General features: G+C 71.2%; 58 protein-coding genes and 1 pseudogene. 28 read left to right on the top strand and 31 right to left on the bottom strand.

Translation table 11 applies throughout. From position 1 onward, the window contains the following. The first annotated feature begins 21 nt into the window (after positions 1 to 21). On the top strand, positions 22 to 468 hold the full coding sequence (locus A3CQ_RS64445) for a YhjD/YihY/BrkB family envelope integrity protein (protein ID WP_157296734.1): 447 nt from the start codon (positions 22 to 24) through the stop codon (positions 466 to 468). A 145-nt stretch (positions 469 to 613) separates the two neighbouring features. Here A3CQ_RS64445 and A3CQ_RS0135485 read toward each other — a convergent pair whose 3' ends face one another. From A3CQ_RS0135485 to A3CQ_RS0135505, 5 genes are all read right to left on the bottom strand, one after another. Further along, a complete protein-coding gene (locus A3CQ_RS0135485) occupies positions 614 to 1,387 on the bottom strand; it encodes an ABC transporter permease (RefSeq protein WP_020515707.1) in 774 nt (257 codons plus the stop codon). After that, positions 1,384 to 2,364, bottom strand: coding sequence for a daunorubicin resistance protein DrrA family ABC transporter ATP-binding protein (locus tag A3CQ_RS0135490; RefSeq protein WP_020515708.1), 981 nt, complete (start codon positions 2,362 to 2,364; stop codon positions 1,384 to 1,386). The genes A3CQ_RS0135485 and A3CQ_RS0135490 overlap by 4 nt, the downstream gene beginning before the upstream one ends. 136 nt (positions 2,365 to 2,500) lie before the next feature. After that, on the bottom strand, positions 2,501 to 3,376 hold the full coding sequence (locus tag A3CQ_RS0135495) for a permease prefix domain 1-containing protein (protein ID WP_157296736.1): 876 nt from the start codon (positions 3,374 to 3,376) through the stop codon (positions 2,501 to 2,503). A 5-nt stretch (positions 3,377 to 3,381) separates the two neighbouring features. Further along, entirely contained in the window at positions 3,382 to 3,768 is a 387-nt protein-coding gene (locus A3CQ_RS0135500) for a PadR family transcriptional regulator (protein WP_157296738.1), read from the bottom strand. Between the two features lie 40 nt (positions 3,769 to 3,808). Then, positions 3,809 to 5,242 carry an MFS transporter gene (locus A3CQ_RS0135505; RefSeq protein WP_026206568.1) on the bottom strand — a complete coding sequence of 478 codons (1,434 nt, stop codon included), beginning with the start codon at positions 5,240 to 5,242 and terminating at the stop codon, positions 3,809 to 3,811. A gap of 87 nt (positions 5,243 to 5,329) precedes the next feature. Between A3CQ_RS0135505 and A3CQ_RS0135510 the strand changes: the two genes are divergently transcribed. Together A3CQ_RS0135510 and A3CQ_RS58000 are read left to right on the top strand one after the other, a co-directional pair. Continuing rightward, a complete protein-coding gene (locus tag A3CQ_RS0135510) occupies positions 5,330 to 6,031 on the top strand; it encodes a TetR/AcrR family transcriptional regulator (protein WP_020515712.1) in 702 nt (233 codons plus the stop codon). Between the two features lie 57 nt (positions 6,032 to 6,088). After that, a complete protein-coding gene (locus tag A3CQ_RS58000; RefSeq protein ID WP_020515713.1) occupies positions 6,089 to 6,682 on the top strand; it encodes an alpha/beta hydrolase in 594 nt (197 codons plus the stop codon). Between the two features lie 18 nt (positions 6,683 to 6,700). Here A3CQ_RS58000 and A3CQ_RS58005 read toward each other — a convergent pair whose 3' ends face one another. The 6 genes from A3CQ_RS58005 to A3CQ_RS55205 all read right to left on the bottom strand — a co-directional run bounded on the left by A3CQ_RS58005 (position 6,701) and on the right by A3CQ_RS55205 (position 13,277). Continuing rightward, the gene (locus tag A3CQ_RS58005) at positions 6,701 to 7,300 is read right to left on the bottom strand and encodes a TetR/AcrR family transcriptional regulator (protein ID WP_020515714.1); all 600 of its coding nucleotides are present in this window, start codon (positions 7,298 to 7,300) and stop codon (positions 6,701 to 6,703) included. 61 nt (positions 7,301 to 7,361) lie between these two features. Beyond that, positions 7,362 to 8,660, bottom strand: a complete 1,299-nt coding sequence (locus A3CQ_RS0135525) for an epoxide hydrolase family protein (protein WP_026206569.1) — start codon at positions 8,658 to 8,660, stop codon at positions 7,362 to 7,364. A 107-nt stretch (positions 8,661 to 8,767) separates the two neighbouring features. Further along, a complete protein-coding gene (locus A3CQ_RS0135530) occupies positions 8,768 to 9,571 on the bottom strand; it encodes a class I SAM-dependent methyltransferase (RefSeq protein ID WP_020515716.1) in 804 nt (267 codons plus the stop codon). Positions 9,572 to 9,650: 79 nt separating this feature from the next. Then, a complete protein-coding gene (locus tag A3CQ_RS0135535; protein WP_020515717.1) occupies positions 9,651 to 10,637 on the bottom strand; it encodes a helix-turn-helix domain-containing protein in 987 nt (328 codons plus the stop codon). Between the two features lie 71 nt (positions 10,638 to 10,708). Next, entirely contained in the window at positions 10,709 to 11,845 is a 1,137-nt protein-coding gene (locus tag A3CQ_RS0135540) for a hypothetical protein (RefSeq protein WP_020515718.1), read from the bottom strand. Positions 11,846 to 11,969: 124 nt separating this feature from the next. After that, positions 11,970 to 13,277, bottom strand: coding sequence for a discoidin domain-containing protein (locus tag A3CQ_RS55205; RefSeq protein ID WP_157296740.1), 1,308 nt, complete (start codon positions 13,275 to 13,277; stop codon positions 11,970 to 11,972). A 318-nt stretch (positions 13,278 to 13,595) separates the two neighbouring features. Here A3CQ_RS55205 and A3CQ_RS58010 point away from each other — a divergent pair, with 318 nt between their 5' ends. Then, a complete protein-coding gene (locus A3CQ_RS58010; protein ID WP_020515720.1) occupies positions 13,596 to 14,129 on the top strand; it encodes a pyridoxamine 5'-phosphate oxidase family protein in 534 nt (177 codons plus the stop codon). Between the two features lie 19 nt (positions 14,130 to 14,148). Here A3CQ_RS58010 and A3CQ_RS55215 read toward each other — a convergent pair whose 3' ends face one another. After that, positions 14,149 to 14,448: a hypothetical protein gene (locus tag A3CQ_RS55215; RefSeq protein WP_020515721.1), complete on the bottom strand. Its 300-nt coding sequence runs from the start codon at positions 14,446 to 14,448 to the stop codon at positions 14,149 to 14,151. 99 nt (positions 14,449 to 14,547) lie between these two features. After that, complete coding sequence (locus A3CQ_RS0135560) at positions 14,548 to 15,864, bottom strand: serine hydrolase domain-containing protein (RefSeq protein WP_020515722.1); 1,317 nt, start codon at positions 15,862 to 15,864, stop codon at positions 14,548 to 14,550. Between the two features lie 104 nt (positions 15,865 to 15,968). On the opposite strand from A3CQ_RS0135560, the gene A3CQ_RS0135565 reads away from it, so the two are divergent. Next, a complete protein-coding gene (locus A3CQ_RS0135565) occupies positions 15,969 to 16,586 on the top strand; it encodes a hypothetical protein (protein WP_157296742.1) in 618 nt (205 codons plus the stop codon). Here A3CQ_RS0135565 and A3CQ_RS0135570 read toward each other — a convergent pair. The 7 genes from A3CQ_RS0135570 to A3CQ_RS58015 all read right to left on the bottom strand — a co-directional run bounded on the left by A3CQ_RS0135570 (position 16,560) and on the right by A3CQ_RS58015 (position 22,656). Beyond that, on the bottom strand, positions 16,560 to 17,480 hold the full coding sequence (locus A3CQ_RS0135570; protein ID WP_020515724.1) for a helix-turn-helix transcriptional regulator: 921 nt from the start codon (positions 17,478 to 17,480) through the stop codon (positions 16,560 to 16,562). The genes A3CQ_RS0135565 and A3CQ_RS0135570 overlap by 27 nt on opposite strands. Before the next feature lie 18 nt (positions 17,481 to 17,498). Continuing rightward, positions 17,499 to 18,803: an outer membrane protein assembly factor BamB family protein gene (locus tag A3CQ_RS0135575; RefSeq protein WP_020515725.1), complete on the bottom strand. Its 1,305-nt coding sequence runs from the start codon at positions 18,801 to 18,803 to the stop codon at positions 17,499 to 17,501. Positions 18,804 to 18,889: 86 nt separating this feature from the next. Continuing rightward, complete coding sequence (locus tag A3CQ_RS61270; protein WP_157296744.1) at positions 18,890 to 19,177, bottom strand: hypothetical protein; 288 nt, start codon at positions 19,175 to 19,177, stop codon at positions 18,890 to 18,892. Positions 19,178 to 19,212: 35 nt separating this feature from the next. Further along, entirely contained in the window at positions 19,213 to 20,418 is a 1,206-nt protein-coding gene (locus A3CQ_RS0135580; protein WP_211216744.1) for an ABC transporter permease, read from the bottom strand. Continuing rightward, positions 20,415 to 21,077, bottom strand: a complete 663-nt coding sequence (locus tag A3CQ_RS0135585) for an ABC transporter ATP-binding protein (protein WP_020515728.1) — start codon at positions 21,075 to 21,077, stop codon at positions 20,415 to 20,417. Before A3CQ_RS0135585 ends, A3CQ_RS0135580 begins: the two co-directional genes overlap by 4 nt. Beyond that, positions 21,074 to 22,135, bottom strand: a complete 1,062-nt coding sequence (locus A3CQ_RS0135590; protein ID WP_051115449.1) for a peptidoglycan-binding protein — start codon at positions 22,133 to 22,135, stop codon at positions 21,074 to 21,076. Before A3CQ_RS0135590 ends, A3CQ_RS0135585 begins: the two co-directional genes overlap by 4 nt. Continuing rightward, positions 22,135 to 22,656, bottom strand: coding sequence for a hypothetical protein (locus tag A3CQ_RS58015; RefSeq protein ID WP_157296746.1), 522 nt, complete (start codon positions 22,654 to 22,656; stop codon positions 22,135 to 22,137). Before A3CQ_RS58015 ends, A3CQ_RS0135590 begins: the two co-directional genes overlap by 1 nt. Before the next feature lie 98 nt (positions 22,657 to 22,754). Here A3CQ_RS58015 and A3CQ_RS0135600 point away from each other — a divergent pair, with 98 nt between their 5' ends. From A3CQ_RS0135600 to efeO, 4 genes are all read left to right on the top strand, one after another. Further along, a complete protein-coding gene (locus tag A3CQ_RS0135600; RefSeq protein WP_020515731.1) occupies positions 22,755 to 23,405 on the top strand; it encodes a response regulator transcription factor in 651 nt (216 codons plus the stop codon). Next, complete coding sequence (locus A3CQ_RS0135605) at positions 23,402 to 24,565, top strand: sensor histidine kinase (RefSeq protein ID WP_020515732.1); 1,164 nt, start codon at positions 23,402 to 23,404, stop codon at positions 24,563 to 24,565. Before A3CQ_RS0135600 ends, A3CQ_RS0135605 begins: the two co-directional genes overlap by 4 nt. Before the next feature lie 64 nt (positions 24,566 to 24,629). Further along, positions 24,630 to 25,385, top strand: coding sequence for an ABC transporter permease (locus tag A3CQ_RS0135610; protein WP_026206571.1), 756 nt, complete (start codon positions 24,630 to 24,632; stop codon positions 25,383 to 25,385). Positions 25,386 to 25,451: 66 nt separating this feature from the next. Next, a complete protein-coding gene (gene efeO / locus A3CQ_RS0135615) occupies positions 25,452 to 26,576 on the top strand; it encodes an iron uptake system protein EfeO (protein ID WP_020515734.1) in 1,125 nt (374 codons plus the stop codon). A gap of 23 nt (positions 26,577 to 26,599) precedes the next feature. Here the strand turns inward: efeO and A3CQ_RS0135620 are convergent, their stop codons facing one another. After that, positions 26,600 to 28,015, bottom strand: coding sequence for a sensor histidine kinase (locus A3CQ_RS0135620; RefSeq protein ID WP_051115455.1), 1,416 nt, complete (start codon positions 28,013 to 28,015; stop codon positions 26,600 to 26,602). Positions 28,016 to 28,097: 82 nt separating this feature from the next. Between A3CQ_RS0135620 and A3CQ_RS0135625 the strand changes: the two genes are divergently transcribed. Continuing rightward, positions 28,098 to 28,784 carry a response regulator transcription factor gene (locus A3CQ_RS0135625; RefSeq protein WP_026206572.1) on the top strand — a complete coding sequence of 229 codons (687 nt, stop codon included), beginning with the start codon at positions 28,098 to 28,100 and terminating at the stop codon, positions 28,782 to 28,784. A 14-nt stretch (positions 28,785 to 28,798) separates the two neighbouring features. Here the strand turns inward: A3CQ_RS0135625 and A3CQ_RS0135630 are convergent, their stop codons facing one another. Both A3CQ_RS0135630 and A3CQ_RS0135635 read right to left on the bottom strand, forming a co-directional pair. After that, a complete protein-coding gene (locus A3CQ_RS0135630) occupies positions 28,799 to 29,977 on the bottom strand; it encodes a YncE family protein (RefSeq protein WP_084699374.1) in 1,179 nt (392 codons plus the stop codon). Then, positions 29,974 to 30,720, bottom strand: coding sequence for a polysaccharide deacetylase family protein (locus A3CQ_RS0135635; protein WP_020515738.1), 747 nt, complete (start codon positions 30,718 to 30,720; stop codon positions 29,974 to 29,976). The genes A3CQ_RS0135630 and A3CQ_RS0135635 overlap by 4 nt, the downstream gene beginning before the upstream one ends. An 86-nt stretch (positions 30,721 to 30,806) precedes the next feature. On the opposite strand from A3CQ_RS0135635, the gene A3CQ_RS61825 reads away from it, so the two are divergent. From A3CQ_RS61825 to A3CQ_RS0135665, 6 genes are read left to right on the top strand one after another with little or no spacing between them, the layout of a single operon-like run. After that, complete coding sequence (locus tag A3CQ_RS61825) at positions 30,807 to 32,159, top strand: FAD-binding protein (protein ID WP_040433656.1); 1,353 nt, start codon at positions 30,807 to 30,809, stop codon at positions 32,157 to 32,159. Further along, positions 32,152 to 32,931, top strand: coding sequence for an SDR family NAD(P)-dependent oxidoreductase (locus A3CQ_RS0135645; protein ID WP_020515740.1), 780 nt, complete (start codon positions 32,152 to 32,154; stop codon positions 32,929 to 32,931). The genes A3CQ_RS61825 and A3CQ_RS0135645 overlap by 8 nt, the downstream gene beginning before the upstream one ends. Continuing rightward, positions 32,928 to 33,623, top strand: a complete 696-nt coding sequence (locus tag A3CQ_RS55230; RefSeq protein WP_020515741.1) for an HAD-IB family hydrolase — start codon at positions 32,928 to 32,930, stop codon at positions 33,621 to 33,623. Before A3CQ_RS0135645 ends, A3CQ_RS55230 begins: the two co-directional genes overlap by 4 nt. After that, positions 33,620 to 34,783, top strand: coding sequence for a phosphodiester glycosidase family protein (locus A3CQ_RS58020; protein ID WP_020515742.1), 1,164 nt, complete (start codon positions 33,620 to 33,622; stop codon positions 34,781 to 34,783). The genes A3CQ_RS55230 and A3CQ_RS58020 overlap by 4 nt, the downstream gene beginning before the upstream one ends. Position 34,784: 1 nt before the next feature. Beyond that, the gene (locus A3CQ_RS55240; protein ID WP_020515743.1) at positions 34,785 to 35,651 is read left to right on the top strand and encodes a decaprenyl-phosphate phosphoribosyltransferase; all 867 of its coding nucleotides are present in this window, start codon (positions 34,785 to 34,787) and stop codon (positions 35,649 to 35,651) included. A 10-nt stretch (positions 35,652 to 35,661) separates the two neighbouring features. Beyond that, positions 35,662 to 36,339 carry a response regulator transcription factor gene (locus A3CQ_RS0135665; protein ID WP_020515744.1) on the top strand — a complete coding sequence of 226 codons (678 nt, stop codon included), beginning with the start codon at positions 35,662 to 35,664 and terminating at the stop codon, positions 36,337 to 36,339. On the opposite strand, the gene A3CQ_RS0135670 is transcribed toward A3CQ_RS0135665, so the two are convergent. Both A3CQ_RS0135670 and A3CQ_RS0135675 read right to left on the bottom strand, forming a co-directional pair. Beyond that, positions 36,312 to 37,682: a sensor histidine kinase gene (locus A3CQ_RS0135670; RefSeq protein ID WP_026206573.1), complete on the bottom strand. Its 1,371-nt coding sequence runs from the start codon at positions 37,680 to 37,682 to the stop codon at positions 36,312 to 36,314. The genes A3CQ_RS0135665 and A3CQ_RS0135670 overlap by 28 nt on opposite strands. A gap of 46 nt (positions 37,683 to 37,728) precedes the next feature. After that, complete coding sequence (locus tag A3CQ_RS0135675; protein WP_020515746.1) at positions 37,729 to 38,967, bottom strand: COG4705 family protein; 1,239 nt, start codon at positions 38,965 to 38,967, stop codon at positions 37,729 to 37,731. A gap of 175 nt (positions 38,968 to 39,142) precedes the next feature. On the opposite strand from A3CQ_RS0135675, the gene A3CQ_RS0135680 reads away from it, so the two are divergent. After that, positions 39,143 to 39,916, top strand: a complete 774-nt coding sequence (locus A3CQ_RS0135680; protein WP_020515747.1) for a COG4705 family protein — start codon at positions 39,143 to 39,145, stop codon at positions 39,914 to 39,916. 24 nt (positions 39,917 to 39,940) lie between these two features. Continuing rightward, positions 39,941 to 40,684 carry a COG4705 family protein gene (locus tag A3CQ_RS55245; protein ID WP_020515748.1) on the top strand — a complete coding sequence of 248 codons (744 nt, stop codon included), beginning with the start codon at positions 39,941 to 39,943 and terminating at the stop codon, positions 40,682 to 40,684. On the opposite strand, the pseudogene A3CQ_RS55250 reads toward A3CQ_RS55245, so the two are convergent. Next, positions 40,681 to 41,667: pseudogene (locus tag A3CQ_RS55250) on the bottom strand (IS481 family transposase). The gene A3CQ_RS55245 and the pseudogene A3CQ_RS55250 sit on opposite strands and share 4 nt — an antisense overlap. 216 nt (positions 41,668 to 41,883) lie before the next feature. Between A3CQ_RS55250 and A3CQ_RS64285 the strand changes: the two are divergent. Both A3CQ_RS64285 and A3CQ_RS0135700 read left to right on the top strand, forming a co-directional pair. After that, a complete protein-coding gene (locus A3CQ_RS64285; RefSeq protein ID WP_020515749.1) occupies positions 41,884 to 42,258 on the top strand; it encodes a ClpX C4-type zinc finger protein in 375 nt (124 codons plus the stop codon). Between the two features lie 38 nt (positions 42,259 to 42,296). Then, the gene (locus A3CQ_RS0135700) at positions 42,297 to 43,547 is read left to right on the top strand and encodes an MFS transporter (RefSeq protein ID WP_063713642.1); all 1,251 of its coding nucleotides are present in this window, start codon (positions 42,297 to 42,299) and stop codon (positions 43,545 to 43,547) included. Here A3CQ_RS0135700 and efeU read toward each other — a convergent pair. Continuing rightward, a complete protein-coding gene (efeU, locus tag A3CQ_RS0135705; protein ID WP_020515751.1) occupies positions 43,537 to 44,370 on the bottom strand; it encodes an iron uptake transporter permease EfeU in 834 nt (277 codons plus the stop codon). The genes A3CQ_RS0135700 and efeU overlap by 11 nt on opposite strands. Before the next feature lie 172 nt (positions 44,371 to 44,542). Between efeU and A3CQ_RS55255 the strand changes: the two genes are divergently transcribed. Together A3CQ_RS55255 and A3CQ_RS0135715 are read left to right on the top strand one after the other, a co-directional pair. Then, positions 44,543 to 45,187 carry a VTT domain-containing protein gene (locus A3CQ_RS55255; protein ID WP_020515752.1) on the top strand — a complete coding sequence of 215 codons (645 nt, stop codon included), beginning with the start codon at positions 44,543 to 44,545 and terminating at the stop codon, positions 45,185 to 45,187. Between the two features lie 82 nt (positions 45,188 to 45,269). Next, on the top strand, positions 45,270 to 46,109 hold the full coding sequence (locus tag A3CQ_RS0135715) for an alkaline phosphatase family protein (protein ID WP_084699377.1): 840 nt from the start codon (positions 45,270 to 45,272) through the stop codon (positions 46,107 to 46,109). Here the strand turns inward: A3CQ_RS0135715 and A3CQ_RS0135720 are convergent, their stop codons facing one another. The 3 genes from A3CQ_RS0135720 to A3CQ_RS0135730 form a co-directional block, all read right to left on the bottom strand. Beyond that, a complete protein-coding gene (locus A3CQ_RS0135720) occupies positions 46,110 to 47,000 on the bottom strand; it encodes a M56 family metallopeptidase (RefSeq protein WP_020515754.1) in 891 nt (296 codons plus the stop codon). Next, positions 46,997 to 47,377, bottom strand: a complete 381-nt coding sequence (locus A3CQ_RS0135725) for a BlaI/MecI/CopY family transcriptional regulator (RefSeq protein ID WP_026206577.1) — start codon at positions 47,375 to 47,377, stop codon at positions 46,997 to 46,999. The genes A3CQ_RS0135720 and A3CQ_RS0135725 overlap by 4 nt, the downstream gene beginning before the upstream one ends. A gap of 101 nt (positions 47,378 to 47,478) precedes the next feature. Next, positions 47,479 to 49,086, bottom strand: coding sequence for an alkaline phosphatase family protein (locus A3CQ_RS0135730; protein ID WP_020515756.1), 1,608 nt, complete (start codon positions 49,084 to 49,086; stop codon positions 47,479 to 47,481). Positions 49,087 to 49,197: 111 nt separating this feature from the next. On the opposite strand from A3CQ_RS0135730, the gene A3CQ_RS0135735 reads away from it, so the two are divergent. From A3CQ_RS0135735 to A3CQ_RS64370, 6 genes are all read left to right on the top strand, one after another. Then, positions 49,198 to 49,512 (top strand): PadR family transcriptional regulator, encoded by a 315-nt coding sequence (locus A3CQ_RS0135735; RefSeq protein WP_020515757.1) that lies wholly within the window; start codon positions 49,198 to 49,200, stop codon positions 49,510 to 49,512. Continuing rightward, positions 49,509 to 50,339 carry a hypothetical protein gene (locus tag A3CQ_RS0135740; RefSeq protein WP_157296750.1) on the top strand — a complete coding sequence of 277 codons (831 nt, stop codon included), beginning with the start codon at positions 49,509 to 49,511 and terminating at the stop codon, positions 50,337 to 50,339. Before A3CQ_RS0135735 ends, A3CQ_RS0135740 begins: the two co-directional genes overlap by 4 nt. Positions 50,340 to 50,405: 66 nt before the next feature. Next, positions 50,406 to 51,332 (top strand): ABC transporter ATP-binding protein, encoded by a 927-nt coding sequence (locus A3CQ_RS55260; RefSeq protein ID WP_084699378.1) that lies wholly within the window; start codon positions 50,406 to 50,408, stop codon positions 51,330 to 51,332. Then, positions 51,319 to 52,116: a DUF2705 family protein gene (locus A3CQ_RS0135750; protein ID WP_020515760.1), complete on the top strand. Its 798-nt coding sequence runs from the start codon at positions 51,319 to 51,321 to the stop codon at positions 52,114 to 52,116. The genes A3CQ_RS55260 and A3CQ_RS0135750 overlap by 14 nt, the downstream gene beginning before the upstream one ends. Positions 52,117 to 52,214: 98 nt before the next feature. Next, a complete protein-coding gene (locus A3CQ_RS0135755; RefSeq protein WP_040433664.1) occupies positions 52,215 to 53,615 on the top strand; it encodes an MFS transporter in 1,401 nt (466 codons plus the stop codon). Continuing rightward, complete coding sequence (locus A3CQ_RS64370) at positions 53,612 to 53,719, top strand: MFS transporter small subunit (RefSeq protein WP_020515762.1); 108 nt, start codon at positions 53,612 to 53,614, stop codon at positions 53,717 to 53,719. The genes A3CQ_RS0135755 and A3CQ_RS64370 overlap by 4 nt, the downstream gene beginning before the upstream one ends. Positions 53,720 to 53,731: 12 nt before the next feature. Here A3CQ_RS64370 and A3CQ_RS0135765 read toward each other — a convergent pair whose 3' ends face one another. After that, on the bottom strand, positions 53,732 to 54,163 hold the full coding sequence (locus A3CQ_RS0135765; RefSeq protein WP_020515763.1) for an ester cyclase: 432 nt from the start codon (positions 54,161 to 54,163) through the stop codon (positions 53,732 to 53,734). Positions 54,164 to 54,271: the final 108 nt, after the last annotated feature.

Genomic DNA, 54,271 nt, shown 5'->3' on the forward strand with positions numbered 1-54,271 from the left:
GTGCGCGGCACGCTCAGCGGCATGACCGCGATCGGCCTGTTCATCGCCTCGTTCCTGGTCCTGTCGCTGCTGGTCGGCCTGTTGCGCCACGCGCCGGCCGGCTCGGTCCTCGCGTTCGTGGTGCGCGTCGTCGCCAACACNGCGGTCTGGCTCATCCTGCANAGCCTGTTGCTGTCCCGGCGGATCCCGATCCGGCGGCTGCTACCGGGCTCGGTCGTCATCGCCGCGGGCAGCGCGATACTCGGCCTGTACTCGGCGCTGTGGATGCCTCGGGTGATCGAGAACAACGCCACCCGCTACGGCATCATCGGTATCACGTTCGCCCTGCTGACGTGGCTGATCGTCGTCGGCTTCTGCCTGGTGGCCGCCGCCGTGATCAGCGCCGAGATCGGTGGCGCTCCGAAGGCCCAGCACCGGCAGGCGATACCCGACCGCCCCGGCGGCCCGGCCACGCAGCAAAGCGGCTGAATACAGCAGCGCAGCACGGGCGGTCGGCGAACTCGAGCATCGGTCACGGTAGTGCGCCGAACCGGGTGACTGGAGAGCCGGGCCCTCAGGGCCCGGCTCTCCGCCGGCTGCCGATGGATCCGCCGGCGTAGTTCCGCGACCGGGCTTACAGGGAACGCTGGTGGAAGCGATAAGCGCGCGCCGCCACCCACGCCATCACCGCCGCGAGTGCCGCCAGCAGCGCCACTCGCCCGGCCACCAGACCCCAGTCCGGGTTCGCCTTCAGGGCCTCCCGGCTGGCCACCGCCGCCCAGTCCACCGGATTGAAGCGGGCCACCCGCGCGACCCACCCCGGCATGAGCTCGGGCGCGATCATGATTGAGGACAGGAAGGCCAGCGGCAGCACCAGGAACTGGGAGACGGCGATGAGCGCCTCCTGCTGGTGGACCACGAGCGCGGTCGCGTTGGAGAGGCCGGCGAAGATCAGGGCGATCAGGACCGCGCAGGCCAGCACGACCAGCACGCCGGTGCCGCCGCCGGGGTAGCGGGCGCCCGCCAGCAGGCCGGTGGCGAACATGATCAGTGACTGGACGACGGTGACCAGGGCCTGGTGGGTCAGGCCCGCCGTGACCAGGGCGCCGCGGCGGATGGGGGAGGTCAGGGTGCGGTCCATCACCCCGCGTTCCATGTCCTGCACGATCGACGTGCCGGCCCAGCCGGCGGACATCATCGCGGTCATCACCACGACGCCGGGGGTGAGGTAGTCCAGGTAGTTGCCGCCGAAGCCGGGCAGCTCCGCGATGCGCCGGAACAACTGGCCGAACAGCAGCAGCCAGACCATCGGCTGGACCAGCGTGAACAGCAGGTACGCCGGCTGGCGGGACAGGGTGCGCAGCGAGCGCCCGGTCAGCAGTCGGGCGTGGGTCAGAGCGAGTGTCATGCCGCCACCGCCACCCGGTCGGCCTCACCGAAGCTGCGCCCGGCGTGGTGCAGGTACACGTCGTCGAGCGACGGCCGGGCCACCCCGACCGAGGCCAGCTCGATCCCGGCGTGGTTCAGCGCCGCGAGCACCGTGGGGAGCGTGCCGGGTCCGTCGGCGACCCGAGCCTGCAACGCCCCGCCCTCGGCGACCACGGAACCGACTCCGGCGACCGTCTCGAGCAGGGCGCGAGCCCGCAACACGTCGGACTGCCGGGCCAGACCGGCCCGGATCGTGTCCCCGCCCAGCTCGCTCTTGAGCTGGTCGGGCGTACCCGAAGCGACCACCCGGCCGGCGTCCACAATGGCCAGCCGCGCCGCCAGGTGGTCGGCCTCTTCCAGGTAATGCGTGGTGAGCAGCACGGTCAGCCCGTCCTGCCGGGCCAGCCGGGCGATCTCCGCCCACAGCTCCATGCGCGCCTCCGGGTCGAGGCCGGTGGTCGGCTCGTCCAGGAACAGCACGCGCGGCCGGTGCATCAGGCCCATGGCCACGTCGAGCTTGCGCTGCATGCCGCCCGACCAGGTGCCGGTCAGCCGGCGACCGGCCGCGGCCAGGCCGAACCGTTCCAGCAGCCCGGCCGCGCGCGAGCGGGCATCCCGGGCCGAGGCGCCGTGCACGCGCCCCTGGAGGACCAGGTTCTCGAGGCCGGTGGCCATCGGATCGAAGCCGGGCTTCTGCGAGACGTACCCGATGAGGCGCCGGACCCGTTCGGGGTGCCGGACCACGTCGAGACCGCAGACCCGGGCCTCGCCGCTGTCCGGCCGGCTCAGGGTGGTGAGGATGCGGACGGTGGTCGACTTGCCGGCGCCGTTCGGGCCGAGGAGGCCGAAGACGATGCCGGGTTCGACCGTGAAGCTCAGGCCGGTCAGGGCATGGACCATTTTCCCGTACGTCTTGGTCAGCTCCACCGCCTCGATGGCGGGTGCCGGTGTGGGCATGGTGTTCTCCTTCAAGGAAAGGTGAAGGAGGCGCTGAGCTACCGTGATTGTTTGCGGGCACGCACGGTAGTCCACGACTCCGGTGTGTCACACGTGGCCGCGGTGTTGGCGCACCGCGGCCACGGTCTTGCGAAAATCAGGACTCGGTCACGAACAACATGCGGGCGACCAGGATCATCATGATCACCAGGCCGCCGACGATCGCGAGCCACGACCACAGCCAGCCCACGGTCAGGGTCAGCAGGACGAAGACCGCAATCGCGATCAGCCAGATGACCAGGGTGTAGATGCCGAACCGGGCCGCGGCCGAGGGGTCCTCGGAGAAACGGTCGCCGATCGCCGCGTGCGACTCGGCCATGCGCATCACCCACTGCTTGTGCCGGTTCGTCTGGGTCGCGCCGAGGTAGGACAGGATCCCGACGCCGGCCACCACCAGCACCGCGCCGGCGAAGACCCAGGCGAGATCGGCGCCGCGCAGGTAGAGCCAGCCGCATCCCAGCCCGGCGAGCGTCAGCGCCGCTCCCGCGCCGTACAGGATGGCTCGGTTTGAAGGCATGGGATGGTTGCTGGTGGTCTCCTGATGCAGCGCGTCGGCGGTGATGGCACCGCCGGCCAGCGCGACGACGAGCGCCGCGACCGCCTCGCCGGCCAGCGCTACCCCACCGGCCGTGGCGGCCAGCGCCAGCACGGCCAGCCCGGTGACCCCGATCGCCGAGAGGATCACCGTGCGCAGCACGAACGCCGGACGAGGCCGGACCCGGAGCAGCGTGCTCGCCCCGTACGCGGAGGACTCCGTCCCCTCGATGATCGAGTGGATGTCGCCGAGTTCCTCCATGGCCCGGCGGGCGGCGGCGCCGCCGGAGAGGCCCTCGGTCTGCAGCTCGGCGGTCCGGGCGACCAGATTGGCGCGTACCTCCTCTTTGAGATCTTGCCGTTCGGGGGTCATCTCGATGCCCGCGAACGCCTCGTCGAGCAGCCGATGGACGTCCGCGGTGTCGCTGGGGTTGGTCACGATGATCACCTTCCGGAGGCCGAATCGCGGGGACCGGCGTTCCGGTCCAGCTCGAGCAGGGTGTCGATGAGGTCGCGAGTGAGTGCCCAGGCCGCGACGTTGCGGCGATACACCGCCCGCCCGGCGTCGGTGATCCGGTAGTACTTGCGCCGGCCGCCCTGGCTCTCGTCGCCCCAATAGGCCTCGATGAGACCGTCCTTCAGCAGCCGCCGATACGTCGCATACAGCGTTGCCTCTTTGATCTCGTGCCGACCGCCGGTCGCGTCCCGGATCCGCTTGAAGATCTCGAACCCGTACCGGTCGTCGCCGCGCAGAACCGCCAGCACGATCGTGTCGGTATGGCCGCGCAGCAGGTCGGCCGCGAGCACATCCACGCCCGTTTCCTCAATCACAGCGACTACTGTATCAGGCACAGTACCTGACGCGACATACCTAAATCGGGCCTCCGGCCTTGCGCGTACGGAGGAAAGCCCAGCCGACCAGTGCCGCGGCGACGACGGTGAGCGCGAGACCCGAGATGGTGACCGCCCGCTCGAACTCCGCGGCCTGCAGGGCACTCCAATGCGCGCTGGCGATGTCGCCGGTGAACAGCGCGGCGAGGATGGTGCCGGTGACCGCGATGCCGGCGCCGGAGGTGACCTCGCTGGCGGTGTCGGTGAGCGCCGCGCCGATCGTGGTCCGGTTCTTCGGCAGGCCGCGCAGCACGTTGACCGCGGCCACGACGCCGACCACGCGCAGCCCGGCCGCCACGAGCACCAGGGCGACCGCGACCCAGACGTACCCGAAACGGCTCAGCAGCCCGTAGACCGCGAGGCCGGCCACGACGGAGGAAGCGCTGAGCCACGCGGCCCGGTCGAGACCGACCCGCTCGACGAACGGGCCGACGAACGCGCCGCCGGCGATGAGCACGACGACCTGCGGCAGCATGCCGAGGGCGGCGAGTGCGGGCGACCATCCCCAGGCGAGCTGCAGTTGCAGCGTCACCAGGTAGCCGAGGCCGGCGATCGCCATCCCGGCCGCGGCCTTGTAGGCCAGGCCGGCGGAGACGAGCGGGCGAGCGACGAGCTTGAGGTCGAGCAGCGGAAACCGGGCCGAGCGCTGGCGGGCGACGAAGAGAATCGCGGCCAGGACGGACGCGGCGGTGACCGCCCACGGCGCCCACGATCCGGTGCCCTCGTTCACGAACAGCGTGGGTGCGACCAGCGCGAGCACGATCGTCGCCGTGCCGAGCACCGCCCCGCCGGCGTCCACCGGGTCGCGGTGCAGGTCGGCGGCGTCGTCGGCGGCGATGCCGGCCCGGATGCCGATCATCGCGAGCACGGCGATCGGCACGTTCACCAGCAGCAGCACCTGCCAGGGCGCGAACGAGAGCACGAAGCCACCCGCCGTCGGGCCGATCGCGAGCCCGATCAGGCCCACGGTCGAGATCAGCGTCGTCGCGCGGACGCGCAGGCCGTCGTCCTCGAACAGCCGGAAGGCCAGCGCCATCGACCCGGGGGTGGTCATCGCGGCGGCGACGCCCATCACCGCCCGGACGGCGATGAGCTGCTCGGCGGTGGTGACGAACGCGGTCGCCAGGCTGGTGAGGCCGAGCAGCGCCAGCCCGATGAGCATGATCCGACGGCGGCCGAACCGGTCGGCCATCGCGCCGAAGACCAGCATCAAACCACCGAAGACGACCGCGTACGCGCCGGTCACCCACTGCAGGGCGACGGTGGAGGCGTGCAGCTCACGGCCGATCGTGGGCAGCGCGACGTTGAGGATCGAGTTGTCGAGCATCTCGAAGAGGAACACGGCGGACAATCCGGCCAGGGCGACCCAGGCCGTCCGCAGCGACTGAGGTTGGCGATCTGTGAATACGAGCACCGTTCCAGCATAGAACGGTGCTCGTATTAATACGAGCGGCGTTCGTATGATGCGGAACACTGCTCGCCGGTTCGCTAGACTGCGGGAATGTCACCGACTCCCGAGGAACGGCGCGCGGCACGGCACCAGTTCGGCACCGTCGCGAGCCCGCCCACGGCCCGGCGCGGCCCGTCCCGCGGGAGCAAGCAGCCGATCACCGTCGACGCCATCATCGACACCGCGTTCGGCATCGTGGCGCGCGAGGGATATGACGCGCTCACGATGCGGCGCCTGGCCACCGCGCTCGAGACGGGCTCGTCGTCGCTCTACGCCCATGTGGTCAACAAGGAGGACCTGGACGAGCTGCTCATCGGCCGGCTGTGCGCCGAGATCGACCTGCCCGAGCCCGACCCCGGCGCCTGGCGGGAGCAGATCGTCGGCGTCTGCGCCCAGCTGCGCGACCAGTACCTTCGCTACCCCGGCATCTCCCAGGCCGCCTTCGCCGCGGCCCCGTCCAACCTGGACACGCTGCGTCTCAGCGAGGGCATGCTCGCCATCCTGCTGGCCGGCGACATCGCCCCGCAGACCGCCGCCTGGGCGATCGACGCGCTGACGCTCTACGTCAACGCGTACTGCCTCGAGGCGTCCCTGGAAAACCGGCGCCCCGGCCGCGACGAGATACTGCGCCGCTTCGCCGCGCTGCCCGACACCTTCCCCCAAACCAAGCGCTACGCCGCCGAACTGACCTCCGGCACCGGCCACGACCGCTTCGACTTCACCGTCCGCCTGATGATCGACGGCCTCGTTTGACAGTCCCTGGCCCTCGCCGTCGAACCGCGCCGATTCGACGACATCGCCTACCGCGCGGTGCCGGAACTCAAGCTCGACATCCTTCGTCCGGCGACCGAACAGCTGCTGCCGCTGGCGGTCTTCCTGCCGGGCGGCGCGTTCATCTTCTCCAACCGGGTGAACGCGTACGCCCGGCGTGCCTTCGTCGCCGAGTCCGGGTTCGTGGTGGCCAGCGTCGAGTACCGGACGACCACCAGCAACGCGTCCTACATCGATTCGATTCAGGACATCCGCGCCGCCCTCGGCCACCTCGTCGCGCACGCCGACGACTACGGGATCGACCCGCGCGGTGTCGCGGTCTGGGGCGAGTCGGCCGGCGGGTACCTCGCCGCCATGACCGCCGATCCGGTCACCTACCTGCACGCGAACGCGACGGAACCGTCCTTCCTGCTGTTGCACGGCACCGCGGATGTGCTCATCGCACCCAGCCAGACCCAACGGCTGCACCAGGCACTGCTCGCTGCGGGAGCGGACAGCACCCGCTACCTGCTGCGGGGCGCCAACCACGGCGACCTGGCCATCGGCGACCCGGAAGGAGCGTTGCCCTGGTCGAGCACGACCACCATGGGCATCATCACCGAATTCCTGCACAGCCACCTCGACCGGCGTTGATGACCGCCGGTGCCGCGGTCAACCGGCAATGGTCCCGAGCAGGCCGGTGGCGATCAGCGACGCGGCGGTCTCGATCGTCATCTCCCGGTCGACCGCCACACTGCCGCCGGCGAACTGGCTGTAGCAGAAGTACTCCAGCAGGCACACCACGGCCAGGGCCGACATCCGCGCTTGCGGCGCTGAGATGCCGGCCTTGGCGTCGAGAATGTGGTTCGCCCAGATATCGATCTGACGGTCCCGCAGATCGTCGTTGAACCCCTGGAACTCCGCGTTGAGCATGGACGCCTGCAGGATGCCTCGCCGTTCGGGCAGGTATTGCTCGTACGTGGTCCAGAAGGCCTCGACATGCCGCCGGACATCGTCGACGGTCCGCAGGCCGTGGTCGTCGCCGACCTGCTCGAGCACCACCGCGTGCAGAGCCTCCTCGAAGTCGGCCGCCAGGGCCCGCAGCAGCGCGTCCTTGTCGGTGAAGTACCGGTAGAACACCCCGGCCGCCTTGCCCGCCTCCGCCGTGATGTCGGTGACCTTGATTTCGGCGTAGTTCTTGGACACCAGCAACCGGCGGGCGGCGTTCTTGAGCTCCTCCTCGGTGCGCTTGCCCTTGGTCCGCTCCGGCACGGTCGCTCCCGTCGGCGTCGAGATGAATACGACGCCATCTTCACATAGCCCCGCGCGGGGGTCAGCGGAGGTAGCGGAACGCCGCGCGGAGCTCGTCGGTGAACAGGCTGGGCTCCTCCCAGGCGGCGAAATGACCGCCCCGTACCGGCTGGTTGTAGTAGTTCAGCGTCGGGTAGACGGCCGCGACCCAGCTGCGCGGCGCCTGGAAGATCTCGCCGGGGAACGCGCTGAAGCCGACCGGCACCTTCACCGGCGGCGGGGTGGCGCCGGCGCCCGCGAGCTGGGCCTGGAAGCTCTCCCAGTACACCCGGGCGGCGGAGACGCCGGTTCTGGTCAGCCAGTAGAGGCTGATGTTGTCGAGGACGTGGTCGCGGGTGAGGTTGCCGGCCGCGGCGCCGCCCTGGAACGTACGGGAAATCTTGAGGTAGCTGTCGGTGTCGTGGTCGAGCAACCAGGCCGCGAGCGCGGCGGGGGAGTCGGAGAGCGCGTAGCCGATGGTCTCCGGCCGGGTGGACTGCTCGAGAAGGTAGGCGTTCCCGGTCGTGCCGAACGCGGTCACCGCGGCCGCCGCTGCCTGCTCCTCGGCGGTGCCGGTCGGGAACTTCACGCCGCCGAGCGCGGCCAGAAGCAGGTTGAGGTGAATGCCGGTCAGGCCGGACGGGGCGAGGCGACCCAGGGCATCGGTGACGCCCGCGCCGACATCGCCGCCCTGGGCCACGTAGCGGGAGTAGCCGAGCCGCCGCATCAGCTCGATCCAGGCCTTCGCGATGCGGGTCGTGTCCCAGCCGATCTCGGTCGGCTGCCCGGAGAAGCCGAAGCCGGGAATCGACGGAATGACCAGGTGGAAGGCGTCCGACGCCCGCCCACCGTGGGCGGTCGGGTTGGTGAGCGGGCCGGTCGCGTCGAGGAACTCGACGATCGAGCCGGGCCAGCCGTGGGTCACGAGCAGCGGCAATGCGTCCTTGTGCGGCGACCGTACGTGGACGAAGTGGATGTCGACGCCGTCGATCTCGGTCGTGAACTGCGGCAACGCGTTGAGCTTCGTCTCGAACCGCCGCCAGTCGTACCGGGTCGTCCAGTACTTGACGAGCGCCCGGGACGTCGCCAGCTGCACGCCCTGCGAGCGGTCCGCGACGAGTTCCCGGGCGGGCCAGCGGGTCGCGCCGGCGCGGTGGCGCAGCGCGGTGAGCTCCGTGCCGGGAACCGCCACCCGAAAGGGGCGGATCCGGTTCGTGCCGGTGGCTGTGGCGGCACCGGCCGGCGCGGCGCCGAACGGGCCGGCGGCGGCGGTGGCCGCGACGGCGAGGCCCGCGGCGACGCCGCCCTGCAGCACCGTCCGCCGAGTGGGTCCGGAAGTCATGGGCTGATCCCTTCGTGATCCGTATCGGATCGAAGCCTGCCCGTGGCATCGGCCCGGGCGAGCCCGTGGACAACCCTGGTCGGATCCCTGGTAAGGCTGCCCGTTGGTCACCGCGCCGGGACGCTGGCCCACGCTCCGAACATCGGCGGGCCCAGCACGCAGCCGTCGGCGACGAGTGTCTCGGCCAGCAGCCGGTCGGCCAGGGTCGGGGGATCGACGTCGGCGCGGGTCGCGACGCCGTGCAGCTCCATCAGCGGCACGGTCGCCGAGATCACGTTGGCCCAGGCCCAGGCCGGCGCCTCCGGGCCGCCCGCGGCGAACAGCTCGACCAGCAGGTCCGGCGCCGGCAGACCGGCGACCCGGAACATCGTGAACAAGGTCAGCCCCAGCCGCCGTTCGATGCCGGCCTTCTCGAGCGCGGCCAGGAAGTAGCCGTGCGCCTCCGCCCAGCCCGGGGTCAGCGGGGTGGCCGGCAGGTACGCCAGATCGGCCTCGTGGACGCAGATCACTCCGCCGGGCCGCAGCCGCGAGGCGGCCTGGCGCAGTGCCGTGACCGGGTCGGGCAGGTACATCAGAACCAGCCGGCCGGTCACCGCGTCGAAGCCGGGCTCGATCCCGTCCAGGGTCTGCACGTCGCCGACCCGGTACTCGATGTTCGGCGCGTCGGTCCGCCGCCGGGCCAGCTCGACGGCCGCGGGGTCGCGTTCCACACCGACCACCGCTCCGCGGGGACCGACCAGCTCGGCGGCCAGCCGTGCCACGTTGCCGGCCCCGCTTCCCAGATCGAGCACCCGCATGCCCGGCGCCAACCCGGCCCGCTCGAGCAGGCGTCGCGTGAGCGGATCGAATACCTGTCCCTGAGCGACGAGTCGCTGGTCCTCGGCAACGCGGTCCGCGAACGGGTAAGTCATCGCCACCAACCTTCTTTCCTGTTCCGACAAGTGAAGATGAGAAACAGGGTGGCGGCAGGCGGCGCCGTACGTCGTTGGGTCAGCGCGCAGAGCTGTTCACAACGCGTGCGAACCTGCGGTACTCCACCGGCGGCAGGCCGTGCGCGGTACGGAAGGCCCGGCTGAAGTCGGCGGCGCTGGCGAAGCCCCACCGGGCCGCGATGGCCGCCACCGGGCGGGCGGCCAGGCCCGGATCGGCCAGGTCACGGCGGCACCGCTCCAGGCGTCGTGCCCGGATCCAGCCGGCCACCGTCAGTCCCTCGTCGTGGAAGAGCTGGTGCAGCGACCGCAGCGACATGTGGTGGTACGCGGCCACGCCGGCCGGCGACAACTGCGGGTCGCTGAGATGCTGCTGGATGAAGCCCTGGACGGTGACCAGCAGGGCGTGCCGGCGGGCCTCGGGCGTGCTCCAGTCGCCGATCTCCAGTTCCCGGGCCAGCCGGGTCGCGAGGATCTCGAGGGCGGCGGTGGACAACCGGGCGGCCTCGGTCGGGGTGCAGTACTCGATGTTTCCGGCCAGCTGGAGCAGGAACTGGGCGGTCAGGTCGCCCATCCCCGCGGTGGCCGGGATGCGTACCGCGGTCAGATGTTTGCTGCCGCTCGGCGACAGCGGCAACAAGGACGGCGGGAACATGAACGTCATCACCCGGGTCGGCCGCTCGTCGACACCGCAGGAGACCTCGTACGGCCGGCGGGTGTCGTAGAACGCGAACTCCCCGACCGACAACCGCGCCTGCCGGCCACCCTGATCGACCACCGAGGAGCCGCCGGCGCAAACAAGGAAGAGCTTCAGCATGTTGGGATCGGCCTGCGAGATCAGGTCGGTCGTTCGGCGAACCGTGATCGGCCCGATGTCCATCACCACGACCTGCATCGGGCCCAGGCCGCTGGCCCGGAACTCCCCGCGGTAGTCCGACGGGCACCGGCCTCGGCACTCCATCGGCACCCACATCGTGGTGGACAGCTCCCGGATGAAGTCGAACCGGTCGGCCGGGGGCGTGTCAGCGGTGGTGACAAGCGTGCTCATGGCTCCTCCACCCAAGGAGAAGCCATGAGCGTACGCCGATGTCCCGCTCGGAAAGGACGCCTACCGGACACCTATCGGCGTTCCAGGATCAGGGGAGTGCCCGGTGCGACCGCGGACTGATTGCCGACCGCCCAGGTGTGCGTGGTGCCGGGCCGGGCCGATACCGCCCAGAGGTCCGGAGCGCCGGCGCTCGGCGCGGCCACCTGGGTCCACTGCGTGCCGTTCCAGTGCTCGGTGAGCGGCGCGACGTACGGGGTGTCGCTCAGCAACTGCGGGCCGACCGCCCAGACGTCGTTGGCCGCGCGGGCGCTCACGCCCCGCAGGTACCCGCCGTTGCCGGGGATCGCGGGTCCGGTCACGACCGACCAGGCGGTGCCGTTCCAGTGCACCGTGGCCGGCTGGGTCGTGTCCTGGACCGTGGCCGGGTCGAGCTGCCCGACGGCCCACGCGTCCGTGGCGCTGACCGAGGTCACCGACCACACCCGCAGGCCCGTCGGCATCGGCACGAGCGACCACGCCGTACCGTCGAAATGGATGGCGAAGGCCGCGGTGACGTGGCGGCGCGGGGAGTAGCTGCCGACCGCCCAGACGTCGTTCGCCGAGCGGGCCGCGAGGGCCGTGAACGAGCCGGGGCCCACGCCGCTCGGGTTCGGCGACGGGGTGGTCACGCTGCTCCAGGCTGTGCCGTCCCAGTGCTTGACGGTGTCGCCGACCGCCCAGGCGTTGGCCGGGCCGACGTCGGCGACGCCCATGAGGGTGCCGGCGCCGGGCACGGACACCGGGGTCCAGGCGGTGCCGTTCCAGTGCATCGCGATCGGGGACACGACGATCGAGTAGCCCGGCGGGTGGGTGCTCACCGAGCCGACCGCCCACGCCTCGTCGGCGGCGCCGGCGCTGACGCCCCACAAGCGGGTGCCGATGCCCTGCAGCGGCACGGGCACATCGGTCCAGGCCGTGCCGTTCCAGTGCAGCGAGATCGGGTACGTCGGCGCGCTGCTGGGCGGCTGTACGTAGCCGACGGCCCACGCGTCGGTGTCGGTCCGCCCGTCGACCGCCTGAAGGCTGGTGAACTGCACGTCGGGGTGGGGTACCGGCACCTGGCTCCAGGCGCCCGCGGCGGCCGTCGCCGACCCGGTCGCGGCGATGAGGGCCGTGATCGTTGCCGTCGCGGTGAGGGTCAGTGTGAGGGGCAGGCGTCGTGATCGCATCGGCTCTCCTCTTCTCCGTGGAGCCAGCCTGACCAACCCGCCTGACGCGGCACTGAAGCGCGCCTGAAACCTGGCACGGCGCCCGCGACGGTCCGCGGGCGCCATGCTCAGGAAACGCGGCCTATCAGGTGCCGTAGACGCCGAACTCCCACAGCGAGTACCCGTACGGCGTCGCCCGCTGCGTTCCGTTCATCCGGACATACCGCCCCGACCCCGACACGGTGAGCGTCTGGTTGCCGCCCGTACCGGAGGTCGTGGAGTAGATCGTCGTCCAGTTCGTACCGTCGTTGGAGGTCTGGATCTGGAAGGCGCGGGCATAGGCCGCCTCCCAGTTCAGCGTCACCTTCGACAGGGAATGCGTCGAGCCCAGGTCGACCCGTACCCACTGCGGGTCGCTGAAGGCGCTCGACCACCGCGTTCCCGTGTTGCCGTCGAAGGCCGCGCTCGCCGGGAACGACCCGTTCTCGGTCGACGACGCCGTCGCCGGCCGGCCCTGGGCCAGGTTGGTGCCGGTCGGCGGCGGTGTGGTGCTGCCCGGCCCCTTGTTGTAGACCGCCACCCAGTCGATGTTCATCTGCGCGCCGGACACCGTCGAGGCGTTCGGCCCGCCGCCGAAGGCGTCCGGGAAGCCGCCGCCCATGGCCAGGTCGTAGATGATGAAGAACGGGTGATCGACCGCGTTGGCCCAGGTCGTGGCGTCGACCCGGTTCGCCGGCAACGTGAAGTAGTTGTTGCCGTCGAGGTACCACCGGATCTGCTCCGGCGACGTGGACCGGTCGATCTCCACCGCGTAGTTGTGGTACCCGGTCTGGCACCCCGAGCAGGCCCGCTCGCCGCTGCCGAGCCCGGTCGACTCGTTGCACGGGCCACCGGGGTTGGTGCCGCAGTGCAGCGTCCCGAAGACCGAGCTGCGCCCGTTGATGTCCTCGAGAATGTCCACCTCGCCGCTGGTCGGCCAGGGTGTCCCGCTACGCAGCGGCGCGCCGAGCATCCAGAACGCCGGCCAGTAACCGGCCCCGTTCGCGGTGGTGACGTTGGGTTGCTGGATGCGGGACTCCATCCGGACGACGCCACCCGGCGCCGCGCCGAACGTGGCCGCCTGCGTCTCGATGCGGCCGGAGGTCCACCCGGTACGCGCGTTGGTGCCGCTGTGCAGCGCCCGCAACACCAGATGACCTGCGCCGTCCTGGAAGACGTTGGCGGTGCTGTTGGTCATCGTCTCGATCTCGCCGGTGCCGAAGCTGCTGCCCGGACCGGTGTCGTACTTCCACGTTCCGGTATTGACACCGGTGTTCGCCGCTCCCGTGAAGTCGTCACTCCAGGTGAGCGTGAACCCGGGCGGCGGCGCTCCGACGGCAGCCGACGCCATGTCGGCATTCGCCACGGCCACCACGAACAGCCCGACCGTGGTCGCCGCCGTGACAGCGGCCATCCAGACTCGTCGACGCGGCTTTCTCTCGTACGTGTCGTTGCTCTCCATGTTTCTCCTTGCGACCGGGGATACACCGGGCCCGGGGACTGACCGGGTGTGTCGCCATGGATGGTGAAAGAGAGCGCTCTCCCCAGCAGCTAACAACTCGCGTCGACCGCCGTCAATACCAAAATTCAAACCATCATTTAAGTACGTCGTGAGCACCGCTCCGTCGCGTACGGCGATCCGGTCAGCGCGGCCGCCGGAGAGCGCGGCGAAATGTCAGGGGGTCGGCGTATACCGGTGTGGACTGTGGCGAGGAGGAGAGGAGCAGCGACGATGCGGTGGTCGGAATTGCAGGAGCGGCAGCCCAGGCTGGCGGAGGCCGGCCGGCGGCGGCTGCTCGATCCCGGCGTGGTCCTGGTCGTCACGATCCGGCGGGACGGCACACCGCGGCTGAGCCCGGTCGAGCCCTTGCTGCTCGACGGCGACCTGTGGCTGTCGATGATGCCGACCTCGGCCAAGGTGCACGACCTCGATCGAGACCCACGGGTGCTGGTGCACAACGTGATCGCCAACAGCGACGACCACGCCGGCGAATACAAGATCCGCGGCACGACCCGCGCCGAGCCCGACCCCGATGTCCAGCAGCGCTACGCCACGGCGGTGTCCGAGGCCCTGGGCTGGCATCCGGTGCCCGGTTCCTTCCGGCTGTTCGCCGTCCAGATCAGCGACATCACCGTCATCCGCTACGACGAACCCACCGGCGACCAAACCGTGACCCGCTGGCCAACCGGAGGCGAGTTCCTGCGCCGCGGCACCTCCGCCACCACCCTCGGCCCGCCGCAGCCCCATCACGACCTCCTCGATTGACGGCCGGCGCGGCGGCCGGTCAGGTCGTCGGTTGCGGCGGCGGCAGGTGCAGGAGGCGGCCGCGGCGCCGAGATCGCCGAGGTGGCGGTCCGGCCAGGTCGCCGTGGATCAGTTGGCTCGGCGACCGCACCGGGCGGGTGGCCGCCCGCAACTCGGCCACGCGCCTGGCCGGTTCCGACGTGACCTCGACCGCAGCGCCGTCCCACCCGGCACGGTCGGCGACCGTCCGCCGGTCGTCGCCGGACCCCAGCCAGCCAGGTGCCGGAACATCGGCGAAGGCGGCATGGAAGGCCGGCCGGCCGCGACGAGCTCCGGCCACCGCCCGAGCGGGTCCGGCTCTCCCTCGACCGCGGTCCACGCGGCCCTCCACCCTCCGGCCGCGCCACCCGGAAGCCGGCCCGTCCAGATCGAAATAACGTCAGCGCTTGGCCGGCAGGTGCTCCAGCAGCCCGAGGGCGACCTCGCGCAGGCCCTCCGGCGGCGACTTGCTCGCCAGAAGCACGACGGTGCCGGAGCCGTCCAGGGCGGCGACGATCTCCGCGGTGAAGCCGTCGGTGGCGCCGCCGCGCCAGAGGATCGGGCCGGACGGGCGGTCGAGAACGGCGAAGCCGCCGGCGGCGAATCGGACGCCGGGGCCGGCCGGTGTCGTACGGGCGAGGGCTTCTCGGACGACCGGATCCTCGGCCCGGGTGAGCAGCCCGGCCAGCGTGAGCAGATCGGTGTTGCTCGCGGTCATGCCGCCGGCCGCCGGGTAGGTGGCCACGGCGGCCGGCGCGGGGGAGAGGCGGCCGGCGGCGACGCGGTAACCGGTCACGTCGGCCGGTGCCGGCGAGCCGGGATCCTGCATCGTGGCGTGGGTCAGGCCGTAGGGGACGAGGACGTGGTCCCGGCAGAAGGTCGCGTACGGCGCGCCGGCGACCTGCTCGATCACTATGCCGAGCAGGTCGTATCCGACGTTGGAGTACTCGGCGCGCTCGCCGGGCGCCCACGCGCGGCGCAGCCCCTGAGCGGGCATGTCCTTCGGCAGGCCGCCGCGGTGGACGAGCAGGTCGCCGACGGTCGGCTCACCACCCGGGCCCGGCGGGGCAGGCTCGGGAAGATAGCGCCCGACCGGCGCGTCCAGGTCGATCGCGCCCCGGTGCGCCAGCGCGAGAACGGCCAGGGCGGTGATCGTCTTGGTCACCGAGCCGACCCGGAACACCGACTCGGGACGCAGCCGTTCCCGGGACGCCAGGTCGGCCACGCCGAACTGCCCGTCATAGACGACTTCGCCACGTACGGCGATGCCGGCCGTCAGCCCGGCCAGGTGCAACGTGTCGGCGGCCTCGGCCAGGCGGCGGGAGATGTCATCGTCACCTGTGGACCGCAGCGTCGGACCGATCGTGGACCAGGCGACGGCGTCGTCGGGGACGCGGCGCGGCTGAAAGCTCGAGACCCGATGCGGCGGCACCGGCTCCACGTCGACGTCCAGCTCCCACAGCGCGGGCCCGGTGCGGACGGCCGCCCGGGCCGACCAGGCGCGCCGGATCTCGACCTGTTCGATGACGGGCCGGTGCTCCCGGAAGGTCGCCAGTCGCGGACTGCCGCCCAGCATCCGCCCCACATCACCGCGGGCCGTGAGCCGCGGCGCCAGCCGGCCGTTCACCTCGTCGGGCGGCACGGCCCCCGCCAGCGCCTCCACCAGGAACTCGACGGCCGCCCGTACCGGATCCGGGGAAAGATCGTGCTCGGCCACGCCGCGAACGATAACGCGGCGCCCGGTCGGATGTCCGCCGTGTCGGAGGCCCGCCGTGTCGGAGACCACTGTCGCGGGCGTGCGCGGCCCTAGCATCACCGGCCGTGAAGCGATGGATCGCCATTCTTGCCGGGGTGAGCCTGCTCGGGCTCGCCGGCTGCCGTGACAACGACGACAACACCACCGGTGCGGCGACGACCGCCACCGGGCCCGCGGCCACGACCGCCGCCGGGGCGACGCCCAGCCCGGCGCTGACCGGGTCGGCCGATGAACAGTGCCTGATCGCCGGGAGCCCGTGGGAGGTGTCCAAACCCGACCTCGAGAGCCAGATGCGGCAGGTGATGCACGGCATCAACGTCACCGGCGTGCACATCGTCGGGGAACAGACGCTGACCGTGACGCCGGACCTGCACGCGACGATCCTGGATCACACCACCACGACGATCAGCGCGTCGATGAGCAACAACCTCACGCTCGTGATCACGCAGAAGCACACCGGGCAGACCGCCGGTCAGTGGAAGATCAACGGCAACGACCTGAATCCGCAGGGCGACTGGAACGGTGCGATCCACGTGGACACCAAGGCGACAATCAACGGGCGGAGCGGGAACATGCCGGTGGACGTGCCGTCGCTCGGCAGCATCCCGCTCACGTTCACTTGCGCGGACGGCAGCCTCAACCTGTCCACGCCGAAGTCACCCTTCGTCTGGCTCTTTCGCTGACCAGGCCATGCCCAGCTCGAAGCGGGTGCCGACCCCGTAGTGGGCCATCGCCTCGGCGATCCGGCGCTCCACGGTGCGCTGCGAGGTGCCGTGCGCGGTGGCGATGGCCCGGTCGGACAGGCCGAGGGCGAGCAGGCGCAGCACGTCGTGCCACTCGGGGCGGGGCTCGCGATACGGCTCCGCCGCACCCCACACCATTTCCCCGTACGCGGCGGTCAGCGCGCGTACCGCCGGATCATGGACGATCATGATGCTGGTCGGCGGGTGCTCACCCCAGACGACCGGCAGAGCACACAGGACGTCGGGATCGGAGTAGAGCCAGGTGTCGACGTGCCGGGCCAGGCGGATCCGCATGCCGGCGGCGGCCAGGCCGTCCACCACCCGGCGGTCGGCCTCGGTGACCACCACCGAGGCGGGCAGGACGGCGCGGGCGTTGCCCATCCCGTCCGGGTACGGCCGGGCGGCGTCGGACAGCTCGGGCACGATCAGGTCGGTGAGGACGTCGAGCGTCGGGTATAGGTTGAGCGGCGCCCGCGGCGGGGTGAGAGCGGCGTGCCGGGCCCAGGCTCGCCACTGCTCCTCGTGGCCGTGCACGAGTTCGATGTCGAGGGTGGTGCGCTGCGCGGTACCCTGCCGCCACTCCCGGCTCAGTTCGGGCAGCAGCCCGACCAGGGCGGCCAGCGTCTGTGCCTGCTCCTCGACGGCCCGGTCCGGAGACGGGTAGGTGAGGCCGTCGGCGCTCTCCGCGACGAAGCCGGCCCGGATGAGCTGGTCGAGCAGCCCGTCAGCGCCGGCCGGCAGGGCACGGATGTCGTGCAGGGCGGCGCGGCTGGCCGGACGCGAGCGCAGCAGGGTGGCGAGCAGCCGGACGGCCGCCGGCTCGGGTCCCGTCATGAGTTCTCTCCGGGCGGTTCAGTCGACGTCGGTGATCGACAGCTTGCCACTGGTCGTTCCGCAGATCACCGTGTCGTTGTCGGCCGTGCAGCCCGGGTAGCCGACGTGGCTCAGCAAGCCGCGCGGCTCGAGCTCGCCGGTGCGCAGATGGATCCGGCTGACCTCGAAACCCGACCCCGCGGGATCGACGGCCCGCAGGTAGTAGACCGGCTCGGCGTGCCGGTAGTCCCAGACCGGGGTGCCGGCGCCGAGGTCCGCGACGACCCGGCCGTCGCGGCTGTCGATCAGCGCGTGCGATGCATGGTCGGGGCTGTCGGCGAGCAGCCGGCGTCGATCGCTTGTCGGTACGACGTCGATCCAACCGCCGGCCCGCCAGCGCACCGTGCCGTTGCCCGGATCGAGACCGAGGGTGCTGGTGCCGTCGCGGAAGCAGATCACGATGCCGCAGGCGTTCGCCGCCGGACGGGTCGGCAGGACGAACGACGACGCCTGCGCGAACCGCCACCGGAGGGCCAATGTGTCGAGGTCGTAGGCGACGACCATGGCCCGGTCCGTCTCCGTCAGATTGATGTAGACGATGCCGTCCTGAGTGCTCAGGCCGCCCGGCACCGGCAGATCGCGGCCGTCCGGCAAGCGCGCCTGCCGCATCGGGGCGCCGTCGGCCAGGTGCAGCACCGTCACCCGGCCATCGGCGCCGGCCGCCACGACCCGGGCCGACGGCTGCCCCCGGCCGGCGACCGCCCAGGAGACCGCCCCGCCCGCCGGTCGTGACCAGATCGTCCCGCCGTCGGCCATCCGCACCTGGCGCAACGGCGCGTGTTCGCCGCCGAGCAGGACCGTCTCCGGGGTCGCGTCGATGACATCGCCCGTCAGCCACCACAACAGCGAACCGGTCCGAACGTCGAGCGTTTCGGTGGCCGGGGCTCCGTCGTCGAGCTGGACCGGGACCATCACCGTGCCCGGCTCCTGAGCCACCGGGCCACCACGCGGCCCCTGCGTCGGCATCGGCGCCGACCACCGAATCACACCATTGCCCAGGCCGTACGCCGTCACCCGCGGGCCGTTGCTGTCGGCGTCGCCGGTGGACAGCGTGAACACCGTCCCGGCGGCGACCGCGACGCCACTCGACGGGCTGAACGGAATGCTCCAGACGGGTGCGTCAAGAGCAGGCCCGGGATGAGCGGAACCGCCGATCACCACGAAGCACAGCACGGCCTGCGCGATCGCGACGTGCGGCGTGTCGGCGTAGTGCCGCCAGTGGCGCCCTCTCGGCGCCGACCGCGGCGGAGATGAGCCAGGGTCGCCCAGCTCAATGATGGTCATAACGACCTCATCAGCCGATCGAACACCCGGCGCCGCCCGAGGGACACCCCCCGAGCGGGTACCCGACAGAGCGGGCAGGTCCCGCCTCAACCAGCGTCCGGCTCGCCTCCTCGGCGCCGGGCGATTTTTCGCGTATGCCGGTTCCACAGGACGGCGGCCACAAACCCCGGCGGCGTCACGCATGCGAGAAAACAGGCGGTCAGGACCGGCAGCCCCGGTGTCGGCGGCCCGGGCATTCCAGGCAGTGGCGCGGGCGGCGTGAAGCGGAGGGTCCTGCTCATGTGGTGCCAGCGGAAGATCTCCAAGAAGATGATCGTCCAGCTCGCCGCCCACCCCACGGCGAGGACTGCGGGCAGCCGTGCCATCACGCGCATCGCATCACCTCTCGGCCACCAAGGGTAGTGACGGGTCAGGGCGCGGCCAGCGCTTCGGTCGGGGTGAGGCGGGCGGCACGGATCGCCGGGTAGAGGCCGGCCAGCCCGCCGATCAGCACGGTGGCGCCGACCGCGCCGCCGCTGGCCCAGGCCGGCACGACCGCCGGCCATCCCTGATAGGCGGCGTATCCGGCCGTCACCGCGATGCCGAGCAGCACGCCGCCGATTCCGCCGAGCGTGGCCAGCAGCAGCGACTCGGCGAGGAACTGGAGGCGGATCTGGCCGCGAGTGGCGCCGAGCGAGCGCCGCAGCCCGATCTCGGCCCGGCGTTCGAGCACGGAGATCACCATCGTGTTGGCCACCCCGACCCCGCCGACGAGCAGGGCGACCGCTCCGAGGCCGAGCAGGAGCGCGTTCAGGGTGGCGTCGGCGGCCTGCCGGGCGGCGAGCACGTCCGACGGCTTGGAGACGACGACCGCGCCCGGTTCGGCCGGGTCGGCGGTGGCGGCCAGCACCGCGTGCACGGCCTCGACCTGGCTGTCGGCGGATCGGGTGTAGACGGTGGTGGGCCTGCCGTCGAAGGGGAACAGTGCGGTGGCCGCGTCCCAGCCGATCAGCACGGCCGCGTCGAGCTCGGGTGCCAGCGGGGCGCGATCGAGCACGCCGATCACGGCGAACCGCACGCCACCGACCAGGATCATCGGCTGCGGGCTGGGCCGTCCGACGCCGAGCCGGTCGGCTGCGTCCGCGCCGAGCACGGCCGCCGGGTAACGCCCGGTCAGGCCGTTCAGCCAGGCGCCGGAGCGGATGCCGGTGCCGACCGTGGCGGGCAGGGTGAGCCGGGCGGCGAGCACCGACAACCCGTTGGTCTCCACCCGCGGGATCCGGTCGGTGCGATAGACCCGGGCGCCGCGGACGGCACCCGTGGCGGAGACCGCGGTCACCGGGCCGATCCGGCCGATCATCGCTTCGGCCGGCGCGGGCAGGGCGGCGGGCCGGCCGTCGAGGGTCTGTCCGGGAGTCACGGTGAGCAGATTGGTGCCGAGCGCGGCGAGCTGCCGGTGCAGCTGTTCGCGCGAGGACGACGAGATGCCCACGACCGCGACCATGGCGGCGATCCCGATGGCGATGCCGAGCGCGGACAGCAGCACGCGGGTCGGCCGGGCACGTAGGCCGGCGGCGCCGACCCGGACCACGTCGGCGGGGGCCAGCCGGGCGGGGGCCAGCCGGGCCGGGCTCAGCATGCGGTGTCCTCGATGCGTCCGTCGCGCATCCGCACCTGCCGGTCGAGCTGGGCGGCGACCTCACGGTCGTGGGTGATGACAACCACGGTGGTACGCGCGGCGCGCAGTTCCCGCAGCACGGCGATGATCCCGGCGCCGGACGCCGAGTCCAGGTTGCCCGTGGGTTCGTCGGCCAGCAGGAGTGCCGGCTCTCCGACCACCGCCCGGGCGATGGCGACCCGTTGCCGCTCGCCGCCGGAGAGCTCGTGCGGCTCGTGGTCGAGCCGGTGCCCCAGCCCGACCCGCCGCAGCGCCGCCTCGGCCCGGCGCCGGCGTTCCCGGATCGGCACGCCCGCGTAGAGCAGCCCGTCCGCCACGTTGTCTCGGGCGGTGACCCCGCCGGCCAGGTGGAACTGCTGGAAGACGAAGCCGATGCGGCTGGCGCGCAGGGCGGACAGCTGCCGGTCGGAGAGGCGCGACACGTCGTGGCCGTCGACCGTGACCCGGCCGGAGGTGGGCCGGTCGAGCGTGCCGAGGACGTGCAGCATCGTGGACTTGCCCGAGCCGGACGGCCCGACCACGGCCACCAGCTCGCCGGCGCCGATCGTGAGGGTGACGCCGGCCAGCGCGTGTACCCCGCCCGGATAGACCTTGGTCACCCCGGTCAGCTCGATCATCGCGGCATCCCCACGGTCAGCCCCGCACGCAGCCCGTCCCCGGCCACCTCGACCAGCCCGTTCGCGAAGAGCCCGGTGGTCACCCGCAGGTAGCGCGTGGTGCGGCCGTCGACGACCTCGACGCCGTAGCCGCCCTCGGCCAGGGCGACCAGCGCGGCGACCGGCACGGTCAGGACGTTCGCCCGTTCGGCCGCGGTGAACGCGACGGTGACCACGGCCGCGTCCAGGTCGGCCGCGACGCCCCGGCCGGGCAGGGAAACGGTGGCCTCGATACGGGTGGTGGGCTGCGTGTTGTCGCCGGTGGGTTGTTCGACCACGGTGTGCACGCGCTCGACCCGGCCGGCGAGGTGCCCGCCGTCCGGCATCGTGACCTGGACGGCGACGCCGCGGCGGGCCAGTCGCTGCTGGGACACGTCCAGGTCGACGGTGACGATCCGGGTCGTGCCGGTGTACGCGAGAACCTCGCCGCCGCCGGTGGACTGACTGATCCCGGCCGTAACCGTGTCGACGCGGATCGGGCCGGGCGCGACGACGACGCGCCCGAGATCGACCGTGCCGGTGCGGGGCAGGCCGGTCGCACGCTGCCAGCGCCGGACCGCCGCGGCGGTGGAGGCGGTGTAGCGGGTGTCGACGGTGAACCCGCCGTAGCCGAGCGCGTGCAGGTTCTCCTCGAGCTCCCGTACGTCCGCCCCGACCGCGCCCGGCCCGAGAGAACGGTAGGCGGGGACCGGGCCGTAGATCAGCACCACCGGCCGGTCGTCCACCCGGTAGACCGTGCCGCCACGCCCGATCCGGTCGCCGGGCTGCGGCACCCACGTGACCACGCCCGGGATCCGGCCGGCCAGCGCGGTGCGACCGGTCCAGCCCAGGTCGCCGGACGCCTCCGCGGTGTCGTGCATGGTCTGCCGCGTCACCTGCGCCGTGGCCGGCGGCAGGCCGGACGGGACCGGCTCGTCCGGTCCTTCCCCGCCGAATCCGGCCGCGGCCGCGGCGGCCGCCCCGGCCGCGAGCACCACCGCTCCGCACACGGTGACCGCCCGCGCTCGCCGCCTCCGCATCAGCCGGTCACCGCCGGGCTCGGGGTGAACGACCGGGTCAGGTCCCGGCAGGTCGCCTTGGCCGCGTCGAACTCGGGGTCCTGGCGGACCGCGTCGGGCAGTTCGGCGTGGCCGTCCGGATCCGGGTCGGGGAAGTCGGCCACGCCGTGCTCCCGCATGCATTGCGCCTCGTAGCGGGCGGCGGCCATCTTCTGCGCGCCGTCCGCACCGGTCAGCACCGGCTGGTACGCGCGACACGCCTGCTGTGCACGGCCGAGCACGGCGGTGTCCACGGTCTTCTTGTCGATGCCTCGGATGCGTACGTTGTCGCCGGTGACCTCCGGATCGGGATAGTCCGGCAGGCCGTTCTCCCGCATGCACCGCGCGTACCGAAGGCCTTGGTCTAGAAAACTGAGGCTGACCGCCGGGCTGGGTGTCGTGCCACCACCCGCCGTCGCCACGCCTTTCTGCTGGGCCGGCGAACTGCACGCGGCGGCCACCAGCACGACGGCCACCCAGCCGAGCCTTACCGTCTTCGTCATCGCCCCAGCTCAGCAGGGGAGACGCAACACTGCCGTCACCGCCGCTGTAACGGAGGTGTAATGCTCGGGCGGCCAGACTGGCGGGCGGGAGGTGCCGGGTGCGGGTGTTGCTGATCGAGGACGAGACGGTGCTGGCCGAGCAGATCGCGGACGGGCTGCGCGACCAGGGCATGGCGGTCGACCTGGCGGCCGACGGCCTCGACGGGCTGCACAAGGCCGGCGCCAATCGGTACGACGTGGTCGTCCTCGACCGCGACCTGCCCCTCGTGCACGGCGACCAGGTGTGCACGGCGCTCGCGGCCGGGCATGCCGACGTGCGGATCCTCATGCTCACCGCGGCCGGGGAGGCCGCCGACCGGGTGGCCGGGCTGACTCTCGGCGCCGACGACTACCTGCCCAAGCCGTTTGTCTTCGACGAACTGGTGCTGCGGCTCCGCGCCCTGGCCCGGCGGGCCCACAACGCGCCGCGGCTGCTGCGGCGCGCCGGGCTGAGCTTCGACACGGCCCGCCGGGTGGTGACCCGGGACGGCCGGATCATCCCGCTGACCACCAAGGAACTGGCCGTGCTGGAGATCCTGATGACCGCGGACGGCGCCGTGGTCAGCGCCGAGGACCTGCTGGAAGGGGCGTGGGACGAGCACGCCGACCCGTTCACCGCGACGGTCCGGGTCACGGTGGCGCGGTTGCGCCGCAAGCTCGGCGATCCGCCGCTGATCGAGACTCTGGTGGGAGCGGGGTACCGGCTGTGAGGCGCCCGTCGATCCGGCTGCGGCTGACCATGATGTACGCGGCGGCGCTCGTCGCCACCTGCGCCGGGCTGCTCGCCCTCAACTACGCCCTGCTCTACCACCGCCTCTACACCGACCCGAGCGCACCGAACGCGATGCAGCTGGAGAAGCTGGAGAACGCGCCGCCCGAGGCCGGCGATCGGGCCCGCGAGACGCTCGACGCCTACCACGCCCGGCAGGCCGAGATCGTGAGCCTGCGGCACGCGACGATGGTGACCACGATCGGCACGTCGGCGGTCGCGCTCGCGGTCACCGCCCTGGTCGGGGTCGGTATCTCCTGGATAGTGGCGGGCCGGATGCTCCGGCCGCTGCGCACGCTGACCGCCACCACCCGCCGCATCACGCAGGATCGGCTGCACGAGCGGATCGCGCTGGCCGGCCCGCCGGGCGAGCTCAAGGAACTGGCCGACACGTTCGACGCGATGGTGTCCCGGCTCGAGGCGTCGTTCACCAGCCAGCAGCGTTTCGTCGCGGACGCCGCTCACGAACTGCGTACTCCGCTCGCCATCGCGCGGACCGGCGCCGAGGTGCAGCTGGCCAAGCGGAACAGCACGCCCGAGCAGTGGGAGGCCGCGGCCCGCCGGGTGCTGGCCGCGACAGGCCGGGCCGAACGGCTGCTGGACGGCCTGCTGGCCCTGGCCCGCAGCGACAGCGGCGTGCTCGCGGCCGAACCGCACGACCTCGCGATGGCCGCCGCCGCGGCGCTCGCCGACGTCGACCAGGAGGCGGAACTCGCCGGCCTGACGGTCACCAGCGACCTGCGACCGGCCGCGGTGACCGGCGACCCCGCGCTGCTGGATCGCCTGGTCAGCAACCTGATCGACAACGCCGTCCGGCACAACCGGCCCGGCGGCCAGGTGGTGGTCACCACCGCGGGTGACGGGGCGGAGGCGACGATCACCGTACGCAACAGCGGCGAGTCCATCCCCGCGGCGGAGGTCGACCGCCTGTTCGAGCCGTTCCAGCGGCTGGCCCGGAACCGGCCGGCCGGACCCCACTCGACCGGGCTGGGCCTGGCCATCGTCCGGTCGATCGTGCGCGCCCACGCCGGCACGGTCGCCGCCGCCCCGAACGACGACGGCGGCCTGACCGTGACCGTGACGCTCCCGGCGCCACCCTGACCGGCGGCCCGCTCGATAGCCTGGCGCTTTCCCGGCGCGTCGTGGGTGGCAGGAGCTGTCGAGCATGAACCAAGCAGCGGTGTCGACGGGCCCCGTCCTGATCGTCGTGCTGGCGGTGCTGATCCTGGTGGCCGTCGCCGCGGCGGTGATCGGCCGGCTGGGCGTCGGCCGGGCCGTGGTCACCGCGTCGCTGCGCGCCGTCGTGCAGCTCGGCGTGGTGTCGCTCGTGATCGCCGCCGTGCTGCGGTCGTGGTGGGCCACCGCCGCGTTCATCACCGTGATGGTGCTCGTCGCGGCGGCCACCTCGGGTCGCCGGATCGGGTCCTGGAACCTGTCCCGATTCACGATCCTCCCGATCGTGGCGGGAGCGTTGCCGACCGGAGCGCTGATCATCGCCGCGGGAACGGTGCCGAAGTCGGAGGTGGCCGTGCTTCCGATCGCCGGCATTCTGATCGGCGGCGCCATGACCGCGACCTCACTGGCCGGCCGTCGCGCCCTCGACGAGCTTCACGCCCGTTTCGGCGAGTACGAGGCGGCACTCGCTCTCGGCTTCCTGCCTCGCGACGCGGCGCTCATGGTCTGCCGCCCGACCGCGAGCCAGGCGCTCGTCCCGGCGCTCGACCAGACCCGGACGGTCGGCCTGGTCACCCTGCCCGGCGCGTTTGTGGGGGTCCTGCTCGGTGGCGGCTCCGCCGTCCAGGCCGGCGCCACGCAGCTGATGGTTCTGATCGCCCTGCTCGCGGTCGAGGCGATCGCGGTCGGCGTGACGATCGAGTTGGTCGCGCGCGGCCTGCTGCGCCGTCCCGAGGTCACGGCTTGACTTACACCTACAAGCTGTAGGAGATTCAGCGAGTTAGGTAAGCCTTATCTCAAGGAGCACATCTCCATGCGCACAAACCGGCTGCTCGCCGTGACGAGTGTCGCCGGCGCGGTCGCCGTCGGCCTGACCGGCTGTTCCGGCTCCAAGACCGCCGCCGCGGCCGGTTCGGTCGCCGTGCACGCGAGCGACACCGCCTGCACCGCCGCGACGTCCGACGTACCGGCCGGAACCTCGGTCTTCGCGGTCACCAACGAGGGTTCGAAGATCACCGAGTTCTACGTGTACGCCGAGGGCGACCGGGTCATGGGCGAGGTCGAGAACATCCTCCCCGGGGTCACTCGCGACCTGCACGTCGAACTGACCGCCGGCACGTACCAGATCGCCTGCAAACCGGGAATGGTCGGCGCCGGAGTCCGATCCACGCTGCGGGTGACCGGCTCGTCGGCGCCGCTGAACACGGATGCCGCCCTGGCCGAGGCCTCCACCAGCTATCAGCGGTACGTCGCCGCCCAGAGCATCGGGCTGCGGCAGAAGACCCAGGAGTTCGCCGATGCCGTGAAGGCCGGCGACATCGCCAAGGCCAAGAAGCTGTACCCGGTGGCCCGCACCTATTGGGAGCGCATCGAGCCGGTCGCGACGATCTTCGGCGATCTCGATCCGAAGATCGACGGCCGCGAGGATGCGGTCGAACCGGGCGCCCAGTTCACCGGCTTCCATCGCCTCGAGAAAGACCTGTGGCAAGCCGGCGACATCACCAAATCGGGCCCGATCGCCGATCAGTTGACCAAGGACGTGGACGCGATCGCCACCGAGGCGGCCGCGGCCAAGCTCTCGCCGCTGAACCTGGCCAACGGGGCCAAGTCGCTGCTGGACGAGATCGCCACCGGAAAGATCACCGGAGAGGAGGACCGGTACTCGCACACCGACCTGTGGGACTTCGCCGCCAACATCGAAGGCTCGAAGGCCGCCGTCGCCGCGCTCCGGCCGGCCCTTCAACAGCGTGACCCCGCTCTGGTGCAGAAGATCGACGCGGGCTTCGCGACCGTCGACGCGGCGCTGGCCAAGCACCGGTCCGGCGACGGCTACCGGCCGCACAGCGAGCTGTCCAAGGCCGACCTGAAGGAGCTGTCGGACGTGATCAACGCGGTGGGCGAGCCGATCAGCAGAGTCGCCGGGGTGATCGCCCGCTGATCCGGCCGGTGGCCCCGGTCGGATCAGGAGGAAACGGCGAGCTCGGACGCGGCCGGCAGCGGGAGGCGGATCCGCATGGCGGCGCCCTGGTCGAGCTCGTCGACGGTCAGGGTTCCGCCGTGGGCGCTGACGATGTCGCGGGCGATCGAGAGACCCAGCCCGCTTCCGCCGTCCGCGCGCGATCGGCTGTCGTCGAGTCGTACGAAGCGATCGAAGATCCTCTCCCGGTCGCCGGCCGGGATCGGCGGGCCGTCGTTCCCGATCACGATCTCGGCCAGCCCGTCGCGGCTGCCGACGCTGATGGTGACGTTGGCCCGGGCGTGCCGTATCGAGTTGTCGATCAGATTGCGCACGACGCGCAGCAGCGCGTCGTGGTCACCCACGACGCGCACCGGCTCGAAGCTGGCCCGCACGCTGAGCCGCGGATGGAGCTCGGCCAGGCGCTCTCGCTCGGTGTAGACCAGGTCGTCGAGGTCGACGTCCTGGCGCCGTTTGCGAAATTGGTCATTGTCCGCCCGCGCGAGCAGCAGCAGGTCCTCGACGAGACGTGCCATCCGCGTGCTCTCGGTCCGGATCCGGCCGACCGAGCGAGCCGCGGATTCCGGCAGGTCGACGGCGTCCAGCAGATCGGCGTTGGCCTGCACGGTGGCCAGCGGGCTGCGCAGTTCGTGGCTGGCGTCGCCGACGAACCGGCGCTGCGCGGCCGAGGACGCCTCGATCCGGTCGAGCATGGTGTTCATGGTGGCGGCCAGCGCGGCGATCTCGTCGTCGGTGGCCGGAACCGGCAGCCGTTCGTGCAGGTTGCGCGCGGTGATCGTGGCGGCCTGCCGGCGCATGGCCTCGACCGGCAGCAGCGTCCGGCCGACGAACAGGAACGTGGCGCAGCCGACCGTCAACGCGAGTATGGGCAGACCCAGGAGCAAGGCCACGATCACCGCTCCGGCGCCGTCGTCGACCGTGTCCAGCGACTCCGCCACCAGCACGGTCCGGTTGCCGGAGGGGGTGCTCACCCCCTGCGCGACGATCCAGAACGGCTCGTCGTGGACGCCGGGCAGGTGCCGCTGTTCCTTGATCCGCTGCCCGGGACCGGGGCTGAGCGTGGAGATCGCGGTCTCCCCGGCGAGCGCGTCGGACGCCGCTTCGACGCGGCCCGGGCCGTCGAGCACCTGGACGACCGTGCGGTCCCGGGCCGTCGGCCGCAGCAGCGTGCTCAGGTCGGTGCCGGCCTTGAGCGCGGCGGCGATCTGGGCGGCCTTGTCGTTGGCCGCGGTGTTGACGTTGTCGAGCAGGATGCTGCGGGCCGTGATGAACAACACCCCGCCGGCCAGCAGCGAGGCGATCGCCACGACGACCGCGGCGGCGAGCGCGGACCGCAGGCGTACGCCCAGGCGGCGGCGCAGCGAGAGGGCCGCCAGCCGGCGGCGGAGCGTGACCACCATGGCCGTCACGGTAGCGGTGGAGTTGTCGGCGAGGTGGCGGTCTTCAGCGGTTTTTCAGGTGCGGTGGGGGCAGGCTGGGAGTATGCGAGTGCTGGTGGTGGAGGACGAGGTCGCTCTGGCCGAGACCCTGCGGGACGGGCTGACCGAGGCCGGTTTCGTGATCGACGTGGTGCACGACGGGGTGGACGGGCTGTGGCAGGCGACCGAGACCCCGCACGGCGCGTACGACGTGATCGTGCTGGACATCATGCTGCCCGGCCTCAGCGGCTACGAGGTGTGCCGGCAGTTGCGGGCTCGCGAGGTGTGGACGCCGATCCTCATGCTGACCGCGAAGGACGGTGAGTACGACCAGGCGGACGCCTTCGACCTGGGCGCCGACGACTACCTGACCAAGCCGTTCTCGTTCGTGGTGATGATCGCCCGGCTGCGCGCGCTGATCCGCCGCGGCGCCCCGGAACGCCCGGCCGTGCTGTCCGCCGGCGACCTGTCGCTGGACCCGGCCGAGCGGCGCGTCTTCCGCGGCGAGGAGCCGGTCGCGGTGACGCCGCGCGAGTTCGCGATGCTGGAGTTCCTGATGCGGCACCGGGGTGAGGCGATGACGAAGCGGGCGATTCTCGAGAACGTCTGGGACGCGAACTTCGCCGGCGACCCGAACATCGTCGAGGTCTACATCGGCTACCTGCGCAAGAAGATCGATCACCCGTTCGGGCGAGCCTCGATCGAGACCGTCCGCGGCGCCGGCTACCGGCTCGTCGCCGACGAGGGCTGATCTGCCCGGGCGCGTCAGCGGAGGATGCCGGTGTGCCCCAGCGAGTAACGGCCGGGCTGGGGCCAGACGCAGAGCCCGTGGGGTTCGGATCCGACCGGGATACGGGCGATCAGCCGGCCCGTGGTGGTGTCGATGGCGTAGACCTCACGGTCGTAGCGGCCGGAGAGCCACAGGATGCGGCCGTCGGCCGAGACGCCGCCCATGTCCGGGCTGGCATGGCCGGGCAGCCGCCAGGTGGACACCACCCGGCCGGTACGGAAGTCGAGGACGGACACGCTGCCCGCGCCCCGGTTGGAGACGTAGAGGTAGCGGGAGTCGCGACTGGGATACAGGCCGTGGGCGCCGTCGCCGGTGGGCACGAATGTGCGGACCGCCGGCCGGTCGCCGTCGACGACCCACAGGCCGCTGGTCTGCATGTCGGCGACGTACCAGGTACGCCCGTCCGGCGAGATCTTGATGTCCTGCGGCATGGCGTGCCCGGGCAGGTGCAGCCGCCCGACGACGCGTTGCGCCGCGGTGTCGACCTTGACCAGGTCGCCGGAGAACTCGCAGGTGGCGATGAAGTATCGGCCGTCGGCCGAGAAGTCGGCGTGGTTGACGCCGTCGCAGCCCACCGGGAGCACGTGCCGGGGCGCCATGGTGTGCGGGTCGCTGAAGACGATCGCCCGGCGCGACTCGGCCATCACCATCGCGAACCGGCCGTCGGGGGTGAAGTAGAGGTTGTACGGGTCGTCGACCGGAACCGGCCGGCCGAATCGGGCGGTGACCGGGTCGATCGGGATGAGCGTGTTGCCGGCGTTGTCGTTGACCCACAGCGTGCGCAGATCCCACGACGGCACCACGTGCTGCGGGCCGTGCCCGGCAGGAACGGTCCGCACCACTTTGTACGTTCGCGGATCGATCACGGACACGGTGTCGCTGCCGAAGTTCGGCACGTAGACCAGCGGCCGGGCGCGCGCCGCGGCCGGCGCGAGGTGCCCGGGGCGGTCGGCGGCGTAGACGTCCCCCGGGTCGATCGGCGGCGGCATTCCCGGCAGCAGCGCCGTGCCGGCCGGCACGGGCCCGGCCGTGGGCAGGGAGCCGCGGGGCTGGGCCGGAGCCGGTCCCGGTGTACAACCGGCGAGCAGGATCAGGGTGGTCGCGGTCGTGGACCGGAAAAGCGCCCGGCGAAGCGCTGCGGGTGGGCGAGTCATGCGAACAGCTCCGAGGCCGTGACCGGGCGAAGACCACGCGCGCGCAGGCCGGCGAGGACCGGGGCGATCGCCGCCACGGTTCCTTGGTGGCCACAGTGCAGGCTCACGATCGACCCCGGGCGGACGGCGGCGAGCGTGGCGGAGACGATCGCCGGCGAGCCGGGGTCGGTGAAGTCGCGCGGGTCCACGTCGTACGACAGGCAGGTCGGATAGCCGGCCTTGCGCGCCGCGGCTTTGATCATCGCGGTGGCGAACTGGGTCTGTGACGGACGGAACCAGCGGCCGGGGGAGCCGGCCACCGCATGGATCGCTTGCGCGCAGGCGACGATCTCGGCGTACGCAAGCGTGGGTTTCATGTTTTTGATGTCCCCGTGGTGCTGGGTGTGGTTGCCCAGCTCGTGGCCATCGGCGAGGACGCGGCGGCCGAGGGCGAGGTTCGAGGCCAGCCAGGTGCCGACGGCCAGCACCGTGACCCGGGCGCCGCCACGCTTCAGCTCGTCGAGCAGGTCGGTGATCAGCCGGGGATCGCCCTGGCCGTGGAAGGTCAGAGCGACCTGTGGACGGTCGCGTGGTCCGTGCCGGACCTCGGCCGGGAGAGCGGGGGCCGGCGGCCCGGCCGGACCGATGGTGGGCGAGCCGGACGGCTCGGTCGCGGGCGCCGGGGATCGCGGGGCCGGCTCGCAGCCGGCGACGGCGCCGAGGGTCAGGGCGGTGACCGTGCGGAGGGCGTCACGACGTTGCATGCGGCGGACGGTAGGCGGGTGGCCATGAGAGAGGCCTGAAAGCTTCAGCCCCCGTTCAGGTGCGCGGTCGCATCGTGGGTCCCGTGGTGAACCGAGGACGACAGACCCTGATCGGCGGCTGGGGCCGGGCGACACAGAGCCGTGCCACCGAGCTGACACCGGGCACGGACGACGACTGGGCCGAGATCATTCGGTCGGCCGGATCGCGCGGCTTGATCGCGCGTGGCGGCGGTCGCTCCTACGGCGACGCGGCCCAGAACGCCGGCGGCCTGGTCGTGTCCACCCTGGCCGACGGGTCGATCGGAGACGTCGATCCGGCCGCCGCCACCGTCGAGGTCGGTGCCGGCGTCACGGTCGGTGAGCTCGTCCGCCACCTCGCGCCGGGCGGCTGGACGCTGCCGGTGGTGCCGGGCTCGTCCGGGGTCACCGTCGGTGGGGCGATCGCCGCCGACGTCCACGGCAAGAACCACCAGCGGCACGGCACGTTCGGGCGGCACGTCGCGACGATGACCGTGCTCACTCCGGCGTACGGGATGATCGAGATGAGTCCGACCGTCAACGCCGACGAATTCTGGGCCACGGTCGGCGGGCTCGGCCTGACCGGGATCATCCGCCGGGCCACGCTGCGGCTGATCCCCCTCGCCTCGTGGTGGGTGTCCACCGTCGACGAGGAGCAGCCGCGCCTGCAGCGGGTCCTCGAGCGGCTGCACGCGGCCGCGATGAGCAGCGAGCACGCCGTCGCCTGGGTCGATCCCGGCGGGGCCGGCGTGATCACCATGGCGACCACCGCCCGGCTCGGCGCCCTCACCCCGAGCCGGGCGGCCCGGCGCCACGTCACGCCGACGCTGCCGGGCCGGGGTATCGCCTGGCCGCCGCTGACCGCCGCCGCCAATGCCGCCCGCCGCGCGGCCGTCGTCCTTCGCCCGCGACACCTACGGCCCCTGCCCGACCTGCACTTCCCGCTCGACACACTCCCCGGGTGGCCCCGGCTGCACGGCCGGCGCGGGCTGATCCAGCACCATTTCACCGTCCCGTTCGGCGCCGAACATGTCCTCGCCGAGGCCCTGCGCGCCACCCGCGCGGCCGGCCACTCACCGTCGCTGGCGATCCTGAAGGTTTTCGGCGCCGCGAACTCGGCACCGCTGTCGTTCCCCGCGCCCGGCTGGAGCCTCGCGTTGGACTTCGCCGCCGATCCCGCCCTCGGCCCGGTGCTCGACCGGCTCGACGAGCGGATCGCCGCCGCGGGCGGCCGGGTCTACCTGGTCAAGGACAGCCGAGCGCACCCCGATGTGATCGCCGCCATGTACCCGGGCCTGGCCCGGTGGCGCGCCGTCCGGTCGACGCTCGACCCGGATCGGCTGCTCGTCTCGGACCTAGCCCGCCGGCTGCGCCTGGCCGACCAGCGCATCGCCGACCAGATCGGGGCGAGCCATGCGTGACGGACTGGGCCGCCCGCAGACCGTGCTGCTGCTCGGCGGCACCTCCCAGATCGGCCAGGCCATCGCCGACCAGCTCCTGCCCGACGGCGGCACGCTCATCCTCGCCGGCCGTGACCCGGCCGCGCTCGCCGCGGCGGCCGAGCGCCTGGCCCGGCCCCGGCGCCACGTCGCCACCCTGCATTACGACGCTCTGGCGCCGGCCGCCGCGACCGTCGACCTGCTCGCGGTCGCCGCCGCCCGGCACGGCGACCTCGACGTGGTGGTGCTCAGCGTCGGGGTGCTCGCCGACGAGGCGGCCCTGGCCGACACGGCCGCGGTCGAGCAGGCCATGCACACCAACCTGTTCGGGCCGATGCTCGCGGTACACGCCACCGCCGCCCGGCTGCGCGCGCAGGGGCACGGCACCCTGGTGGTCCTTTCCTCGGTCGCCGCCGTGCGCACCCGCGACGGGCTGCTCAGCTACGGCGTCGCCAAGGCCGCCCTGGACGTCTACGCCCGCCGCATCGGCGAGTCGCTGCGCGGGAGCGGTGCCCGCGTCCTGGTCGTGCGGCCCGGCCACGTGCGTACCCGGATGACCGCGGGTCTGCCCGAGCCTCCGTTCGCCACCAACGTCTCCGACGTCGCCGCGCGGGTACGCCGGGCCGTGGCCGGCCGGCCCGGCGTCACCTACGTCCCCGCCGTCCTCCGGCCGGTCATGACCGCGCTGCGCCTGCTGCCGGCCGCGGTCTACCGCCGCCTCGACCCGGCACAACGCAAAGGAGCCACCCCGTGAACAGCAACGTGCCACCGCTGACCGTCGTCGAGCCGCCGCAGGTCATGCCGGCGACCGGCTCCGGGACCGGTGAACCGCGCCGTGGTCGCCCCGCGGCCGTCTGGGATCTGGACGGAACCCTGACGCGCACCGACACGCTTCTGCCCTTCCTGCGCCGGGTCGCCGGGACGGCGGCGGTGGTCCGGGCGCTGGCGGTCGCGGCGACCCGCGAGCTGCCGCGGCACGGGCGACGCGATGCCGCCAAGGCGCTCGTGCTGCAGCAACTCCTCGGCGGACGCGAGCTCGGCCCGGTCGATCAGGTGGCCCGCGACTACGCCCTCCGGGTCCGGGATTCGCTGCGCGCCGACTCCATGCGGCTGTGGTCCTGGCACGGCGACAACGGCCACCGACTCGTGATCGCCTCGGCATCCCCGGGCCTCTACGTCCATCACCTCGGCCGGTTGCTCGGCGCCGACGAGGTGATCTGTACCGAGATGGCGGTCGTCAACGGGCGGCTGACCGGCGCGCTGCGCGGTGGCAACTGCCGGGGGCACGAGAAGGCTCGCCGGGTTCTCGAGCACCTCCGCGAGCAGCCGGCGAGTCAGGTCTGGGCGTACGCGAACGGCGCGGGAGACCGCCCGCTTCTGGAGATCGCCGATGTCGCCGTCCGGGTCACCACCTACCGCCACCTCACCCTCCGGGACGACCGATGAGCACGTCGATCCGGGCGACGCCGGGCGGCGTGGTGCGGCGGGGCCGCAAGCGCCGGGTCCGCACCGCGCGTCAGCGTCGCCTGCGCCGCGTGGTTGCCATCGCCGTCGCGCTGATCCTGATCGGACCCGCCATCTCGTACGGGCGCGCCCTCACCGCGCCGGGAAGCGCCACGTGGCAGATGCGGACGGTCGACTGGATCCGCCTCAAGCACGGCGGAGCGCTGGTCAATGCGATCGAGAACTGGTGGTACACCCGGCACAAGCCGGCGGCCGGCCCGCCCGACGCGGCCGCCCTCCCGCGAATCGGGTCCGGCCCGGCGAAGGTCATCGGCCCGGCCACCCTCCCGCGGCTGCCCGGGGTCGCCCTCCTGCCGGGCGAGTCGACGTGGTCGCCCGGCCGGACCGGCGCCTCCGGTCTTCCGCTGGTCTACACGGCCTTCCTGCGGCCCGATCCCGCCCACCTGAGCGTCGTGGCCGGCGTCGCCTGGATTCGCACCTCCGGCACCACGACCCACCTGGTGGCGGGTACGACCCAGCCGGGCGGCCCGGTCGGGCCGGACGCCGCCGCCGTGCCGACCGCGGACATCGGCAAACTGGTCGCCACCTTCAACTCGGGCTTCAAGATGCAGGACATCGCGGGCGGGTTCTACCTCGACGGGCGGACGGCCCGGCCGCTGGCCGCCGGACAGGCCTCATTGGTGATCGACAAAGACGGTGTGGCGACGGTCGGCGCCTGGGGCCGGGACGTGCGGATGACGGCCGGCGTCGTCGCCGTACGGCAGAATCTCGCCCTCGTCGTCGACCACGGGCGGCCGGTCGCCGGGCTGAGCACCAACGCCGACGGACGCTGGGGTTCGGCGCACAACCAGTACCAGTACACCTGGCGGTCGGGCGTGGGGATCGACGCGCACGGCAACCTGATCTATGTGGCCGGCGACAAGATGAACCTGGCCACGCTGGCCGCGGCGATGGCCGACGCCGGGGTGGTCCGGGGCATGCAGCTGGACATCCACTCGGGCATGGCGAGCTTTGCCTCGTGGGAGCCGCTGAGCGGCGCCAACGGCTCGGCTCCGACCAAGCTGCTGCCCCGGATGCCGCGCTCGGCCTACCGCTATCTGAACCCCGACCAGCGCGACTTCTTCTACGTGACGGCGAACTGAGATGGCGCTGCCGACTCTCGCGCCGCCGGTCTCGTCGCCGCTGCTGGTCACGGCCCGGCCCCGCCAGTGGATCAAGAACGTGCTCGTGTTCGCGGCGCCGTTGGCCGCCGGGGAGTTCGTCGAGCCGGCCAGCTTCGTGGCGCTGGCGTCGTTCACCCTGGCCTCGGCCGGCACGTATTTCCTCAACGACGCCGCCGATGTCGAGGCCGATCGGCGTCACCCGGTCAAGCGTCGCCGGCCGGTGGCGTCCGGGGCGATCTCGGTACGCACCGCCTGGCTGTGCGGCCTCGGGCTGATGGCGGCCGCCCTCGCGATCGCGCCGCTGGCCGGTCCCGGCCTGCTCGGCTGCGTCGCGGCCTACCTGGCGCTCACCTTCGCCTACAGCTGGCGGCTCAAGCGGATCGCGGTCGTCGACATCCTCGCGGTCGCCGGCGGGTTCCTGCTGCGCACCATCGGCGGGGCGGTTGCCACCGGCGTGCCCATGTCCAGCTGGTTCCTGCTCACCGCGCTGCTCGGGTCGCTCTTCCTGGTCACCGGCAAGCGGCTGGGCGAACTGCGGCGCGACCCCGGCGGGCGGGCGGTGCTTGCCGCGTACTCGCTGCCCTGGCTGCAGCAGACGCTGACCATGACCTTGACCGGGACCATCATCGCGTACGCCTGCTGGGCCTTTGAATTTTCCGGCGATGCCTCACTGCCGCTGCTGGCGCTGTCGCTCGTGCCGTTCCTGGCCGGGCTGATGCGCTACAGCCTGCTGGTGGCCCGCGGCGACGGCGAGGCGCCCGAGAACCTGCTGGTCTCGGACGGGTTCCTGCTGGTCAGCGGCGGTGCGTGGGCGGTCATGGCGACCGCGGCGATCTACTTCGGATAGGACGATCGGCGTGCGGGTCCTGCTGGTGGAAGACGAGGCGGCGCTGGCCGCGGTGGTACGCGACGCGCTGATGGGGGAGGGCTTCGCGGTCGACGTCGCGGCCACCGGCGACGACGGCCTGTGGGCCGCAACCGAGCATCCGTACGACGTGATCGTGCTCGACATCATGCTGCCGGGGCTCAACGGGTACGAGGTCTGCCGGCAGTTGCGCGGCCGGGAGGTGTGGACGCCGATCGTGATGCTGACCGCCAAGGACGGCGAGTACGACCTGGCGGACGCGCTCGACCTCGGCGCCGACGACTACCTCACCAAGCCGTTCTCCCTGGTGGTGCTGCTGGCCCGGCTGCGCGCGGTGGTCCGCCGGGGCAGTCCCGAACGGCCGGCCGTGCTCACCGCGGGCGACCTGAGCGTCGATCCGGCGAGTCGGCGGGTCAGCCGCGGCGGCCAGGAGATCTCGGTGACGAGCCGGGAGTTCGCGCTGCTCGAGTTCCTGATGCGGCACCGCGGCGAGGTGGTGTCCAAGAGCGCGATCATCGGCGGTGTGTGGGACTGGACCTTCGACGGCGACACCAACATCGTCGAGGTGTACGTCCGCTACCTGCGCCGAAAGATCGATCAGCCGTTCGGGCGGTCGGCGATCGAGACCGTCCGCGGTGCGGGCTACCGGTTGGCGGCCAACGGCGGGTGATCCGCGTCCGCTTTTGTCAGAGGGAGCAGGACGTGGAAGACGGCGCCGTCGCCGTCGTCGATCCGGACCTCGCCGCCGTGCCCGTCCACGATCTCGCGGGTGATCGGCAGGCCGAGACCCGACCCGCCGTCCTGCCGGGCCCGGCTGTCGTCGAGCCGCACGAACCGGTCGAAGACCCGCTCCCGGTCGCCCGGATCGATGCCGCTGCCGTCGTCGGCGACCACCAGATGCGCGCGATCGTCCGCCCAGACCGAGACGGTCACCGCCGATGTCGCGTGCCGGGCCGCGTTGTCCAGCAGATTGCGAAGGGCGCGCCGCAGCCGCGCGGCATCGCCGAACAGGCGCACCGGCTCGAGACGCACGCGAAGGTCCACCGCGGGGAACCGGGCCGTGAACCGGTCCCGCTCGGCGAGCACCAGGTCGTCCAGGTCGAGCTCGCGGTGCCGCAGCGCCAGCCCGTCCTCGTCCGAGCGGGCCAGCAGCAACAGATCCGCGACCAGGGTGCCGAGCCGCTCCGCCTCGCCCCGCAGCAGGGTGACCTGGGCCAGGCCGGTCCCGGTGGTGGCCCGGGCGGCCAGGTAGTCGAGGCCGACCTGGATGGTGGCCAGCGGACTGCGCAGCTCGTGCCCGGCGTCGGCGACGAACCGCCGCTGCGCGATGGCCGCCGACTCGAGCCGGTCCAGCATGGCGTTCATGGTCCGGGCCAGGGCCGCCACCTCGTCCCGGCCGCGCGGCAGCGGGACCCGGGCGTGCAGGTCCTGCGCCGTGATCGAGGCGACCCGCCGGCGGATGGCCTCGACGGGTCGCAGCGATCGCCCCACGAAGACGAAGGTCGCTAGCCCGACGACGAGCACCAGGACCGGCATGCCGGCCGCGAGGGCGCGGGTCTGCGCCCCGGTGTTGTCCCGAACCGGCTGCAGTGACTGCGCGACGACGACGGTTTGCGGACCGGCCTGAGTCTGAACACCGACCTCCCAGATCCGGTACGGGGAGTCGTCGCTCTCCGGCCACGGACGGGTCGATCTCGCGCTGTGGCCGACGGCGACGCCACTGCTCGCCAGCGGCGGCTTCGAGCCGACCGGGAACGACGAGGCGACTACGTTTCCCGCGCTGTCGAGCACCTGCACCAAGGTCATGTCGCCGCTCATGGTCTCGATCACGTCCGACGCCTCGTCGTCGCGGAGTCCGGCCGTGACCTCGGCGGCCCGCTGGCGAGCGGAGCTGTCGACGTTGTGGGTCAGGATCGACTCGGTCACCCGGACGAAACCGAAAGCGGCGAGGAGCCCGGCGACCGCGACCACCACCGCGGCCGCGATCGCCGTGCGCAACCGGACACCACCCATGCCGGGAAGGTAGGCCGCCGAACCTGACGGAGAGCTGAACGCGGGGTCAGACGCCGTCGAACTTGTTCAGCGTGGTGATCAAGGTGGCGAGAGTGGCCGAGCAGTCCGCCTGGCTGGGGCTTCCGGCTCGCAGGGCAGTGAGGGCGTCGTCGATCTGACCGTCGAGCTGGTGCCACTTGCCGGGGTCGCGGGGCTTGAGTCCGGCCTCGGCGTCATCCCAGGCCACTTCCAGGTCCTTGATCCGGGATTTGCCGCCGCCGAGATCGTTCTTGGCGACCCTGCCCTTGACGTCGGCCACGATCGTGGCGAAGGACGTCAGATCGCCCAGCCGCGTGGTCGGATGTGGCTTCCGGGCGGAAGCCGACCCGCCGGTCGTGCCGGCGGACTGCCCGGCGACGGGTGGCGCCTGCTCGGCGACGACGAAGGTGCTGTCGTCCGGGGTGGTGGACCGGGACGAGCTGAGCCCCAGTCCCACGGCGGCGACCACCGCCAGCCCGGCGCCCGCCCATGCGTAGTCCGCCCGGCGGCCGCCGGCGGGACCCATGCCCTTGACCGCGACCCCGTGCCGGTTGACCAGCAGCTGTTCGCGGGCCACCAACACGATGATCACCGCGAAGAACAGAATGCTCGTCAGGCTCGCCCCCAGCGCGAGACCACCGAACTCCTTCGACTGGGTGAGCAGGTCACCCATCGACGCCCCCAGCGGCCGGGTGAGCACGTAGGCGGCCCAGAAGGTCAGAACCTGACCGGCCCCGATCTTGTACGCGATCCAGACGGCCAGGATGAGCCCGCCGAAGATCAGCACGCCGTTCCGGAAGCCGAGGCTGAGCGCCTCGGTGGCGAGATCGCCGGCCGCGGTGCCGAGCGCGAACGTGGTGAGGATGGCGCCCCAGTAGAACGCCTCGCGGCGAGGGGTGTCGATCGACGTGATCGCGAGCGTGTGCTCCTGCCGGTGCCAGACGACGAAGACCACGGCGAGTACGACGGCGAAGACCGCGGTGCTGAGGTAGAGGCTGACGCCCAGCGTGTCGGTGAAGAAGTCGGTGATCTGGGTGCCCACGATGCTCACCAGCACCACGCACAGCCAGTAGATCCAGGGCGTGTATTTCCGGGTGCGGAATTGGACGACCAGCGCGGTGGCGAGCACGGCCGCCATTACCGCATCGGTGACGAGCGGCCCCAGGCCGACATTTACCGTCAGATAATCGGCGAAGGTCTCACCGATTGTCGTGGACAATACTTTGATGACCCAGAATGTCGCGGTGATCGCCGGAACTTTGGTCAACCAGACACGCGAGCGTTCTGCGGTGGCATAAGTCACCGACATTTTCTCTCCTTCAAAAGGTTATGACCGCCAACGATCAACTGGTCGTCCTTAAAATCCGCTGAAGCCCTCATTCGAGCGACATCCCGTGCCGTTTCAGCGTTTCTTCAGGAGCGGACCGAGAGGCTCTCCCGTCGTGACTGTCTTCGAACGGACGCGGCGTCCCCTCGACCCGGCGGCGCTCGCGGTGAAGGTGCCGCCGGTGACCGCCCTGTTCTGGATCATCAAGGTGCTGACCACCGGAATGGGGGAGACCGCCTCGGACTTCCTGGCCAGGACGATCGCGCCGGAGGTGGCGGTCGGCGCGGCCGGGCTGGTGCTGGCCGGGGCGCTGTTCCTGCAGATGCGGGCCGGCGCCTACTCGACCGTCCTCTACTGGTTCGCGGTCGTGATGGTCAGTGTGTTCGGGACGATGGCGGCCGACGTGCTGCACGTGGGGCTCGGCATCCCGTACGCCATCTCGACGACTTTCTTCGCGGTGGCCCTGATCGTGGTCCTCGGCGCCTGGTACGCCAGCGAGCGCACGCTGTCCATCCACACCGTCACCCGCGGCCGGCCGGAGTGCTTCTACTGGGCGACCGTGCTGGTCACCTTCGCGCTGGGCACGGCGGCCGGCGACCTGACCGCCACCACCTTCGGATGGGGCTATCTGGTCTCCGGGTTCGTGTTCGCGGCGGCGATCGCGGTGCCGGCGCTGGCGTTCCGGGCGCGGTGGCTCAACGCGGTGGCAGCGTTCTGGACCGCGTACGTGATCACGCGACCGCTCGGTGCGTCGTTCGCCGACTGGATGGGTGTCTCGGTCGCGCGCGGCGGTCTGGGCTGGGGGACCGGCCCGGTCACCGTGGCGTGGGCGGCCGTCATCGTGGCATTGATCGCCTACCTGTCTCTCCGGCGTTCAGCGGACTCTTAGCCGGCGCTTGCGACCGTGCTGGGCATGACCAGCACCTGGCCCGAGGATTCACAACGACCGTTCCGGCGGTACCTGAGCAAGGTCCCCGAGGTCACCGTTCTCTTCTGGCTCGTCAAGGTCCTGCTGGCTCCCGTGAGCGACACGATCGCCGACCGCTCGACCGGGCTGCTGGGTCTCGGCGTCACCACGATGCTGGTCGCCACGCCGCTCGCCGCCCTGCTGGTGGCTCAGCTCGCGATCAACCGGTACCTGCCCTGGCTGTACTGGGTGATCGTGCTGCTGGTCAGTGTGTTCGGCATCCTGGTCGCCGACAACCTGACCGAGATCTTCGACGTGACGCCCGCGGCGGTCACGATCGCGTTCGCCGTGCTGCTGGGCGCGGTCCTCGTGATCTGGTACGCGACCGAGCGGACGCTGTCGATCCACACCGTCGACAGCCCACGCCGCCAGGCGTTCTACTGGCTCGCTGTCCTGTTCGCCTTCACCTTCGGGGCGGACTTCTCTCCCAACGGCGCGGCCCCGGTCCTGGCGGCGGTCACTGCCGCAGTGTGGGCCGCCCACCGTTTCCTCCGGCTCAACGGCGCGGCGGCGTTCTGGATCGCGTACGCGCTCACCTACCCGCTCGGCGCCGCCGTGGCCGACGGCCTGGCCCAGCCGGTCGCCACCACCGCGGTGTCCCTCGTAGCGATCGTCCTCGTCGTCGCCTACCTGACCGTCAGCCATCGCGACGAACCATCGCTGGCCACCGACGCGAGCCGCCTGCGCTAGCTGTGATGTCCAGCCAGGTTGTTCAGCCGGGTGATGGGTGGGTTTTGCCGATGGCGGTGTGGGGCCGGTGGTGGTTGTAGTCGTGCAGGAATGCCGGTAGGGCGGCGGGCTTTCTCGGAGGGGTAGAACTTCGCGAAGGCCCAGCCGTCGGCGAGGGTGCGGTGGAATCGTTCGATCTTGCCGTTGGTTTGTGGCCGGTAGGGGCGGGTTTTCTTCACGGTGACGCCGAGTTCGGTGCAGGTGTCGGTCCAGAGCCGGGCGCGGTAGGCGGAGCCGTTGTCGGACAGTACCCGGCGGATGGTGACGCCGCGCTCAGCGAACCAGGCGACGGCGTTGGTCAGGACGCGGGTGGCGGTGGCGGCGGTTTCGTCGTCGTGGATTTCGGCGTAGGCGACCCGGGAGTGGTCGTCGATGACGGTGTGCACGAACGCGGTCCCGATCAGCGGGTTGTGGTGCTGGTTACGGGGTTTGTTCGGGGTGCCGGCTCGGTTCTTGCGGCCTTGTTGCCGGTCGAGGAAGCGCTAGCCGCCGCCGTCGGGCGCGTTGCCGAGTTTCTTGACGTCGACGTGCAGCAGGTCGCCGGGTTGTTCGTGTTCGTAGCGGCGGATCGGTTCGCCGGTGGCCCGGTCGAGGTGGCTGAGCCGGTTCGCTCGTTCGCGGACCAGGTCGGTGTGCACGGTGGAGGCGGCCAGGCCGAGCTGGGCGGCGATCGGGACCGGTCCCCAGCGTCGTTTACGGCGCAGGTGCAGGATCTTGCGGATCAGTGGTGCCGGGGTCCGGTTCGGCTGTGAGTGTGGCCGTGACGAGCGGTCGGCCATGCCCGCTTCGCCGTGTTCGCGGTAACGCTGCGCCCACTTGGACGCGGTGCGCCAGGACACGTCGTAGCGTTCGGCTGCTCGTGCGGGTGACCAGCCGTGGTCAACGATCAGGCGCGCCAGCCGCAATCGCGCCCGTGGAGTCAGCGCGGCGTTAGCGTGGGACATGAAGGCCTCCAGCCTGGTGAAAGTGGTTCCGTGACAGATCCACTGCACCGGTGGAGGCCTTCATCTGTTCACAAGACCCGGCCTTGATCGTCAGATCGAGTGGTCACAGTTCCTCGACCAACGTCCCCGGACATCACAGCTAGCCCTTGCGGATCCGTCAGGTGTAGCCTGACAGCGTCAGGGTACGCCTGACAGACGGCGACCGCCGGAGGAACCATGACCAGCGAAGCGGCAATCCAGTTGTCCTGCTCGTTCTGCGCCAAGCCGAGCTCGGATGTCGAGAAGATGATCGCCGGCCCCGGCGTCTACATCTGCAACGAGTGTGTCGAGCTGTGCAACGACATCCTCCGGTCCGAGGAGCCGGAGCCCTCCCGCTCGGATGCGCGGCTGTCAGCCTGGGAGCGCGGGATGACCGACGAACAGATCCTCGACCGGCTTCCCCTCGTCGCGGCGGCCGGGGCGCAGACCGAGGCAAGCCTCCAGCGACTGGTCACCACCCTGCGGGAACGGAAAGTGACCTGGGCGCGCATCGGCGCGGCCCTTCGGATCACCCGGCAATCCGCGTGGGAACGGTTCTCCGGCGAGGAGTAACGCTTGTCTCCCGACCGGGCCTGTGGAAAGTTCCGGCGGTGCCCACGACCGAGTCTTCCGCGCCGGATACCGCGGTCCCATCCGGTGCGGGGTGGCGCAGGGACTTTCAGCGCCGGTGGGCGGCCTTCGCGGCCAGTGAGTTCGGTAGCGCCTTCGGCTACTCGGCCTTGCCGATCGTCGCGGTATTGGTCCTCGGTGCATCCGATTTCCAGGTGTCGCTGCTGACGGTGCTGGCCGGGCTGGTCAGCGCGGCCGCGGCTCTACCGTTGGGGCCCTGGATCGAGCGTCATCGGAAGCTGCCGGTGATGGTCGGGACCGACCTCCTGCGCTTCGCTGCGGTCGGATCGGTTCCGGTGGCGGCGTACTTCGGTGTCTTGACGTACTGGCAGCTCTGTCTGGTGGCGACAGTCCAGATGGCCGCGCGTCTGGCCTTCGATTCGGCCGGCGTCGCGCAGCTGCGCACGATGGTCCCGGCCGCACATCGGGCCGACGCGAACGGCCGTTTCGAGACGACCGTGTGGACGGCGAACGCGGTCGGGCCGGCTGCGGGCGGCGTGCTGATCTCCTGGCTCGGCGCCACGGTCACCATGGTTCTGGACTCGGTGAGTTTCCTGGTGTCGGCGTTGACCTTGCGCGGCCTGAGGACCCGGGAGCCCGCCCCGTTCACCGACGGCCCGCGGCACCACTGGCTCAAGGACATCACCGCTGGTTGGCGATTCATCTTCGCCCATCGAGGGCTGGCGGCCCTGTTCTGGAACTCGCTGGTCTTCGGCGGCTGCATCATGGCCGTGGTGCCGCTGCTGGCCGTCTTCGTGTTGCGCGACCTCGGATTCGCGGCCTGGCAGTACGGCCTGATCAGCGGCGTGTCCAGCGTCGCCGGGATCGTCGGCTCATTGCTGGTCAAGCCGCTGCGGTCCCGGCTGGGTGAACGCCGGACCCTGCTGCTGGCGGGAGTCGGCCGAAATCTCTGGCTCGGGCTGCTGCCGTTGGCGCCCGCTTCCACGCTCGGTCTGATCCTGGTCATGGCGTCGGAGTTCTTGCTGGTGCTGTTCGCGGGAATGTTCAGTCCCAGCTTCGCCACCTACCGCATGAACGTCACCGACGATGCTCACATGTCCCGCGTGGTCATGGCGTGGTCGGTCTCCAACAAGATCGTTCAACCGGTCTTCATTGCCGCCGCCGGAGCGTTGGCCGCGATGACCAGCGCTCGGACCGCGCTGGCCGTGCTCGCGGTCGTCCTTCTCGGCGGCATCGCGCTGCTGCCTTGGCGCACCGGGATCAGGCGGTGACCGGAACCCGTTTCGGCGCCGGGCGGAAGAACAAGAACAAGACCAGCCCGGCGTACGCCAGCCAGATGACGACCTCGAGCACGGTGGCGGTCGGGGTCACGTTGATCGTCGCGGCCAGCAGGGTGCCGTACCAGGAACTGGGCTCGATGGTGTGTGACAGGTCGTAGGCGACGGTGGTCGAGCCGGGGAGCACGCCGGCGACCTGGAAGCCGTGCACGGCGTACTTGATGATGCCGGCGGCCACCAGGACGAGCAGGGCGCCGGTCCAGGTGAAGAGCCGGCCGAGGTTGACCCGGGCAACGGCGGCATACATCAGCCAGCCGAGCAGGACCGCGGAGGCGACGCCGGCGATCATGCCGAGCAGCGGCGCGACGGTCTCGCTGGCGGCCTGGGCGGCGGCGAAGACCAGAAGGACCATCTCGACGCCCTCGCGGATCACGGCGACGAAGGCGAGCGCGGCCACGGCGGCCTTGCCCAGGCCGAGCGCCGTGGTGAGCTTGCCCGTCATCTCGGACTTGAGGGTGCGGGCGCTGCGCCGCATCCAGAAGATCATCCAGGTGACCATCGAGACGGCCACGAGCGAGCTGATCGCTTCGAAGAGTTCGAGGCGTACGCCGGAAAGCAGCGACGTGGCGACGTAGGTGAGCACGACGCCGAGCGCCGCCGCGCACAGCACCGCGGCCGCGACGCCCGACCAGAGCGGCAGCAGGCCGTCCCGGCGCTGGGCCCGGGCCAGGACCGTGACGAGGATCGAGACGACGAGCGCCGCCTCGAGGCCGTCGCGAAGCCCGATGAGATAGCTGGCGAAGAAGGCGCCGCCCACGTGGCCGCTCCCGTGTTAGTTGAGGCTTACCTGACTTCGCCAAAACTCCTACAGACTGTAGGAGATTGTCAAGTCGAGCGAACTCCTACAGCGTGTAGGTTTGACGCGGCGCCGACCGGGCATGGGGCGCGAAGAGAAAGGCCGCGGACGCCGACGGAGAGGCGCGGATTCGATGACGTCAGCACTGGGCCCCCAGTTTCTCGACCCGGAATGGCTGATCTCGACCTTCGGCGTGATCGGCATCCTCGCCATCGTCTTCGCCGAATCGGGACTGCTGATCGGCTTCTTCCTGCCCGGCGACTCCCTGCTGTTCACGGCCGGTCTGCTCATCGCCGGCGGCACGTACCTCCATCTGCCCTTGTGGCTGATGTGCGTGCTGGTCTCGGCCGCCGCAGCCGCCGGTGACCAGTTCGGCTACGCGTTCGGGCGCCGGTTCGGACCCGCATTGTTCCGGCGCCCCGACTCCCGCCTGTTCAAACAGGAGAATCTGACCCGGGCCAGCGGCTTCTTCGCCCGGTACGGCGCCCGCTCGATCGTGCTCGCCCGCTTCGTACCGATCGTGCGGACCTTCACGCCGATCGTGGCCGGCGCCAGCCACATGCACTACCGGACCTTCCTCTCGTACAACGTCATCGGCGCCGCCTGCTGGGGCACTGGCGTGACCATCCTCGGGTACTTCCTCGGCCAGGTCTCCTTCGTGAAGTCGAACATCGAGCTCATCCTCGTCGGGATCGTGGTCCTGTCGGTGGTTCCGATCGGCATCGAGTTGCTCCGCAGCCGGCGGCGTACCCGTACGAGTGGATCAGAGCCGGGCTGACGGCGCGTTCCCTGCGATGCGTACCGCTATCTCCTACAACTTGTAGGAGCAAGCGGACATTTGACGCGCGACAGGAGAGCAGATGAAGCGAACCGGACGGGTGGCCCTGGCCGCGGCGATTGCCGGCGCGTTGGTTCCGGTCGCCACCGCGCGGGCGGCGCCGCCCACCGTGCCCCGGCCCGACCACGTGGTGATCGTGATGCTGGAGAACAAGCGCTACGACGCCGTCGTCGGCCATCCGAAGGCGCCCTGGATCACGGCTCTGGCCCACAGCTCGGCCAACATGCTGCGCTTCTACGCCGAAACCCATCCGAGCCAGCCGAACTATCTCGCCCTGTTCACCGGATCCACGCAGGCGGTGACGGACAACGGGTGCCCGCACGACCTGGGGAATCGGCCCAACCTCGGCCGTCAGCTGATCGATGCCGGCCGCACCTTCGCCGGTTACGCCGAGGACCTGCCCCGCGCGGGATGGCGGGGATGTTCCTATCGCGGGTACGTCCGCCGGCACAGCCCGTGGGTGAACTTCAGCAACCTTCCGGCCGCGGCGAATCTGCCGTACTCCGCCTTCCCGGCCGACTACGCGCGGCTACCCACCGTCGCGTTCGTGATTCCGAATCTCTGTCACGACATGCACGACTGCCCGAAGGAACAGAGCGACGCCTGGCTCCGGAGACAGTTCACGCCGTACATCGCCTGGGCGAAGACCCACAACAGCCTGTTCGTGCTGAGCTTCGACGAGGACAACCGCACCGGCGGCAATCGCATTGCCACCATCATCGCGGGCGCGGGGGTGCGGCCGGGACAGTACGCGACCAGGTCGGACCACTACGACCTACTACACACCCTTCAGCAGATGTACGGGCTGCCCTTCACCGGCATCGCGCAAGGTCGGGCCGGCATACCGGACATCTGGCGGTAACTACAGCCACGCGTGGGCCAGGTCCACGAACGCCTCGGTGGCCGCCCCGGCGAGGGCCACGATGGCCGCGCCGAGCAGTATCGGAGCGGCCAGGCGACGCAGCATGGGGGCCGGGGTGGGCTGCGACAGTGCCCGCACCCGCTGAACGGCGGCGCCGCCGTCGATGCCGAGCACCGTTCCCGACCCGGCGCCGGACGACGCGAGCGCGGCCCGGGCCACCGTCGTCGCGGCCAGGCCCCGGTCGCCGACATCGGCGGCGGCATCCTCGTCGGCCCACCGCTCGACCAGGAATTCGACCGCTCGGCGTACGGGAATCAGCAAGGGATTCATCGCGGCCGCCGCGGCGACGGTCGCGGTGAGCCGGTGATGGCGATGGGCGAGGTGCGCGCGTTCGTGAGCGAGGACGACCTCACGCTCCGGGGCACTCAGCAGTTGCAGGATGCCGGTGGTGACCAGCAGGCGGCCGGGTGTGTGCGCCGTGCCCGGCACGGCCACGGCCATCGGGGTCGTCCAATCGGCGATGACGAGTTCCTGATCGGGATCGCCGACTTCCCGGAGCCGGCGATTGGTCGTGATCCGGCGGCGTGCGTCGATGACGAGCCGGACCCCGCCCGCGACCAGAAGCAGCCCGGCGATGAGCGCGACCGGGCCCGGTACCGGCTCGGGCAGCTCGAGCGTCGGGTGGTTGTCCAGCGCCGCCAGCGGCGGCAGGTCGTCGAGCGCGGTCAGCGCCAGCATGGTCAGCGACCAGGTGGAGGCGAGGGCGGCGACGGCGGCGATGGTCACGAGTGTCCAGGCCGCCGGTCCCGGCGTACCCCGGGCGGCGATGCGCCGGGCGCCGAGGGCGAGCGGCAGCGCCAGCAACAGTGGCAGGTAGACCGCGACGGTCATGACCCACGCCGTTGGCCGGTGTCGGCCAGCAGCCCCCGCAGCAGCGCGGCGTCATCGTCGTCGAGGGAGGCGGCGAACAGCTGAAGCACGGCCACCCGGTCGGGGCGATCCATCAGCGCCGCCTGCATCTGCGAGGCGGCGACCGCCGACGCGTCCTTGGCCGGCCAGTAGGCGTGCCGGCGCCCGGCTCGATGGCGCTCGACGGCCTTCTTGTCGTGCAGCCGGAACAGGATGGTCTGCACCGTGTTGTACGCCAGGTCACCGCCGAGGTCCTGCTGCACCTCGGCCGCGGTCATCGGAGCGTCCGCCGCCCACAGCACTGCCATGACGGCCGCCTCGAGGCCCCCGGGCGGTCTGCGGCTGTCTTTCGTCGTCACTGTCGCTGCCCTCCGGCGCCAGAATATCGCTGAGCTCTCCCCGGATGGGGCGTCGACGTCCTCGTGGTGCGCCGAGGACGCCGACGCGGTGGCGCTTCGAGTCAGTTCGGCAGTGCGGGAGTGTGCTGGATGCGGACGGCGTCGAGCTCGTCCGGGTTCAGACCCAGCAGCCGCAGGATGGTCGGCGCGATCTGGGTGGTCTCGACGGAGCGGGTCACCCGGTGTCCGGCGGCGGCGTTCGCCCCCGACACCACGATCGGTACGTTGCGGTCGGCCGGGTTGTCGCCGCCGTGCTCGGCGATCTTCGACTTCTTGCTGGTGTAGACGACACCGGGCTGGCTGATGCCGATCAGGTCCGGCACCCGCTCGTCCCCGGCGCGGACGCCGATGAGCGCGGCGGCAGCGGCCCCGGCGTAGACCTGGGTGAGCCCCGACGCGACGTACGGTTTCGGCGCTCCGGTGATGTCGTTGCCGGTGCCGTCGTGATGCAGCAGGAAGGTCCGGGCGAACGTCGCGGCGGCGGCCGAGCGGTCGGTCAGCCACATCACCACGGTGTCGTCGTCGATCGCGAAGGCCACCAGTGGGCCGGCGTGGCCGGCGGTGTTCCAGGCCGCGTTCAGCGCGTCGACGATCGCGCCGTCGTCGATGCGGGTCAGTTGGGCCGGCGCGGTGGGCGACTGGCCGTGCTTGGCCGACACGATGATCGTGGTCCGGTCGGCCAGATGTTGCCTGGTCAATTCGGTAGTGAGGCGGCCGAGCTGGGAGTCGACGAAATCGAGAGCGGAGGAAAGGACAGGCCCGGGTGTACGTCCGTCCGCCTCGTACCCGCCGGCCTGGCCGTCGGACGCGGGCAGCTTCTGCGCCGTCGACACGGTCTGGAAGTTCATGCCGAACACCGCCGGGGTGCCCAGCTTGACGGAACGGCTGTGGTCGTACCCGTCGATCTCGTTGAGAACGGCCCGCACCTTGTAGCCGTCGTACTGCTGCGTGAGGCGGTTGACCGAGGTCCAGTCGTCGCCGGCGGTGTCGGCGACGCTGTTGATCTCCGGGGTGAAGAGATCCTGAATGCCCGTGCCCGACGGTCCCTGCAGCAGGTCATAGGCGGGGTGTTTGTCGGACCAGGCGGTGACCAGGCCGTGTCGCCGGGCGACCTCGAAGACGGTGTTCACCTTGAGGTACTGGTGCGGATACACCGGCGTGCACGTGGCCGGGTCGACCGGCAGCTGGGCCGGGTCGAGCAGCTGCTCCGGCGAGCCGGTGAGGGACAGGATGGACCCGGGCAGGCCGGTCAGTCCCTGGCCGGCATCGAGCCGGGACGGGTCCCGGTCGGCCGGTTCGGCGTAATCGACCTCGGCGCCGGGCTTGACGCCGGCGCAATGGGTCGTGCCGGCCGGCAGCAACGACGGGTTCCAGGTGTCGTCGTAGTAGACGCCGGTCGTCCGCGGGTCGCCGCCGGTGACCTGGGCGAGGATGCCGGGGAACGAGTCGGACGGGAACGGCGTGACGGCGTTGCGGTAGGTGGTCCCGGTCGCCGCGAGGCGGGCCAGCGTCGAATGTGGATGGGTGCCGACGTACCAATCGAGGTCTTGTTGATGCATGCCGTCGACCGAGATCAGGAGCACGTGTGAGGCGTGCGGCTGATGCGGCCGAGCGGGTGCGGCCGAAGCCGGCGTGGCGGCCAGCAGACCCACGGCGGGCGACGAGGACATCGACGAACGTCTCGCGTCTTCAGCGTTTCTTCAGGTACGCCCGGCCGGGGAGGCTGGCGCTATATCGTCCCGCGTAGTACGTTGGCCGATATAGCGAAGGACGGAGCAACGATGGTCGACGACCTCGGCCGGTGGGCGGAGTCAAGCTTCCTGATCTTGGTGAGCCTTGCCGACGGCGCGAAGCATGGATACGCCATCACCAGCGACATCGCCGAGCAGGCCGGTGTGAGACTCGGGCCGGGCACCCTCTACGCGGCCCTGCAGCGGCTGGAGGAGCGGGGTCTGATCGAGGGACTGCCCGCGGAAGGGCGCCGCCGGCCGTACCGGTTGACGGCGGCGGGAGGGGCCGAGCTCTCCGCCCAGGCCGCTCGGATGCAGCACCTGGCCACCCTGAGCCGGCACCGCCTGCGGCTGGATCCGGCATGAGCGGCGACGGCCGGCTGGTCCGTGCGCTCGTGGCCTGTTATCCGGCCGACTGGCGACGACGATACGGCGACGAGTACGCGCAACTGTTGTGCGATCTCCGCGTACGCCGGCGCCCTTTGATGGTTGTCAATTCTTTGCGCGGCGCGGCCCGTGCGCATGGAGGCGTTTTCATGGCCGGCAACTCACCGTTTACCGTCGTGGTCTGGGCGGCCGGACTGTTCACTCTGGGCGGTATCGGTTTCGCCAAGCTCGCCGAGGATTTCTCCGGCGATGCAATTGGCCTGTACGTGCTGCTCGTTGTCGCGAGTGGCGTTGCCTTGTCGGCGTTGGCGGCGGCCGCAATGCCAAGTGCGGTCGGTTTGCTTCGCGGCCGGGACAAAGGTGCGTGGAAATACTTGGCCGTTCCGATCGTGGGCTGCGCGATCTGGTACGGCGTCCTCCGGCTGGCGCTCGCGATCTCCGACGGCCACGGCGTTCACACCGCCCCGAACGTGACCGCCTTCCTGCTGATCGCGGTGACCGGGGTCGCGGTCTTGGCTACGACCGCGTGGGCCGCCGCGACGGTCCTGCGGCGGGTGCCGGCTCAGTCCTCCCGGTTTCGCCCGCCGGCGCTGATGACGGTCGCCGTGGGGATGGGCGTCGCCACCGTCGCGGCTCTGATCTGGGGCCTGCGGATTCGCTCCCTGAACCCAGCAGGTTTCCGAGGTGACCACGGGATCCTCGCGACCCCGTTCGTGCCCAGCTGGATCGCCGTGGTGGTGGCACTGGCCGCCGCGACCGGCCTCGCAGCCGTGGCGGGCCGCCGCCGGCCGGTGGCTGCTCGCTAGGGCCGCGACCCACGTTCCCACTGCTCCCTGACCTTCCGGCGACCTGCCGAGAAAGGGCGATTCCCCATGCCCACTTCACGAGTCATGATCCACGCCGAGGGCCTGTCCAAACGGTACGGCCGGCAACGAGCGGTCCAGGAATTGACCTTCGACGTCGAGGCGGGCCGGATCTGTGCCCTCCTCGGGCCCAACGGGGCCGGCAAGACATCGACCATACGGATGCTGGTCGGTCTGACCGTGCCCGACGCGGGTGTCGTCCGGATTGCCGGCACCGCGGTCTCGCTCGGGGCGCCGGTCCTGAGACGGGTCGGCGTCCTGATCGACGGGCCCGCGCTCGTACCGCACCTGACCGGCATCGCGAACCTGAAGCTGTTCTGGGCGGCGGCCCGTCAGACGTGGCCGCCGCCCGGCCTCGGGGATGCGCTCGACCTCGCCGGCCTGGGGTCAGCCTTCGATCGCAAGGTCAAGGGCTACTCGATGGGCATGAAGCAGCGGCTCATGCTCGCGCAAGCGTTCATGCGCCGCCCCGACGTACTGATCCTCGACGAGCCGGCCAACGGTCTCGACCCGGCCGAGGTCCGCGCTCTCCGGAACTATCTCGCCGACCGCGCGGCCGACGGCATCGCCGTGCTCGTCTCCAGCCATCAGCTGGCCGAGGTGCAGACGCTGGCCACCGACATCGTCGTGATGAACCACGGCCGGCTGGTGACCGCCGGCAGGCTCGACGACCTCCTGGACGGGGCCGGAACATGCCGGATCCGGACCGAGGAGCCGGACCGGGCGTTGACCGTTCTGCGCGACACCCCCGGCGTGACCGCGACCACCATGGACGACGGCGACGTCATGGTCACCGCACCCTCCGTACCGGTCAGCGGGATTGTCGAGACCCTGGTCAGGGCGGGCGTCGCCGTCGCCGGCGCGAGCGAGGACCACCGATCGCTGGAGGACGCGTACCTCGCCCTGACCGAAGGACACGACCATGCTGCGCGTTGAGCTCACCACCCAGTTGATGCGGTTGCGCACCTTGATCGCGTTGCTCTGCCTGGCCGCGGTACCGGTCGCCGCCGGACTGTCCTTCGCGTCCTCCGCCGGTCACCGCAACGGCAGCCAGGGCGGTCTCTTCGGCGCATCCCCGTATTCCGCCCTGAACCACGCCATGGCCAGCCTCGAGTTCATCGGCCCGCTGCTGCTCCCGATCGTCGTCGCGCTCCTGTCGGCCGCCATCGCCTCGGCCGACCGCGACTGGGGCGTACTGCGCTACCTCTACGTCGCCCCGGTCAACCGCACACGACTGCTGGCCGCCAAGCTCGGCGCGGTGGCGATCGCGACCACCGCGGCCCTCATCTGCGTGCTCGGCGCGGGCCTGGCGGCCGGCTGGGCTCTCTTCGGCTGGCACCCGTTCCACCTCATCGACGCGCCGAACCTCACCACCACCGAAACGATCACCCGCGTCCTGGCCGCCGGCGGATACACGCTGTTGTGCATGCTGGCCATGGCCGCCATCACGCTTGCTCTGGGGCTTCTGCTGCTCCGAGGCGCCGAGGCCCTGGCCGTGGCGATCGCCTTCGTCGTCATCGCCAGCATCCTCAACGGCCAGACCGCCCTGCACGCCGTCGCCGTGCTCCTGCCGGTCCACTACTGGCAGAACTGGCTACAACTCTTCGACCCGGCGGCCGACGCCGACCTGTGGCCCGGAGCCGCCACTCAACTCATCTGGATCGCGCTGAGCGTGTCAGCCAGCGGGCTCATCCTGCATCGCCGCGACCCCGCCGCCTGACCGACGGCGCCGTGACTCGTCGGAAAGGTTGCTTGGTCAAGGACTCTGGTCAATGATGGTCTTCAATATCCCGCTGGCGTTGGGAGGCCGGAGTGTCCCTGCTCACCGCGCTCGACCGCAAGCACACGATCGCGCCCGAGGGGTACAGCCGCTGGCTGATCCCGCCCGCCGCGCTCGCCGTACACCTGTGTATCGGCCAGGTCTATGCGACCAGCGTCTACAAGAACTCGTTCATCCAGCATTTCGACGCCAGCCAGACCTCGATCGGCATCATCTTCAGCATCGCGATCGTGATGCTGGGCCTGTCGGCGGCCGTCGGCGGCACCTGGGTCGAGGCGAACGGCCCCCGCAAGGCGATGTTCGTCTCCGCCTGTTGCTGGTCCAGCGGCTTCCTGGTCGCGGCGCTCGGCATCGGAACGACCCAACTGTGGCTGGTCTATCTCGGCTACGGCGTGATCGGCGGGATCGGGCTCGGCATCGGCTACATCTCGCCGGTGTCCACGCTGATCAAGTGGTTCCCCGACCGGCCCGGGCTCGCGACGGGACTGGCCATCATGGGCTTCGGGGGCGGCGCCCTGATCGCGAGCCCCGCTTCGCGGCAGCTCCTTTCCCTGTACGACCCGAACTACGACCCCAATGTGTCCACGTCGGTCGCCGACGGCCGGGCGCTGGTGCTGCTGTTCGTCACCCTCGGCATCGCGTACTTCCTGATCATGATGTTGGGGGTCGCCAACATCCGGGTGCCGGCGCCGGGGTGGCGGCCGGCGGGCTGGGACCCGTCGACCGTTGCGAAGAAGCCGCTGGTCACGACGGCGAACGTGTCGGCCGCGAGTGCCATCCGTACGCGAAGCTTCTGGTTGTTGTGGATTGTCCTGTTCTGCAACGTGACCGCGGGCATCGGCATCCTCGAACAGGCCAGCCCGATGATCCAGGACTTCTTCCGGGGGTCCAACGGCGTCTCCAGCGTCAGCGTCGCGGCGGCCAGCGGCTTCGTCGGAGTGCTGTCGCTTTTCAACATGGCCGGCCGGTTCGCCTGGTCGTCCACCTCCGACGTGATCGGCCGCAAGCCGATGTACATGGTGTACCTGGGCGGCGGCATGATCCTGTACCTGCTGCTGGCCACCGTCGGCAGCGCGGCGACGGCGCTGTTCGTGGTGCTGGCCGGCTTGATCCTTTCGTTCTACGGCGGTGGTTTCGCGACGGTCCCGGCCTATCTGCGCGACCTGTTCGGCACGTATCAGGTGGGCGCGATCCACGGCCGGCTGCTGATCGCCTGGTCCGCGGCCGGCGTCGCCGGTCCACTGATCATCAACGGCTTCCTCGACGCCCAGGGCAAGCCCGGCACGCTGACCGCGGACGCCTACCGGCCGGCGCTGTTCACCATGGTCGGCTTGCTGGCCATCGGCTTCGTCGCCAACCTGCTGATCCGCCCGGTGCCGGAGCGATTCCACGAGCCGGCCGGCACCGTTTCCGCCCTCGAGAAGGAGGCTGCCGCATGAGCGCCCAGTCCGTCCGCCTGCTGGTGTCCTGGCTGCTGGTGGCCGTGCTGCTCGGTTACGGCATTGTGCAGACCGTGATCACGGCGGCCAAGCTCTTTGAGTGACGCCGCGGTGGATCATGCCTGTCCCTCGGGGGCGCCGCCCAGTGGCGGGAGCGCGCCGATCTGCTGGAACAGCTGCAGCGCATTGATCTCGTCCCAGTGCTCGACGAACATGCCGTCCTCGACGCGCCAGATGTCGATGGTGCGCATCTCGATCGGGTTTCCGGTGGCGGGGATGCCCATGAAATCTCCGGTGTGGGTCCCGGTGTAGACGAAGCGGCCTACGACGCGGTCCCCGGATTCCACGAGGTCCTCCCGGGTGCCGCTCAGATCGGGGAAGGCGGCGAAGAACGACGTCCAGAACTGGCGGTTGGCCTCGCGTCCGTCGGCAACGAAGGCGTTGTGATTGATGTAGTCCTCGGCGACCAATCGGTCCACCAGGTCCGGGTCGTGGGTGTTGATCATCGCGAGGTAGGTCTCGGTGAGGTGCTGTCCCTGTGTCGTCATGTCATTCTCCTAAGCGGCTTCCGTGAAGCTAGCAACGCTAACCCTAGCAACGCTAACCCCGTGGCCGGTCGACGTCAATAGCAGTGCTCGCATTGGTAGCGGTGCTAG

The organism is Paractinoplanes globisporus DSM 43857 (genome assembly GCF_000379645.1).
GTDB lineage: Bacteria > Actinomycetota > Actinomycetes > Mycobacteriales > Micromonosporaceae > Actinoplanes > Actinoplanes globisporus.

Excerpts from the sequence above, each read along its gene's own strand:
- A3CQ_RS0135535 (WP_020515717.1), bottom strand. The coding sequence starts at position 10,637 with ATGAGCACGCTTGTCACCACCGCTGACACGCCCCCGGCCGACCGGTTC.
- A3CQ_RS0135750 (WP_020515760.1), top strand. The coding sequence starts at position 51,319 with ATGCTGCGCGTTGAGCTCACCACCCAGTTGATGCGGTTGCGCACCTTG.
- A3CQ_RS0135735 (WP_020515757.1), top strand. The coding sequence starts at position 49,198 with ATGGTCGACGACCTCGGCCGGTGGGCGGAGTCAAGCTTCCTGATCTTG.
- A3CQ_RS58010 (WP_020515720.1), top strand. The coding sequence starts at position 13,596 with ATGCGGTGGTCGGAATTGCAGGAGCGGCAGCCCAGGCTGGCGGAGGCC.
- A3CQ_RS0135635 (WP_020515738.1), bottom strand. The coding sequence starts at position 30,720 with ATGCAACGTCGTGACGCCCTCCGCACGGTCACCGCCCTGACCCTCGGC.
- A3CQ_RS61270 (WP_157296744.1), bottom strand. The coding sequence starts at position 19,177 with ATGCGCGTGATGGCACGGCTGCCCGCAGTCCTCGCCGTGGGGTGGGCG.
- A3CQ_RS0135525 (WP_026206569.1), bottom strand. The coding sequence starts at position 8,660 with ATGACTTCCGGACCCACTCGGCGGACGGTGCTGCAGGGCGGCGTCGCC.
- A3CQ_RS55255 (WP_020515752.1), top strand. The coding sequence starts at position 44,543 with ATGACGTCAGCACTGGGCCCCCAGTTTCTCGACCCGGAATGGCTGATC.
- A3CQ_RS0135590 (WP_051115449.1), bottom strand. The coding sequence starts at position 22,135 with ATGCGGAGGCGGCGAGCGCGGGCGGTCACCGTGTGCGGAGCGGTGGTG.
- A3CQ_RS0135720 (WP_020515754.1), bottom strand. The coding sequence starts at position 47,000 with ATGACCGTCGCGGTCTACCTGCCACTGTTGCTGGCGCTGCCGCTCGCC.
- A3CQ_RS0135645 (WP_020515740.1), top strand. The coding sequence starts at position 32,152 with ATGCGTGACGGACTGGGCCGCCCGCAGACCGTGCTGCTGCTCGGCGGC.
- A3CQ_RS0135530 (WP_020515716.1), bottom strand. The coding sequence starts at position 9,571 with ATGACTTACCCGTTCGCGGACCGCGTTGCCGAGGACCAGCGACTCGTC.
- A3CQ_RS0135730 (WP_020515756.1), bottom strand. The coding sequence starts at position 49,086 with ATGTCCTCGTCGCCCGCCGTGGGTCTGCTGGCCGCCACGCCGGCTTCG.
- A3CQ_RS55245 (WP_020515748.1), top strand. The coding sequence starts at position 39,941 with ATGACCAGCACCTGGCCCGAGGATTCACAACGACCGTTCCGGCGGTAC.
- A3CQ_RS0135740 (WP_157296750.1), top strand. The coding sequence starts at position 49,509 with ATGAGCGGCGACGGCCGGCTGGTCCGTGCGCTCGTGGCCTGTTATCCG.
- A3CQ_RS55260 (WP_084699378.1), top strand. The coding sequence starts at position 50,406 with ATGCCCACTTCACGAGTCATGATCCACGCCGAGGGCCTGTCCAAACGG.
- A3CQ_RS64370 (WP_020515762.1), top strand. The coding sequence starts at position 53,612 with ATGAGCGCCCAGTCCGTCCGCCTGCTGGTGTCCTGGCTGCTGGTGGCC.
- A3CQ_RS0135585 (WP_020515728.1), bottom strand. The coding sequence starts at position 21,077 with ATGATCGAGCTGACCGGGGTGACCAAGGTCTATCCGGGCGGGGTACAC.
- A3CQ_RS0135610 (WP_026206571.1), top strand. The coding sequence starts at position 24,630 with ATGAACCAAGCAGCGGTGTCGACGGGCCCCGTCCTGATCGTCGTGCTG.
- efeO (WP_020515734.1), top strand. The coding sequence starts at position 25,452 with ATGCGCACAAACCGGCTGCTCGCCGTGACGAGTGTCGCCGGCGCGGTC.
- A3CQ_RS0135490 (WP_020515708.1), bottom strand. The coding sequence starts at position 2,364 with ATGCCCACACCGGCACCCGCCATCGAGGCGGTGGAGCTGACCAAGACG.
- A3CQ_RS0135630 (WP_084699374.1), bottom strand. The coding sequence starts at position 29,977 with ATGACTCGCCCACCCGCAGCGCTTCGCCGGGCGCTTTTCCGGTCCACG.
- A3CQ_RS0135715 (WP_084699377.1), top strand. The coding sequence starts at position 45,270 with ATGAAGCGAACCGGACGGGTGGCCCTGGCCGCGGCGATTGCCGGCGCG.
- A3CQ_RS58015 (WP_157296746.1), bottom strand. The coding sequence starts at position 22,656 with ATGACGAAGACGGTAAGGCTCGGCTGGGTGGCCGTCGTGCTGGTGGCC.
- A3CQ_RS55240 (WP_020515743.1), top strand. The coding sequence starts at position 34,785 with ATGGCGCTGCCGACTCTCGCGCCGCCGGTCTCGTCGCCGCTGCTGGTC.
- A3CQ_RS0135570 (WP_020515724.1), bottom strand. The coding sequence starts at position 17,480 with ATGACGGGACCCGAGCCGGCGGCCGTCCGGCTGCTCGCCACCCTGCTG.
- A3CQ_RS58020 (WP_020515742.1), top strand. The coding sequence starts at position 33,620 with ATGAGCACGTCGATCCGGGCGACGCCGGGCGGCGTGGTGCGGCGGGGC.
- A3CQ_RS0135620 (WP_051115455.1), bottom strand. The coding sequence starts at position 28,015 with ATGGTGGTCACGCTCCGCCGCCGGCTGGCGGCCCTCTCGCTGCGCCGC.
- A3CQ_RS0135575 (WP_020515725.1), bottom strand. The coding sequence starts at position 18,803 with ATGACCATCATTGAGCTGGGCGACCCTGGCTCATCTCCGCCGCGGTCG.
- A3CQ_RS0135485 (WP_020515707.1), bottom strand. The coding sequence starts at position 1,387 with ATGACACTCGCTCTGACCCACGCCCGACTGCTGACCGGGCGCTCGCTG.
- A3CQ_RS0135765 (WP_020515763.1), bottom strand. The coding sequence starts at position 54,163 with ATGACGACACAGGGACAGCACCTCACCGAGACCTACCTCGCGATGATC.
- A3CQ_RS0135510 (WP_020515712.1), top strand. The coding sequence starts at position 5,330 with ATGTCACCGACTCCCGAGGAACGGCGCGCGGCACGGCACCAGTTCGGC.
- A3CQ_RS0135540 (WP_020515718.1), bottom strand. The coding sequence starts at position 11,845 with ATGCGATCACGACGCCTGCCCCTCACACTGACCCTCACCGCGACGGCA.
- A3CQ_RS0135670 (WP_026206573.1), bottom strand. The coding sequence starts at position 37,682 with ATGGGTGGTGTCCGGTTGCGCACGGCGATCGCGGCCGCGGTGGTGGTC.
- A3CQ_RS0135625 (WP_026206572.1), top strand. The coding sequence starts at position 28,098 with ATGCGAGTGCTGGTGGTGGAGGACGAGGTCGCTCTGGCCGAGACCCTG.
- A3CQ_RS55205 (WP_157296740.1), bottom strand. The coding sequence starts at position 13,277 with ATGGCCGCTGTCACGGCGGCGACCACGGTCGGGCTGTTCGTGGTGGCC.
- A3CQ_RS64285 (WP_020515749.1), top strand. The coding sequence starts at position 41,884 with ATGACCAGCGAAGCGGCAATCCAGTTGTCCTGCTCGTTCTGCGCCAAG.